Source organism: Phytohabitans maris (genome assembly GCF_031085175.1).
Taxonomy (GTDB): Bacteria; Actinomycetota; Actinomycetes; order Mycobacteriales; family Micromonosporaceae; genus Phytohabitans; species Phytohabitans maris.
In genome coordinates, this window is record NZ_JAVHUY010000032.1 from 57672 (window position 1) to 115342 (window position 57671).

General features: G+C 72.7%; 50 protein-coding genes (2 of these 50 cut by a window edge). 36 read left to right on the top strand and 14 right to left on the bottom strand.

Translation table 11 applies throughout. From position 1 onward, the window contains the following. A protein-coding gene (locus RB614_RS29230) for a hypothetical protein (RefSeq protein ID WP_308715888.1) crosses the window boundary here: on the bottom strand, positions 1-449 show its beginning. The gene continues 811 nt to the left of window position 1, outside the view; only the first 449 of its 1260 coding nucleotides appear in the window; its start codon is at positions 447-449; its stop codon lies beyond the left edge, outside the window. A 194-nt stretch (positions 450-643) separates the two neighbouring features. Here RB614_RS29230 and dop point away from each other — a divergent pair, with 194 nt between their 5' ends. From dop to prcA, 5 genes are all read left to right on the top strand, one after another. Further along, positions 644-2161, top strand: a complete 1518-nt coding sequence (gene dop, locus RB614_RS29235; RefSeq protein ID WP_346434206.1) for a depupylase/deamidase Dop — start codon at positions 644-646, stop codon at positions 2159-2161. A gap of 92 nt (positions 2162-2253) precedes the next feature. Next, entirely contained in the window at positions 2254-2472 is a 219-nt protein-coding gene (locus tag RB614_RS29240) for a ubiquitin-like protein Pup (protein WP_173065341.1), read from the top strand. A 124-nt stretch (positions 2473-2596) separates the two neighbouring features. Next, entirely contained in the window at positions 2597-2959 is a 363-nt protein-coding gene (locus RB614_RS44370; protein WP_428983127.1) for an endonuclease VII domain-containing protein, read from the top strand. Next, on the top strand, positions 2872-3711 hold the full coding sequence (gene prcB, locus RB614_RS29245) for a proteasome subunit beta (RefSeq protein ID WP_308715889.1): 840 nt from the start codon (positions 2872-2874) through the stop codon (positions 3709-3711). Before RB614_RS44370 ends, prcB begins: the two co-directional genes overlap by 88 nt. A gap of 53 nt (positions 3712-3764) precedes the next feature. After that, a complete protein-coding gene (gene prcA / locus RB614_RS29250) occupies positions 3765-4592 on the top strand; it encodes a proteasome subunit alpha (protein ID WP_308715890.1) in 828 nt (275 codons plus the stop codon). A gap of 907 nt (positions 4593-5499) precedes the next feature. Here prcA and RB614_RS29255 read toward each other — a convergent pair. From RB614_RS29255 to rfbB, 3 genes are read right to left on the bottom strand one after another with little or no spacing between them, the layout of a single operon-like run. Further along, positions 5500-6498: a glycosyltransferase family 2 protein gene (locus RB614_RS29255; protein ID WP_308715891.1), complete on the bottom strand. Its 999-nt coding sequence runs from the start codon at positions 6496-6498 to the stop codon at positions 5500-5502. Positions 6499-6508: 10 nt separating this feature from the next. Beyond that, the gene (rfbD, locus tag RB614_RS29260) at positions 6509-7360 is read right to left on the bottom strand and encodes a dTDP-4-dehydrorhamnose reductase (protein ID WP_308715892.1); all 852 of its coding nucleotides are present in this window, start codon (positions 7358-7360) and stop codon (positions 6509-6511) included. Continuing rightward, a complete protein-coding gene (gene rfbB / locus RB614_RS29265; RefSeq protein WP_308715893.1) occupies positions 7357-8328 on the bottom strand; it encodes a dTDP-glucose 4,6-dehydratase in 972 nt (323 codons plus the stop codon). The genes rfbD and rfbB overlap by 4 nt, the downstream gene beginning before the upstream one ends. A gap of 102 nt (positions 8329-8430) precedes the next feature. On the opposite strand from rfbB, the gene rfbA reads away from it, so the two are divergent. The 7 genes from rfbA to RB614_RS29300 all read left to right on the top strand — a co-directional run bounded on the left by rfbA (position 8431) and on the right by RB614_RS29300 (position 13927). Further along, complete coding sequence (gene rfbA / locus RB614_RS29270) at positions 8431-9300, top strand: glucose-1-phosphate thymidylyltransferase RfbA (RefSeq protein ID WP_308715894.1); 870 nt, start codon at positions 8431-8433, stop codon at positions 9298-9300. Beyond that, entirely contained in the window at positions 9297-10379 is a 1083-nt protein-coding gene (locus tag RB614_RS29275) for an FAD-dependent oxidoreductase (RefSeq protein WP_308715936.1), read from the top strand. The genes rfbA and RB614_RS29275 overlap by 4 nt, the downstream gene beginning before the upstream one ends. A gap of 48 nt (positions 10380-10427) precedes the next feature. Next, positions 10428-11027, top strand: coding sequence for a class I SAM-dependent methyltransferase (locus RB614_RS29280; protein ID WP_308715895.1), 600 nt, complete (start codon positions 10428-10430; stop codon positions 11025-11027). Then, positions 11024-11623, top strand: coding sequence for a dTDP-4-dehydrorhamnose 3,5-epimerase family protein (locus RB614_RS29285; RefSeq protein ID WP_308715896.1), 600 nt, complete (start codon positions 11024-11026; stop codon positions 11621-11623). Before RB614_RS29280 ends, RB614_RS29285 begins: the two co-directional genes overlap by 4 nt. A gap of 33 nt (positions 11624-11656) precedes the next feature. Beyond that, a complete protein-coding gene (gene pafA / locus RB614_RS29290) occupies positions 11657-13015 on the top strand; it encodes a Pup--protein ligase (RefSeq protein WP_308715897.1) in 1359 nt (452 codons plus the stop codon). Positions 13016-13029: 14 nt separating this feature from the next. After that, positions 13030-13200: a hypothetical protein gene (locus RB614_RS29295; RefSeq protein WP_308715898.1), complete on the top strand. Its 171-nt coding sequence runs from the start codon at positions 13030-13032 to the stop codon at positions 13198-13200. 121 nt (positions 13201-13321) lie between these two features. After that, positions 13322-13927: an SLATT domain-containing protein gene (locus RB614_RS29300; RefSeq protein WP_308715899.1), complete on the top strand. Its 606-nt coding sequence runs from the start codon at positions 13322-13324 to the stop codon at positions 13925-13927. A 671-nt stretch (positions 13928-14598) separates the two neighbouring features. Here RB614_RS29300 and RB614_RS29305 read toward each other — a convergent pair. Together RB614_RS29305 and RB614_RS29310 are read right to left on the bottom strand one after the other, a co-directional pair. Then, positions 14599-15693: a DUF3866 family protein gene (locus RB614_RS29305; RefSeq protein WP_308715900.1), complete on the bottom strand. Its 1095-nt coding sequence runs from the start codon at positions 15691-15693 to the stop codon at positions 14599-14601. 141 nt (positions 15694-15834) lie between these two features. Beyond that, positions 15835-16764 (bottom strand): cation diffusion facilitator family transporter, encoded by a 930-nt coding sequence (locus RB614_RS29310; protein WP_308715937.1) that lies wholly within the window; start codon positions 16762-16764, stop codon positions 15835-15837. Positions 16765-16903: 139 nt separating this feature from the next. On the opposite strand from RB614_RS29310, the gene RB614_RS29315 reads away from it, so the two are divergent. The 6 genes from RB614_RS29315 to RB614_RS29340 all read left to right on the top strand — a co-directional run bounded on the left by RB614_RS29315 (position 16904) and on the right by RB614_RS29340 (position 21296). Further along, on the top strand, positions 16904-17896 hold the full coding sequence (locus RB614_RS29315; protein ID WP_308715901.1) for a helix-turn-helix transcriptional regulator: 993 nt from the start codon (positions 16904-16906) through the stop codon (positions 17894-17896). After that, positions 17893-18843 (top strand): helix-turn-helix transcriptional regulator, encoded by a 951-nt coding sequence (locus RB614_RS29320; RefSeq protein ID WP_308715902.1) that lies wholly within the window; start codon positions 17893-17895, stop codon positions 18841-18843. The genes RB614_RS29315 and RB614_RS29320 overlap by 4 nt, the downstream gene beginning before the upstream one ends. Before the next feature lie 5 nt (positions 18844-18848). Then, positions 18849-19106 (top strand): hypothetical protein, encoded by a 258-nt coding sequence (locus RB614_RS29325; protein WP_308715903.1) that lies wholly within the window; start codon positions 18849-18851, stop codon positions 19104-19106. A gap of 70 nt (positions 19107-19176) precedes the next feature. Continuing rightward, the gene (gene tatA / locus RB614_RS29330; RefSeq protein WP_308715904.1) at positions 19177-19452 is read left to right on the top strand and encodes a Sec-independent protein translocase subunit TatA; all 276 of its coding nucleotides are present in this window, start codon (positions 19177-19179) and stop codon (positions 19450-19452) included. Between the two features lie 15 nt (positions 19453-19467). Further along, complete coding sequence (gene tatC, locus RB614_RS29335; RefSeq protein WP_308715905.1) at positions 19468-20403, top strand: twin-arginine translocase subunit TatC; 936 nt, start codon at positions 19468-19470, stop codon at positions 20401-20403. Next, positions 20403-21296, top strand: coding sequence for a diacylglycerol kinase family protein (locus tag RB614_RS29340; protein WP_308715906.1), 894 nt, complete (start codon positions 20403-20405; stop codon positions 21294-21296). Before tatC ends, RB614_RS29340 begins: the two co-directional genes overlap by 1 nt. 16 nt (positions 21297-21312) lie before the next feature. Here RB614_RS29340 and RB614_RS29345 read toward each other — a convergent pair whose 3' ends face one another. Next, the gene (locus tag RB614_RS29345) at positions 21313-22044 is read right to left on the bottom strand and encodes an HAD family hydrolase (RefSeq protein ID WP_308715907.1); all 732 of its coding nucleotides are present in this window, start codon (positions 22042-22044) and stop codon (positions 21313-21315) included. Positions 22045-22189: 145 nt separating this feature from the next. Here RB614_RS29345 and RB614_RS29350 point away from each other — a divergent pair, with 145 nt between their 5' ends. Together RB614_RS29350 and RB614_RS29355 are read left to right on the top strand one after the other, a co-directional pair. Then, a complete protein-coding gene (locus tag RB614_RS29350; protein WP_308715908.1) occupies positions 22190-24946 on the top strand; it encodes a DEAD/DEAH box helicase in 2757 nt (918 codons plus the stop codon). Between the two features lie 104 nt (positions 24947-25050). Beyond that, positions 25051-25905 (top strand): MHYT domain-containing protein, encoded by an 855-nt coding sequence (locus tag RB614_RS29355; RefSeq protein ID WP_308715909.1) that lies wholly within the window; start codon positions 25051-25053, stop codon positions 25903-25905. Positions 25906-26665: 760 nt separating this feature from the next. Here the strand turns inward: RB614_RS29355 and RB614_RS29360 are convergent. Further along, positions 26666-27586: a 5'-3' exonuclease gene (locus RB614_RS29360; RefSeq protein ID WP_308715910.1), complete on the bottom strand. Its 921-nt coding sequence runs from the start codon at positions 27584-27586 to the stop codon at positions 26666-26668. 153 nt (positions 27587-27739) lie between these two features. Here RB614_RS29360 and RB614_RS29365 point away from each other — a divergent pair, with 153 nt between their 5' ends. From RB614_RS29365 to RB614_RS29415, 11 genes are all read left to right on the top strand, one after another. After that, entirely contained in the window at positions 27740-28960 is a 1221-nt protein-coding gene (locus RB614_RS29365) for a glycosyltransferase (protein ID WP_308715911.1), read from the top strand. 91 nt (positions 28961-29051) lie between these two features. Further along, on the top strand, positions 29052-30524 hold the full coding sequence (locus RB614_RS29370; RefSeq protein WP_308715912.1) for a lipopolysaccharide biosynthesis protein: 1473 nt from the start codon (positions 29052-29054) through the stop codon (positions 30522-30524). 44 nt (positions 30525-30568) lie between these two features. Beyond that, positions 30569-32134, top strand: a complete 1566-nt coding sequence (locus RB614_RS29375; RefSeq protein ID WP_308715913.1) for an O-antigen ligase family protein — start codon at positions 30569-30571, stop codon at positions 32132-32134. A 32-nt stretch (positions 32135-32166) separates the two neighbouring features. Beyond that, positions 32167-33189, top strand: a complete 1023-nt coding sequence (locus tag RB614_RS29380) for a Gfo/Idh/MocA family protein (RefSeq protein WP_308715914.1) — start codon at positions 32167-32169, stop codon at positions 33187-33189. Positions 33190-33340: 151 nt separating this feature from the next. Further along, on the top strand, positions 33341-33823 hold the full coding sequence (locus RB614_RS29385) for an acyltransferase (protein WP_428983130.1): 483 nt from the start codon (positions 33341-33343) through the stop codon (positions 33821-33823). Then, positions 33823-34941 carry a DegT/DnrJ/EryC1/StrS family aminotransferase gene (locus RB614_RS29390; RefSeq protein WP_308715916.1) on the top strand — a complete coding sequence of 373 codons (1119 nt, stop codon included), beginning with the start codon at positions 33823-33825 and terminating at the stop codon, positions 34939-34941. Before RB614_RS29385 ends, RB614_RS29390 begins: the two co-directional genes overlap by 1 nt. Beyond that, on the top strand, positions 34941-35903 hold the full coding sequence (locus RB614_RS29395; protein WP_308715917.1) for a glycosyltransferase family 4 protein: 963 nt from the start codon (positions 34941-34943) through the stop codon (positions 35901-35903). The genes RB614_RS29390 and RB614_RS29395 overlap by 1 nt, the downstream gene beginning before the upstream one ends. A gap of 184 nt (positions 35904-36087) precedes the next feature. After that, a complete protein-coding gene (locus RB614_RS29400) occupies positions 36088-36753 on the top strand; it encodes an FKBP-type peptidyl-prolyl cis-trans isomerase (RefSeq protein WP_308715918.1) in 666 nt (221 codons plus the stop codon). 4 nt (positions 36754-36757) lie between these two features. After that, the gene (locus tag RB614_RS29405; protein WP_308715919.1) at positions 36758-37786 is read left to right on the top strand and encodes an alpha/beta hydrolase; all 1029 of its coding nucleotides are present in this window, start codon (positions 36758-36760) and stop codon (positions 37784-37786) included. Between the two features lie 283 nt (positions 37787-38069). Next, positions 38070-39818, top strand: a complete 1749-nt coding sequence (locus tag RB614_RS29410; protein WP_308715920.1) for a cholesterol oxidase substrate-binding domain-containing protein — start codon at positions 38070-38072, stop codon at positions 39816-39818. Positions 39819-39855: 37 nt separating this feature from the next. Continuing rightward, complete coding sequence (locus RB614_RS29415) at positions 39856-43119, top strand: hypothetical protein (protein ID WP_308715921.1); 3264 nt, start codon at positions 39856-39858, stop codon at positions 43117-43119. A 662-nt stretch (positions 43120-43781) separates the two neighbouring features. On the opposite strand, the gene RB614_RS29420 is transcribed toward RB614_RS29415, so the two are convergent. The 5 genes from RB614_RS29420 to RB614_RS29440 all read right to left on the bottom strand — a co-directional run bounded on the left by RB614_RS29420 (position 43782) and on the right by RB614_RS29440 (position 51424). Further along, positions 43782-44171, bottom strand: coding sequence for a VOC family protein (locus RB614_RS29420; RefSeq protein ID WP_308715938.1), 390 nt, complete (start codon positions 44169-44171; stop codon positions 43782-43784). A 5-nt stretch (positions 44172-44176) separates the two neighbouring features. Next, a complete protein-coding gene (locus RB614_RS29425; protein ID WP_308715922.1) occupies positions 44177-45001 on the bottom strand; it encodes a TIGR03619 family F420-dependent LLM class oxidoreductase in 825 nt (274 codons plus the stop codon). Between the two features lie 12 nt (positions 45002-45013). Then, positions 45014-46966: a GTP-binding protein gene (locus tag RB614_RS29430; protein ID WP_308715923.1), complete on the bottom strand. Its 1953-nt coding sequence runs from the start codon at positions 46964-46966 to the stop codon at positions 45014-45016. 434 nt (positions 46967-47400) lie between these two features. After that, complete coding sequence (locus RB614_RS29435) at positions 47401-50040, bottom strand: discoidin domain-containing protein (RefSeq protein ID WP_308715924.1); 2640 nt, start codon at positions 50038-50040, stop codon at positions 47401-47403. Positions 50041-50194: 154 nt separating this feature from the next. Next, positions 50195-51424: an ROK family transcriptional regulator gene (locus RB614_RS29440; RefSeq protein ID WP_308715925.1), complete on the bottom strand. Its 1230-nt coding sequence runs from the start codon at positions 51422-51424 to the stop codon at positions 50195-50197. A gap of 328 nt (positions 51425-51752) precedes the next feature. Here RB614_RS29440 and RB614_RS29445 point away from each other — a divergent pair, with 328 nt between their 5' ends. From RB614_RS29445 to RB614_RS29460, 4 genes are all read left to right on the top strand, one after another. Then, on the top strand, positions 51753-53033 hold the full coding sequence (locus RB614_RS29445; protein WP_308715926.1) for an ABC transporter substrate-binding protein: 1281 nt from the start codon (positions 51753-51755) through the stop codon (positions 53031-53033). A gap of 66 nt (positions 53034-53099) precedes the next feature. Continuing rightward, the gene (locus RB614_RS29450) at positions 53100-54071 is read left to right on the top strand and encodes a carbohydrate ABC transporter permease (protein ID WP_308715927.1); all 972 of its coding nucleotides are present in this window, start codon (positions 53100-53102) and stop codon (positions 54069-54071) included. Then, a complete protein-coding gene (locus tag RB614_RS29455) occupies positions 54064-54903 on the top strand; it encodes a carbohydrate ABC transporter permease (protein WP_308715928.1) in 840 nt (279 codons plus the stop codon). Before RB614_RS29450 ends, RB614_RS29455 begins: the two co-directional genes overlap by 8 nt. After that, positions 54900-56285 carry a GH1 family beta-glucosidase gene (locus RB614_RS29460; protein ID WP_428983128.1) on the top strand — a complete coding sequence of 462 codons (1386 nt, stop codon included), beginning with the start codon at positions 54900-54902 and terminating at the stop codon, positions 56283-56285. The genes RB614_RS29455 and RB614_RS29460 overlap by 4 nt, the downstream gene beginning before the upstream one ends. Before the next feature lie 79 nt (positions 56286-56364). On the opposite strand, the gene RB614_RS29465 is transcribed toward RB614_RS29460, so the two are convergent. Then, complete coding sequence (locus RB614_RS29465) at positions 56365-57345, bottom strand: 2-dehydropantoate 2-reductase (protein ID WP_308715930.1); 981 nt, start codon at positions 57343-57345, stop codon at positions 56365-56367. 93 nt (positions 57346-57438) lie between these two features. On the opposite strand from RB614_RS29465, the gene RB614_RS29470 reads away from it, so the two are divergent. Beyond that, the coding region annotated (locus RB614_RS29470; RefSeq protein ID WP_428983129.1) for a UDP-glucose dehydrogenase family protein crosses the window boundary (this coding region is incomplete at its 3' end): on the top strand, positions 57439-57671 show 233 of its 1139 nt. Its footprint extends 906 nt past the window's final position.

The window sequence follows — 57671 nt, forward strand, 5'->3', positions numbered from 1 at the left end:
ATACCCGGCACCACCACGATGCCGCCCGGGCCGAAGAGCGCCACCCACGGGATCGACAGCAGCGGCAGCAGCATCCGCGGCCGGTAGCTGAGCGTGAACGGCTTGGACGCCCACAGGTAGTCGTACGGCTTGAAGGTGCCGTGGTCGCGGATGTAGTCGAGGACGACCTGCTCACCGTGCGCCTTGTCGTACCCCATGTAGTGATACGTGTAGATCAGGTACCACTGCGAGTCGGGGAAGATCTGGTGCGTCGACGCGTACGTCCAGACCATCGCGGTGGCGGTGGCCGCGAGCACGACCAGCGCGCCCCACGCGAACGGTCCGGACGGTCCGCGCCATCTCCTGGTCCTCGTCGAGGCCGGGACCGGCGCCTCCTCGGCCGAGGGGGCCGGCGCGGTGGCCTCCTTGTCGTTGGACGGGACGGTTCGCGTGACCGTCAGCTCACCCACCCGCTACGCTCCTCGCCTGGTCGCAATGCCGCGTTTCGCCGTGCGCCGCCCATCGGGCCGCGTCATGATACCGGAGCGTAGCGCCGGACAGGGGGTACAAGCCCACCCGGTGCGGCGCAGCGCGGAGCGCTACCGGCGGACTACGCTCAACTGGTGGCGCGTACGCACCTGGGCGGCAGTGAGGTAGGCGAGGCATGAGCGTTCGGCGGATCATGGGCACCGAGGTCGAGTACGGGATATCGGTGCCCGGCCAGCCCGGGGCCAACCCGATGGTCACCTCGTCACAGGTGGTCAACGCGTATGGTGCCCGTCCCGAGTTGACCCGCGGTGGGCGGGCCCGGTGGGACTACGAGGAGGAGTCGCCGCTGCGCGACGCCCGCGGCTTCACGTACTCCGGGGCGGCCTACGACCCCGCCGAGGCGCTCGCCGACGAGGATCTGGGCCTGGCCAACGTGATCCTCACCAACGGCGCCCGGCTCTACGTCGACCACGCCCACCCGGAGTACTCGACCCCCGAGGTCACCAACCCGCTCGACGTGGTCCGGTGGGACAAGGCGGGGGAGCGGGTCATGGCCGAGGCGTCGCGGCGGGCCGCGACGATCCCGGGCACGCACCCCATCCACCTGTACAAGAACAACACCGACAACAAGGGCGCCAGCTACGGTTCCCACGAAAACTACCTGATGCGCCGCCAGACGGCGTTCGCCGACATCGTGGCCTACCTGACGCCGTTCTTCGTCACCCGGCAGATCGTCTGCGGCGCCGGGCGGGTGGGGATCGGGCAGGACGGTTCGCAGCCCGGCTTCCAGCTCTCCCAGCGGGCCGACTTCTTCGAGGTCGAGGTCGGGCTGGAGACCACCCTCAAGCGCCCGATCATCAACACCCGGGACGAGCCGCACGCCGACGCCGACAAGTACCGGCGGCTGCACGTCATCATCGGCGACGCCAACCTCTCGGAGACCTCCACGTACCTCAAGGTGGGCACCACCGCGCTCGTGCTCACGATGATCGAGGAAAAGGCGCTCACCCCCGACCTCGGCATCGCCGACCCGGTCTCCGAGCTCAAGGCGGTCAGCCACGACCCGGCGCTCGGCCACCTCATGCGGCTGCGCGACGGGCGCCGGCTCACCGCGCTCGACCTGCAGTGGGCCTACTTCGAGCGGGCCAAGTCCTTTGTGGACGACCGGTACGGCCGGGACGCCGACGCCGCCACCACCGACGTGCTGACCCGCTGGGAGGGCGTCCTCGACCGCCTCGGCCGCGACCCCATGCTCTGCGCCGACGAGCTCGACTGGGTGGCCAAGCTGCGGCTGTTGGAGGGCTACCGCGAGCGGGAGAAGCTGGGCTGGGCCTCGCACAAGCTCCAGCTCGTCGACCTGCAGTATTCGGACGTCCGCCCGGAGAAGGGGCTCTACCACCGGCTGGTCGCCCGCGGCTCGATGAAGACGCTGTTGGACGACGAGCAGACCCGCCGGGCGATGGTCGACCCGCCGGAGGACACCCGGGCGTACTTCCGCGGCCGCTGCCTCGCCCAGTACGCCTCCGAGGTGGTCGCCGCCAGCTGGGACTCGGTCATCTTCGACGTGGGGCGCGAGTCGCTCGTGCGGGTGCCGATGATGGAGCCCGAGCGGGGCACCCGCAAGCACGTCGGTGCCCTCTTCGACCGCTGCGCCAGCGCCAAGGACCTGCTCGAGGCGATCACCGGCGGGTGACCGCTGCGCCCTCCGCGAAACGTCGCGCGTGGTGGGTTCCTCCGTGGCACCGGCGAGGTAGTTTTTCAGCAAGCGATGTTGAGGAGGACCCGATGGCTACCCGTGATTCCGGCGGTCAGTCGCAGTCCGGCAAGGCCCGCCGCGAGGAGGACGTCGACGCCGGCCCGGCCCCCGAGGCCAACCCGGAGGTCGCCGAGCGCCACGCCGAGATCACCGAGGACGTCGACGACCTGCTCGACGAGATCGACTCGGTGCTGGAGGAGAACGCGGAAGAGTTCGTGAGGGGGTACGTGCAGAAAGGGGGGGAATGAGCAGAATGCCCGATCTGGGGGAGTTGGCGTTCGAGTGGTGCCCCCGATGTGAGCGGATCCGTCCGCTCACTGGCTTTCACAGCGACAAGCGACGTCCAGACGGTCGTGCCTTCCACCGCAAGCGTTGTGCGTCAGGCCGCTCCGAGCAGAGCCGGCGCCGCCGCGGCATGAAGGAGCGACGACGCTCGGGATCGGGATCGAGGACGTCGAGGAGCTCCTCGCCGAGCAGGGCGGTCTCTGTGCGACCTGTGGCGCGCCCGACCCCGAACACGTCGACCACGACCGCGTGACCGGCTGGATACGCGGGATACTCTGCTTCAACTGCAATGGCGGCCTCGGTCAGTTCCGGGACGACGTGGAGTATCTTGCCAAGGCGATCACCTATCTGAAGGGAAGCACGTGCCAGCGGGTTTTGATCCATCCCGGCGTCTACCAGACTTTTTCGCGAACCCGGGGACGTCCTCCTTCACACAGTTTCTCAGCCTGAACGCGCCCGAGCTGCTGCCCGGGCGTCGTCCGCTCCCGCCGGGGTACTCCGCGGACATGGCACCGCACGCGACCACGGTGGTCTCGATCGTCTGTGCCGGCGGCGTGGTGATGGCCGGTGACCGGCGCGCCACCGCGGGCAACCTCATCGCCAGCCGCGACATCGAAAAGGTGCACCCGGCCGACCCGTACTCGCTGGTGGGCATGGCCGGCACCGCCGGCGTCGGGATCGAGCTGATCAAGCTGTTCCAGGTGGAGCTGGAGCACTACGAGAAGATCGAGGGCGCGATGCTCTCGCTCGACGGCAAGGCCAACCGCCTCGCCGCGCTCGTCCGCAACAACCTCGGCGCGGCCATGCAGGGCCTCGCGGTCGTGCCGATCTTCGCCGGCGTCGACCTGGCCGCCACCGACCCGGCCAAGGTGGGTCGCATCTTCAGCTTCGACGTGGCCGGCGGCCTCTACGAGGAGACCGGGTACGACGGCATCGGCTCCGGTTCGCTCTTCGCGAAGTCGGCGCTCAAGAAGCGGTACCGCCCGGGCCTGTCGGTCGACGAGGCGGTCACGCTCGGCGTGGAGGCGCTCTACGACGCCGCCGACGACGATACCGCCACCGGCGGCCCCGACCTCACCCGCAAGATCTACCCGGTGGTCATGAGCGCGACCACCGAGGGCACCCGCCGCCACACCGACGAGGAGGTCGGCGCGATAGCCGAGGCCGTCGTCGCCCGCCGCATGGAGAACATCGGCGGCTGATCCGCCCCATCTGGTCTCCGCCCCAATATCTCGTCCGAAGGAGAGCCGCCGTCGTGGCCATGCAGTTCTACGCCTCGCCCGAGCAGATCATGCGCGACCGCTCGGAGCACGCCCGCAAGGGCATCTCCCGCGGTCGCAGTGCCGTGGTGCTCACGTACGAGGGCGGGGTGCTGTTCGTCGCGGAAAACCTCACCTCGCTGCGGAAGGTGAGCGAGATCTACGACCGGATCGGGTTCGCGGCCGTGGGGCGGTACAACGAGTTCGAAAACCTGCGCCGCGCGGGCGTGCGGATGGCCGACCTCAACGGCTACAGCTACGACCGCCGTGACGTGAACGGCCGCGCGATCGCCAACGCGTACGCGCACGCGCTCGGCGCGATCTTCACCGAGCAGGTGAAGGCGTACGAGGTGGAGATCTGCGTCGCCGAGGTGGGCACGAGCCCGGAGGCGGACGAGCTGTACCGCATCACGTACGACGGCTCGGTGCAGGACGAGCCGGGTGTGATGGCGATGGGCGGCCAGGCCGAGGCGATCTCCGGCGCGCTCAAGGAGGCCCACCGCGCCGACCTGTCGCTCGGCGAGGCGGTGCGGCTGGCCGTGAAGGCGCTGGGCAGCGTGGGTGGCGAGGGCGGCCAGCCGCGTACGCTCGGCGACGAGCAGCTCGAGGTGGCGGTGCTGGACCGGCGCCGTACGGGCCGCACGTTTCGCCGGATCACCGGGGTGGCGCTGACGTCGCTGCTGACCGAGGAGCCGCCCGCCGCACCTTCGCCGTCGGCGCCGGCTCCGTCGTCGTCGGCTCCGGCTGGGGAGTCTGGCGGCTCGGACGACGACCTGGAGATCCTGGACGACATCGACGAGGCCGAGGGCGGGACCAAGGAGTAACGCGCCGGTCGTCCGCTCGACCCCGGCCGCGCCGATCCACTGGTCGCGCTGCCGCGGTCGCGCCGGCTCCGTTTTCGCGCACGCCGGCCGCACCGCCTCCGCGCGCAAGCACGCACTGTGTCCATTGTGGACACGCGCGACCGGGGCGGCGGGGTGTGATCGTGGCGAAGGGCGCCCGCTGAAGTCGCTACGACGACCAGGCCACCCCTCGCGCGTCGATCAAGGCCTCTGCGGCTGGAGGCGTCGACATCAGGCGGTGCGCCTGCCGCGCCAGGACCGCGAGGCAGCAGAAACCTGGTTTCTGCGGTATCCGCCGCGGTCTGAGACAGCAGAAACCAGGTTTCTGCTGCCTCCCCGCGGGCGGGGGCGGTCACGCCTGCCGGGTGAGCGGGCAGAGTCCCCGACATTGCCCACTGCCGGCCGCTGGAGTGGGCGATGTCGGGGACATTGCCCACCGCGGCGAGCGGCATGGGAGTGGGCGCGCACCCCGGGAGGGCGCCGGCGTCGATCGAGGACAACACCGCGGGCCGGCGAGCTGGGGATACCCAGGCGGTGGTTGTCCTTGATCGGCGAGGCGAGGCCCAGCGAGGCTCGGGACGGCGAGGCCCAGCGAGGCTCGGGACGGCGAGGCACAGCGGGGCGCGGCGCGGCGCGGCGCGGCGAGGCGCGGCGGGGCGAGGCGCGGCGAGGCGCGGCGGGGCGCGGCGGGGCGCGGCCCGACGAGGCGAGGCACAGCGCGGCGAGGCACAGCGCGGCGGGGCGCGGGCGCGGGACGGGCCGGGACGGCGAGGCGCGGCGAGGCGCGGCAAGGCCTACGAGGCGGGGCAAAGGCGGGCGAGGAGGGCGAGAGGCGGCGCCTGCGCACCCGCGAGGGCGCGAGGCGCGGGGCCATACCGGGCGAGCGGGGCTAGACCCAGCGGCGGACCGCGCGCCAGTACGTGGTCATCAGGGCGTTCAGGAGGCCGACGCCGGGCGGGTTGATGAGCGGGGTGTCGAAGCGGTCGGTCAGCACGCGCATCCACTCGCGGTCGGGGACCGCGCGTTCGGCCTGGAGGGCGCGGCGGCGGGCGCGTAGGTGGGCGCGGTGGCGCCAGAGCCAGCCGTAGCCGCGCAGCTTGTCCTTGAGCCAGCCCTCCTTGGCTGCGAGCAGGATCATCACCAGCTCCAGCGCCAGCAGCGGGCCGCCGAGCAGGAGCAGCGCGCGGCCGCCCCAGACGGTGGTGACGAACATGAGGCGGTTGCGCTCGATCAGGTAGAACTTGAAGCTGACCTTGCTGAACTCGTACCCGTGCAGGGCGACCGCGTCCGGGACGTTGAGCACGCGCAGGCCGAGCCGCCAGGTGCGCAGGGAGATCTCGGCGTCCTCGACGTACGCGAAGTAGTGCTCGTCGAAGCCGCCCAGGCGGTCCCAGTGCGCGCGGCGGGCGACCACGAAGGCGCCCATCGCCCCGGCGGTCTCGGTGGGCTCGGTGCGGGTCTCGCGCTCGCGGAAGCCCCCCACCCAGCTGACGCCGAGCACGTGGATCTCGTTGCCCCGGGAGTTGAGCAGCTCGGGCTCGTCGGCCAGGCGTACCGCCCCGGCGGCCAGCCCGACGCTCTCGTCGCCGAGCACCTCGACCAGGCGGGCGAGGGCGGTGGGCTCGACGATCGCGTCGCCGTTGACCAGTGCCACGAACTCGCCCGACGCCGCCGCCACGCCCGCGTTGCAGCCGGCGGAGAAGCCGGCGTTCTCCCCGTCGCCGGCGACGACGACGCCCGGCAGGCCGCTCAGGTAGGGCAGGTCGGGGTTGGTGCAGCCGTTGTCGACCAGGACGACCTCGACCTCGACCTTGACCGAGGCGAGCAGTGCCTCCACGCAGCGCCGCAGCAGCGGCTCCGTGCGCCACGCCAGTACCACGGCACTCACCCTGGGGAGGTCAGGCACGGGGGCTCCCGAGGTAGGCGGACAGCATCGCCTCCCAGTCTGTCATGGGTGCCATGCCGGCCCGGGCCCAACGATCATGGCCGAGCACGCTGTACGACGGCCGGGGTGCCGGGCGCACGTACCGGTCACTGGTCGTCGGGCGGACCCGGTCGGGGTCGTGTCCGGCCTGGGCGAAGACGGCGCGGGCCAGGCCACACCAGGTGGTCTCGCCGCTGGCCGTGCCGTGGTAGACGCCGGGCGGCGCGCCGGCGGCGAGGGCCAGGTCGACCAGCCGCTCGGCGAGCGCCCAGGACCAGGTCGGCTGGCCGCGCTGGTCGTCGACCACCTCGAGCGTCTCCCGCTCGCCGGCGAGGCGCAGCATGGTGCTGACGAAGTTGCGCCCGTGCGCGCCGTAGAGCCAGGCGGTGCGCACCACGTACCCGCCGGCGGCGAGGACCGCCTCCTCGCCGGCGAGCTTGCTCCGGCCGTAGGCGTTGATCGGGTCGGTCGGCGCGTCCTCCGGATAGGGGGAGGTGGCGTCGCCGTGGAAGACGTAGTCGGTGGAGACGTGCACGAGCCGGGCGCCGGCGACCCGGGCGGCGCGGGCCAGGTTGGCGGCGCCGTGGCCGTTGACCGCGGTCGCCTCGGCCTCGCGCTCCTCGGCGCCGTCGACGTCGGTCCAGGCCGCCGCGTTGAGCACCGCGTCGTGGCCGGCCACGGCGGACCGGACCGCGACCTCGTCGGTCACGTCCAGGTCCGCCCGCGAGAGCGCGGTCACGTCGAGGTCCGGCCGATTCTTGAGTACGCCGAGCAGGTCCTGCCCGAGCATCCCGCCCGAGCCGGTGACGAGGATCCGAGCGCTCATCCCTTGAGAGGCTCCCACCAGGCGCGGTTCTCGCGGTACCAGGTGACCGTCTCGGCCAGGCCGTGCGCGAGGTCGACCGTCGGCGCGTACCCGAGCTCCTGACTGATCTTGGTGATGTCGAGGCTGTAGCGGCGGTCGTGGCCCTTGCGGTCGGTCACCGGCCGCACCGACTCCCAGGTCGCGCCGCAGGCCTCGACCAGCCGCTCGGTCAGCTCGCGGTTGGTGAGCTCGGTGCCGCCGCCGATGTGGTAGACCTCGCCGGGCCGCCCCTTGTCCTGCACGAGCGCGATGCCCCGGCAGTGGTCGCGCACGTGCAGCCAGTCGCGCACGTTGCCGCCGTCGCCGTAGAGCGGCACGGTGCCGCCGTCGAGCAGGTTGGTGACGAAGAGCGGGATCACCTTCTCCGGGTACTGGTAGTGGCCGTAGTTGTTGGAGCACCGGGTGACCACCACGTCGAGCCCGTGGGTGCGGAAGTAGGCGAGCGCGAGCAGGTCGGAGCCGGCCTTGGAGGCCGAGTACGGCGAGTTGGGCGCGAGCGGCCAGTCCTCGGTCCACGAGCCGTGCTCGATCGACCCGTACACCTCGTCGGTGCTCACGTGCACGAACCGCCCGGTGCCGTGCCGCAGCGCCGCGTCCAGCAGCGTCTGGGTGCCCAGCACGTTGGTCGTGACGAACGGCGCGGCGCCGGCGATCGAGCGGTCGACGTGCGACTCGGCCGCGAAGTGGACGATCACGTCGTGACCGGGCACCACCTCGTCGACCAGGACGGGGTCGCAGATGTCGCCCCGCACGAACCGTAGTCGCGGGTCGTCGCGCACCGGGTCGAGGTTGGCCAGGTTGCCCGAGTAGGTGAGCTTGTCGAGCACGGTGACCGCGGTGGGCGCGGCGGCCGGAAGCGCGCCGCGGAGCAGCTCACGCACGTACTCCGACCCGATGAACCCGGCTCCGCCGGTGACGAGGAGTCTCACAGGGTGAGGAGTCTACGCGAAGGCGACGGGGAGTGAGCGCTCGCCGGGGGAGCGTCGCCCTGTCGGCAGCACGACTACCGCGTCGCCGCTAAGGTACCGGGGGTGCGCGGAATCCTTCTCGCCGGCGGCACCGGTTCCCGGCTCTGGCCCATCACCCGGGCGGTCTCGAAGCAGCTGATGCCGGTCTTCGACAAGCCGATGATCTACTACCCCCTCTCCACGCTGGTGATGGCCGGGATCCGGGAGATCCTGATCATCACGACGCCGGACGACCAGCCGCAGTTCCAGCGGCTGCTCGGTGACGGTTCGCAGTGGGGCCTCGACCTGAATTACGCGGCCCAGCCTCGGCCGGAGGGCATCGCGCAGGCGTTCGTCATCGGGGCCGACTTCATCGGCGACCAGCCGGTGGCCCTGATCCTGGGCGACAACATCTTCCACGGCGTGGGCCTGGGCCACCAGCTGGCCAGCCACGACGACGGCCTGACCGGCGGGCGGGTGTTCGCCTACCCGGTGGCCAACCCGGAGGCGTACGGGGTGGTCGAGTTCGACGGCGACGGCCGGGTGCTCTCGATCGAGGAAAAGCCGGACCGCCCCAAGTCCCGCTACGTCGTCCCCGGCCTGTACTTCTACGACAACCGGGTGGTCGAGATCTCCCGCGGCCTCAAGCCCTCCGACCGGGGTGAGCTGGAGATCACCGCGGTGAACGAAGCGTACCGCGAACGGGGTGAGCTGTCGGTGACCGTCCTCGACCGGGGCACCGCGTGGCTGGACACCGGCACGTTCACGTCGCTGATGCAGGCCGCCGAGTTCGTGCGGGTGATCGAGGAGCGGCAGGGGCTGAAGATCGGCTGTGTCGAGGAGGTCGCCTGGCGGGCCGGGTTCCTCACCACCGCCCAGCTGCGCGAGCTCGCCGCCCCGCTGACCAAGAGCGGCTACGGCGACTACCTGCTGGGCCTGCTGGAGTACGCCTGACCGGTCCCCGCGCCACCGGCGCCGGGACGATCCGGGGAGGAGCCGACGTGAAGGTCGCCGTCGTCGGTGCGGGAGTCGTCGGGCTCGCCGCCTCGGCCGCGCTGCTCGACCGCGGTGCCGACGTGGTCTGCCTGGACCGCGCCGGGCCGATGGCCGAGCGTTCCACCGGCTCGTCCCGGATCTTCCGGCTGGCGCACGGCAGCGCCGACCTTGTCGCGCTCGCCCGCGACGCCCGGGCCGGCTGGGCGCGCTGGAGCGAGGCCGCCGGCCGGCCGCTGGTCCGCGACGTCGGCTGCCTGGTCAGTGGCGCGCTCACGCTGGAGTGGACGGCGGTCATGCTCAAGGCGGGCGCCCCCTACACGATGGTCGGGCCCGACTGGCCCGAGCTGGGTCTGCCGGTCCGCCGGGCGCCCCACGTGCTGCTGCACGACACCACGGGCGGCGTGATCGACGCCGAGGCCACCGGCGCCCACCTCACCGCCCGCGTCGGCCCGGCCCTCCGGACCAGCCTCGTGTACGCCCTGGAGGAGCGGGGCACCGGCGCCCGCGTGCACACCCCGGACGGCCCGCTCGACGTCGACGCGGTGCTGATCGCGGCCGGGGCGGGCACCTCGCCGCTCGCCGCCGAGGTGGGCCTCTACACGCCGGCCGGGCTGGCACACCACGTGCGGTTCACGTTCGCCACCCGCCAGGCCGGGCCGCTGCGCGCCTGGATCGACCAGAGCCCCGGCCGCCTCGCCACCTACCAGCACCTGGCCGGGCCCGGCCGGTGGAGCGTCGGCGGCCTGCTCGACCACGCCGGTGTGGACTGGGAGGCGGGCCGGGCCGAGGCGACCCGGATGTCCCGGGAGGCGGTCCTCGGCTACGTGCGGGAGCACCTCGACGGGGTCGCGCCGGCGGTGCTGGACGAGCTCTACTGCACCACGGTGGCCGGCTTGGGCGACGGGTTCCACCTGCGCCGTCGCGGCCCGTTCACCGCCGTCTACGGCGACAATCTGTTCAAGTTCGCCCCGCTGCTCGGCGACCTGCTGGCGGCGGCGGTCACGGAGGGTACCGAGGATGTGGTCGACTATGTGTGAGCGTGCCCGGTTGCGGTCCGCTGGCCGGTTCTGACAGGCTTACCGCCCGTGCAGCAGGAGAAGCCGAGCACCCAGGGTGCCGACTACACCGACCGCCTCCAGCGGGTGACCGGCGCCCGGTGGAAGCAGGTCCTCGACGTCCAGCGCCCGTACCGGTGGAACATCCGCCGACTCGACCTCGGGCGCACCCTCGACGTGGGTTGCGGCCTGGGGCGTAACCTCGCCCACCTGGGCGGCAACGGGGTGGGCGTGGACCACAACCCCACCTCGGTGGAGGTGGCGCGGGCGCAGGGCTTCGAGGCGTACACGATCAACGAGTTCTTCGAGACCGACCGCGCGGCCACGTTCGACTCGATGCTCGCCGCGCACCTGCTCGAGCACATGCCGGTCGAGCAGGCCCGCAAGGTGGTCGAGTCGTACCTGCCCTGCGTCAAGCCGGGCGGCAAGGCGGTCTTCATCACCCCCCAGGAGCGGGGGTACGCCAGCGACGCCACGCACGTGCGCTTCGTCGGCTTCCCCGAGGCCGCCGCGATCTGCCGTGACCTGGGGCTGACGGTGGAGAAGCAGTTCTCGTTCCCGTTCCCCCGGTTCATGGGCAAGCTGTTCACCTACAACGAGTTCGTGACCGTCGCGAGGTTCCCGGCATGAAGATCCGTCCGCTGAGCATCGAGGGCGCGTGGGAGATCACGCCCCAGCAGCACACCGACCCGCGCGGCGCGTTCCTGGAGTGGTACCGCTTCGACCGCCTCGCCGAGGTGGTCGGCCACCCGCTCGACCTCGCCCAGGCCAACCTGTCGATCTCGGCCCGCGGCGTGGTGCGCGGCGTCCACTTCGCCGACGTGCCGCCCGGCCAGGCCAAGTACGTCACCTGCGTGCGCGGCGCCGTGGTCGACGTGATCGTCGACATCCGGGTCGGCTCGCCCACGTTCGGCCGGTGGGAGGCGGTCCGGCTGGACGACGTCGACCGCCGCGCGGTGTACATCAGCGAAGGGCTGGGCCACGGCTACTGCGCGGTCACCGAGGAGCCGGAGTTCGTCTACCTCTGCTCCAGCACGTACAACCCGGCCGCCGAGCACACGGTCAACCCGCTCGACCCGGAGCTCGGCATCGAGTGGCCGATCGAGGTCCCGGTCATGTCGCCGCGGGACGAGTCGGCACCCAGCCTCGCGCAGGCGCGGGCCGCCGGCACCCTGCCGTCGTACGACGCGTGTCGCCAGTACGCCGAAACCTTGCGCCAGAGGTGACGATCGGGGCCTCGGGACGGCTAGTGTCTGGTCATGGAACGGCGAATCTTCGGGCTCGAGACTGAGTACGGCGTCACCTGCACGTACCGGGGGCAGCGGCGGCTGTCTCCCGACGAGGTGGCCCGCTACCTGTTCCGCCGGGTGGTGTCGTGGGGGCGCTCCAGCAACGTCTTCCTGCGCAACGGCGCCCGGCTCTACCTCGACGTCGGCTCCCACCCCGAGTACGCCACGCCGGAGTGTGACTCCGTCGCCGACCTCGTCGCCCACGACCGGGCCGGCGAGCGGATCCTGGAAGGGCTGCTCGTCGACGCGGAGAAGCGCCTGCACGACGAGGGCATCGCCGGCGAGATCTACCTGTTCAAGAACAACACCGACTCGGCCGGCAACTCGTACGGCTGCCACGAGAACTACCTGGTCTCCCGGCACGGCGAGTTCGGCCGGCTGGCGGACGTGCTGATCCCGTTCCTGGTCACCCGGCAGCTGATCTGCGGCGCCGGCAAGGTGCTGCAGACCCCGCGCGGCGCGGTCTACTGCCTCTCCCAGCGCGCCGAGCACATCTGGGAGGGCGTCTCCTCGGCCACCACCCGCAGCCGCCCGATCATCAACACCCGGGACGAGCCGCACGCGGACGCCGAGCGCTACCGCCGGCTCCACGTGATCGTCGGCGACTCCAACATGAACGAGGTCACCACCCTCCTCAAGGTCGGCAGCGCCGACATCGTGCTGCGCATGATCGAGGCCGGCGTGGTGATGCGCGACCTGTCGCTGGAAAACCCGATCCGGGCGATCCGCGAGGTCTCGCACGACATCACCGGCCGCCGCAAGGTCCGCCTCGCCTCCAACAAGGAGGTCAGCGCCCTGGAGATCCAGCAGGAGTACCTGGCGAAGGCGACCGAGTTCGTCGAGCGCCGGGGCGGCGACCAGACCGCCAAGCGGGTGGTCGAGCTCTGGGGCCGGGTGCTGCGCGCGGTCGAGACCGGCGACCTGGAGCCGGTCTCCCGGGAGATCGACTGGGTGAGCAAGCTCAAGCTGATCGAGCGCTACCAGGAGAAGCACGAGCTGCCCCTCTCCCACCCGCGGGTCGCCCAGATGGACCTCGCCTACCACGACCTGCGCCGCGGCCGCGGCCTGTACGGGCTGCTGGAGCGGCGCGGCCAGGTCGACCGGGTCGCCACCGACCTGGAGATCTTCGAGGCCAAGGAGACGCCGCCGCAGACCACCCGGGCCCGGCTGCGCGGCGAGTTCATCCGGCACGCCCAGGAGAAGCGCCGCGACTTCACCGTCGACTGGGTCCACCTCAAGCTCAACGACCAGGCGCAGCGCACCGTGCTGTGCAAGGACCCCTTCCGCGCGTACGACGAGCGGGTGGAGCGCCTGATCGCCAGCATGTGAGACTTGGTACCGCCATGACCGATCCTGATCACCGCAAGCCCGGCCTGGTCCAGCGCCGCAAGCAGAAGATCGCCGACGAGATCGCCCGCAACCGCCGCGGCGAGTACACGGTCCCCACCTGGGTGCTCGCCCTGATCCTCGGCGTCTTCGTGGCCGGCTGGATCACGCTGATCGTCCTCAGCTGACCCCGCCGCTCCCCGGCCCGCGATCAAGGAGCTCACAGCCGTGGGGAGGGGCGCGGGACGCGCCCTCTATAGTCGACCGCACACGGTGTGGGAGGTCGACTGTGGACGGTGGGTGGGTGCGGTGACGGCCCCGGCGCGCGGCGACGACCTCGACCTGCCCGACCTGCCGGCCCTCACCTGGGCGCCGGGCGGGCTCCGCGCCGACCTCGCCGGCCTGCGCGCCTGGGCGGAGCGGGTCGCGGAGGAGGCGGTCGACTGGTACCTGGCCGAGAAGCGGCTCAAGTCCCGCTGGTCCCGCCGCCTGCGCGCGCTCGCCATCGTCCTTGCCACGCTGGGCGGGGCGGTGCCGGTGGCGGCGCTCGCCTCCCGCCACCCCGAGTACGGCAACTGGGGCTACCTGCTGCTCGCCCTCGCCGCCGGCAGCGTCGCCTACGACCGGTTCTTCGGGTACTCGTCGGCCTGGCAGCGGTACATCGCGACCGCCACGCTCATCCAGGGCGAGCTGGCCGACTTCCAGGTGGGGTGGGCACAGGAGTTGGCCGCGCTCGGCGACCGCGAGCCCACCGCCGAGGAGGTGGGCGAGCTGATCGGCCGGGCACGCGAGTTCGTGCGCCGGGTCAACGAGGCGGTGCGGGTGGAGACGGACGCGTGGCGCAGCGAGTTCGACAGCCGGATGGGGGAGCTGGAGGTCGGCCTGCAGGGCCGCCCACCGATCAACGGCGGCTGACCCCCGACCCTCCCGCTACATACCCGCCCGGGTCCGGCTCGCGGGGTTCGCGCGCTTTGACCCGGGTCAGGACCGCGATCCCCCGGGATCCGTTGCCCGTCGCGCCTGCTCGGCCCCGCCGGGGTGGCACGCCCGCCGCGCGCCCCGCCGCGCGACGCCCCGCCCGCGGTGATCGTGGTATTTCGCTGCCCCTATCGGGGCAGCGAAATACCACGATCCGTTGTTTGTGTGCCTGAGAGCGTGCCGTTTCGCGCGGAGCGCGCCGTTTCGCGCGGAGCGTGCCGTCTCGCGCGGAGCGTGCCGTGTCGCGCGGAGCGTGCCGTGTCGCGCGGAGCGTGCCGTGTCGCGCGGAGCGTGCCGTGTCGCGCGGAGCGTGCCGTGTCGCGCGGAGCGTGCCGTCTCGCGCGGAGCGTGCCGTCTCGCGCGGAGCGTGCCGTCTCGCGCGGAGCGTGCCGTCTCGCGCGGAGCGTGCCGTCTCGCGCGGAGCGCGCCGTCTCGCGCGGAGCGCGGTACGGATCCGCCCTCATGAGGGCGGATCCGTACCACGCTCCGCTGCGGGGGCGGCCCGCCGCGGGCAGCGTCCCGCGGGAGACCGACCTGAGACGACCCGGTGGTGAGCAGGACAGCGGCGGGTGGGCGACGAGCAGGGGGCGACAGGCCCGGGCCGGGAGCTACGCGGAGCGCGGCAGCAGGGCGGCGGCGTGGCGGCCCGCCGCGGCCGCCGCCAGGAAGTACCAGGGGTCGGCGTCCAGGCCGCGGCCCATTGTGGACAGTGGGACCGGTGCGGCCTTCAAGGCCGCCTCCAGGCCGTCCACCGGCACCTCCACGACGCGGTGCCGCGCGGCCAACGGGGCCAGCGAGGCGGAGACGGCGGCGGCCAGGGGCGGTGGCAGGGGCGATGGCACCACCACGTCCGCCGGGGCGAGCGCGACGCGGCCGTACGCCGTGAGGCTGTGGTGGGAGACGCCCCGGTGGCGTGGCCGGGGGTCGGCGTCCGACAGGCGGAGCGCGGCGACCGGGCGGCCGCCCAGGGCGGCGACCGCGTTCACCACCTCGCCGGCCGCGACGCCGCTGAAGCCCCACGCGGTGCCGGTACCCAGGTTGCCGGGGCCCTGCGCGACCACCGTGACGTCCGCGCGGAGGACGTGCCGGGCGGCCAGCAGTCCGCTGTGGACGGTGGTGGCCTCCAGGTCGCCGCCGAACGACTGGCCCACCGTGACCGTGCCGGCCAGGTGGTCGCGGAGGCCGTCCAGCGTGCGGGAGAACCAGGCGGGCAGCGCGCCGCCGTCGGTCATGACGTAGGCGACCGTTGTGCCCGGCCGGTCCAGCGCCAGCCCGGCGAGGATGGCCGGGAGCGCGGAGTGCAGGTCGGCCACCACCACCGGCATGCCGTCGACCGAGTCGACCGAGGCCATGAGCGCGCGGTGCGGGGAGGCCTCCTCGTCCACGCCGAGCACGATGGCCTGCAGCGGCGTGTAGCGGGCCTTCACCAGGTGTCCGGACTCGCGCGACAGGGAGCCGGGCGGATCGGCGGGCAGGCGGTCCGGCAGGGCGACCACCAGCGCGTACCCGCCGGTGCCCAGCCCCATCTCCAGGGCGCCGACGTTGAGCAGCACCCGGTCGCCGGCGCGCGGCTCGCCGGTCAGCGCGGGGTAGGCCAGGGCCCGGACGACCGCCGAGGCGACCTCGACGTCCAGCGTGACCACGCCGCGCCAGCGACGGCCGACCGACGTGACCACACCCGATCGCCAGCGAACGGCGCCCACCCACGCTCCACCGCTCGGCGCTCGTCCGGCGTCGTGCTCGATCTCCGTAGCCTCGCGACCGCACCCGACGAAAACGCCACGCCCCGCTTCGCGCTGCTCCGCGTTTCCGCCGGGGCCCGCATTACCGCTCATGACGGACACCTAACCACGGCGCCTCGTCGGGTCGAGAAAGACGTACCGGATGCCGGCGTAGCGGTCGCGCAGCCGGCGCTCGGCCACGTCGGCGGCCTCCTCGATCTCGGCGCCGCTGGCGTCGTCGGCGAAGTCCACCTTGGCGGCGACGAGCACGTCGGTGGGGCCGAGCTGCATGGTGAGGACGGTGTCGATGCGTTCCACATGCGGGATCCCGGAGAGCTCCTCGACGATCATCCGGCGGATCCGCGGGGTCGCCGCCCGGCCGACCAGCAGGGAGATGTTGGTGCGGGCGAGCGTGGTCGCGGCGACCAGCAGGAGCAGGCCGATCGCGACCGAGGCGAGGCCGTCCCACAGCGCGTCGCCGGTCGCCTGGGCCAGGCCGAGGCCGGTGGCGGCCAGCAGGAGCCCGACCAGCGCGGCGCTGTCCTCCAGGAACACCGCCTTGATCGTGGTGTCCGGCGTCACCAGCAGGAAGCGGGCCGGGGTGACCCGCCACCGGGTCGCGGAGGCCCGCACCTGTCGCACCGCGCGGGTGAGGGAGATCGACTCCAGGACGAACGAGACGCCGAGCACCACGTACGACACCGTGTAGTCGCCGCTGTGCTCGCCGGAGCGGATCGTGGTCACGCCGTGGGTGACCGAGAAGCCGGCACCCGCCACGAACGTGAACACCGCCGCGATGAACGCCCAGACGTAGCTCTCCTTGCCGTACCCGAAGGGGTGTCGCTCGTCGGCCGGCTGGATGCCGCGCCGCAGCGCGGTGAAGAGCAGCACCTCGGTGGTGGTGTCGGCGAGCGAGTGGGCCGCCTCCGACATCATGGCGGACGAGCCGGAGATGAGGCCGGCGATCAGCTTGGCCGCGGCGATGGCGAGGTTGGCGGCGCCGGCGACGATGACGGTGCCGGTGCTCTCCGCGGCGCCACCCTCCTCCGCCAGGCGGGCGTTGAGGTCGACGGGAAGGGGAGTGGCGCGGCTGTCCGACACGACCAGATTGTGCCCCACTCGGGGGAAGCCGTCCGGGGGACGCGGCGTGGGGGAGGCGTACGGGCGTGCGAATGGGGCTATTGTCTGTGGCGTGTCGCGGTCACGCACGGAGCGCCTGGTAAACCTGGTGATCTGTCTCCTGTCGACGCGGCGGTTCCTGACCGCCGCGCAGATCGCCACGACCGTGCCGGGCTACGAGCACGACCCCGACGACCCGCGCGACCACGAGGCGTTCCAGCGCAAGTTCGAGCGCGACAAGGCGGAGCTGCGCGAGCTGGGCGTGCCGCTGGAGACCGGCACGGCGAGCGCGTTCGACACCGAGCCCGGCTACCGGATCGCCGCCCGGGAGTACGCGCTGCCCGACATCCAGCTCGAGCCCGACGAGGCCGCCGCCGTGGGCATCGCCGCGCGGCTGTGGCGGCACGCGGGGCTGGCCGCCGCGGCCTCGTCCGGCCTGGCCAAGCTGCGCGCGGCCGGCATCGACATCGACCCGTCGGCGACGCTCGGCGTGGAGCCGGTGGTCACCGTCGACCCGGCGTTCGCGCCGCTCACCACCGCCGCGCGCGACCGGCGCACGGTGGCTTTCGACTATCGGGTACCGGAAGGGGACGCCCCGACCAGCCGCCGGCTGGAGCCGTGGGGCGTGGTCTGCTGGCGCGGCAGGTGGTACGTGGTGGGGCACGACCTCGACCGCGAGGCGACCCGCTGCTTCCGGCTCTCCCGGATCGTGGGGCAGGTGCGGCTGACCGGCAAGCCGGGTTCGTACGAGCCGCCCGCCGGCGTCGACCTGATCAGCCACGTGGCCCGCTGGTCCGGTCCGGTGGAGCGCACCGGGCGGGCGACCGTGCTGGTGCGCCCCGGGCGGGCGGCCGGGCTGCGCCGCTGGGCCCGCGAGGTCGAGCCGACCGCCGACGGCGACAAGCTGGTGCTCCCGTTCGCCGACCCGGACGGGCTGGCCGCCTCCGTCGTCGGGTACGGCGCGGACGTGCGCGTGCTCGACCCGCCCGAGGTGCGCGAGGCGGTCATCCAGCGGCTCAAGGAGATCGCCACCCGCCACGAGGCGGCGTCGGTGAGCGCCCGATGACGGCACCCTCGCGGGCCTCCGCCGACCGGCTCGGCCGGCTGCTCAACCTCGTGCCCTACCTGCTGGCCCGCCCCGGCATCGAGCTCGCCGAGGCCGCCGCCGAGCTGGGCGTGAGCGAAAAGCAGCTGCGCGAGGACCTGGAGCTGCTGTGGGTGTGCGGGCTCCCGGGGTACGGGCCGGGTGACCTGATCGACATGGCGTTCGACGGCGACCGGGTCACGATCACGTACGACGCGGGCATCGACCGCCCCCTCCGGCTCACCCCCGACGAGGCGTTGGCGCTGGTCGTGGCGCTGCGGATGCTCGCCGAGACGCCCGGCATGGCCAACCGCGACGCGATCGAGCGCACCCTCGCCAAGCTGGAGAGCGCCGCCGGCGACCTGACCAGCGCGCCGGTCGAGGTGCGGCTGCCCGGCAACGCCGACCGCCTCGACACGCTGCGCGGCGCGGTGGAGCGGCGCCGGGCGCTGCGGATCACGTACTACACGGCGACCCGCGACGAGCTGACCGAGCGGGTGGTCGACCCGATCCGGGTACTGGTCGTCGCCGGCCGGGCCTACCTGGAGGCGTGGTGCCGCCGGGCCGAGGCGGTGCGGCTGTTTCGGGCCGACCGGATCGACGCGCTCACCGAGCTCGACGAGCCGGCCCGCCTCCCCGGCCAGGTGCGGCTGCACGACGTGAGTGGCGGCGTCTACCAGCCCGGCCCCGAGCTGCCGCTGGTCACGCTCCGGGTAGGGCGCGGCGGCCGGTGGATCACCGAGTACTACCCGTGCGAGGACGTCCGCCCCGACGGCGAGGAGTGGCTGGTCTCGCTGCGGGTGGCCGACCTGTCCTGGGCCCAGCGGTTCGTGCTCGGCCTCGGCCCGGACGCCACCGTGGTGGCACCGGCCGACCTGGTCGAGCGGGTGCGCCAGCAGGCGGGCGCCGCCCTCGACCAGTACAGTTAGCGGCTATGGTCCTGTGGATCGTGATAGCGGCGGTGCTGGTGGGGCTGCTGGTGCTGGTCTCCGCCGCGGGGGCCCTGCTGGGGCGCCTGGGGCCGCTGCGCCGGGCCGCGACCACGCTGCTGCGCCGGCAGGCCGAGGCGGAAAAGCTCCAGGCGGCCGCGTCCACGCTGGCCGAAGAGGCGGAGACGCTGCGGCTCAAGGTCGAGATCACGCAGGAGCGGCTCGCCACCGCCAAGGTCAAAGTCCGGCCCCGCAGCCGTTGACGGTTCGCCGCCAGACGCACGTACGATAGGGCTCGACAGTCCTCTCGACTCTCAGCAACTGGAGCTTTCCATGGGCGCCCTCAAGCCGTGGCACATCGCAGTCCTCGTGGTCGTGCTGGTCCTCCTCTTCGGCGCGAAGCGGTTGCCCGACGCGGCCCGGTCGCTGGGCCGCTCGTTGCGGATCATCAAGGCCGAGACCAAGCACCTCACCGACGACGACGAGCGCGACCTCGCCGAAAAGGCGGACGCCCAGCACGGTCGCCAGCCGCTCCCGCCGACGTCGACGGAGCAGCGCCCGGCCGCGCCGGTCCAGGACCCGGTGCAGCGCACCCGCGACGTTTCCTGATCCGCGGCGCTCCCCGTGGCGTTCTCCCTCCTGCGACGCGGTCCGAGCAATTTCGAGCGTGCCGCTGACGGCTCGATGACCCTCATCGAGCACCTGCGCGAGCTGCGCACGCGCTTGTTCCGCGCCTCCCTCGGCCTGCTCATCGGCTTCATCATCGGCTTCGCGATCTCGAAGCGCGTGATGGACATCATGGACAACCCGTACTGCCAGCTCGAGGCGGCGCGGGACCCGGAGACCGGCAAGTGCATGCTGCTCCAGCTCGGGCCGGCCGACTACCTGTTGCTGCAGCTGCGCATGTCGCTCTGGCTCGGCCTGATCATCGCCGGGCCGATCTGGCTCTACCAGCTCTGGGCGTTCATCGCCCCCGGCCTGCACCGGCACGAGCGGCGCTACGCGTACGCGTTCGCCGGCGTCGCCGCCCCGCTCTTCGCCGCCGGTGGCTTCCTGGCGTTCTTCGTGGTGCACACCGGCCTGGAGTTCCTGCTCACCATCAGCCCGGACAACGTGCAGACCACGCTGGAGGTCGGCAAGTACTTCTCGTTCGTCACCAACCTGATCCTGATCTTCGGGGTGGCGTTCGAGTTCCCGCTGATCATCCTGATGCTCAACTTCGTCGGCCTGGCCAGCGCCCGGCGCCTGCTCGGCTGGTGGCGCATCGCGATCTTCGCGTTCTTCGCGTTTTCGGCGATCGCCACCCCCACGCCCGACCCGTTCGGCATGACCGCCCTCGCCGTGTGCCTCTCCCTGCTGTACTTCGCGGCGGTCGCGGTCGCGTTCGTCAACGACCGGCGCAAGCGGCGGCGGCAGGAGAGCTTCGCCGGCCTGGCCGACGACGAGGCGTCCCCCTTGGAGTACGACGCGGACCCCGTGGAGGCGGGCGAGCCGCTCGATGCCGTGGCGCCGGTGCCCGCGCCGCTGCCGATCGAGCGCCGCTACGACGAGACCACCTGATGAGCGGCGACCTCGTCGTGCTCGCCAACCCGGAGGCCGGGCGCGGGCGGCACCGTGACCTGCTCCCGCGCGTGCTCGACCGGCTCGCCGAGGCCGACCTGCCGGTGCGGGTGCTCGACGCCCGTACCCGGGAAGAGGCCCAGGAGGCGTGCCACCGCGCGGTCGCCGACGGCGCGGCCGCGATCGTGGCGGTGGGCGGAGACGGCACCGTCCACCTGGCGCTGCAGGCGGTTGCCGGCACCGACCTGCCGTTCGGGGCGGTGCCCGCCGGCACCGGCAACGACTTCGCGGTCGAGACCGGCGTGCCGGCCGAGCCGATCGCCGCGGCCGCCGCCATCGCCGGCGCCGTCAAGGCCGGCCGCACCCGGCCGATCGACCTGGCCCGGCTGACCGGCCCCGGGCGGGCCCCGATGTGGTACGGCTCGGTGCTCGCCGCCGGCTTCGACGCCGTGGTCAACGAGCGGGCCAACCGGATGAGCTGGCCGCGCGGTCCGAGGCGGTACGACCTGGCCATCTTCGTCGAGCTGCTGCGCCTCAAGGCCCGGCGCTACACGATCCGCCTGGACGGCGAGGAGCAGGTCCGCGACGCCGTGCTGCTCGCGGTCGGCAACTGCGCCAGCTACGGCGGCGGCATCCGCATCGTCCCCTCGGCGGTGCCCACCGACGGCCTGCTCGACGTGGTGCTCGCCGACGTCGGCCGGCCCACGCTGGTGCGGCTCAAGGGCAAGACCTACAAGGGCACCCACGTCGAGCACCCCCAGGTCCACACCTACCGGGCGCGCACGGTCGAGATCGAGGCCGACGGCATCACCACGTACGTGGACGGCGAGCGGGCCTTCCCCCTCCCGGTCACGATCACGGCCGTGCCCGGCGCCGTCCGCCTGCTCAGCTAGCCCGCCCGGGGACGCGCTACGGCGTCGTGAGGTCGAGGACGGCGGCGAGGCCGTTCGACTTGCCGGGGTCGGCCGCGGGGAGGACGAGGGCGGCCAGGCCGGCGCGGACCGCGCCCGCGTCCGCCGGCGTGTCGCCGACCATCAGGGCGCGCTCCGGCTCCACGCCCAGCGCGCCGCACGCCCGCAGGAAGATCGCCGGGTCGGGTTTGGTCCGCCCCACCTCGTACGACAGTACGTAGGCGTCGACCAGGCCGGCGAAGCCCCAGGCGTCGAAGAGCGGCCGGATGTCGAACCCGACGTTGCTCACCACCGCCACCGGTACGCCGGCCTCCTTGAGCGCTATCAGCGTGCCGGCCGTGTCGGCGTAGAGCACCCAGCCCTCGGGGCGGAGCAGCCGCTCGTAGAGGGCCTCCTCGAACCCGTCCACCCCCGCGGCCACGGTCGCCGCCAGCCCGGTGTACGCGGCGCGGTGCGCGTGCTCGTACAGGTCGCGCTCGGCGAACGCCTCGGCCAGGTGGGGCGGGACCCGGTGCGGCAGCGGCCCGCCCGCGCGCCCGGCGGTGACCAGCCGGTCGGCAAGTACGGTGGCCCGCCCCCGGTCGAGCGCGACTCCGCACTCCTGCGCCGCCGCGACCACCCATTCGACCGGGTCCTCCACCTGCGCGAGCGTGCCGTGGAAGTCGAACAGCACCGCCTCCAGCGGCGAGCGGGTGGGTCGGGAGTCGGGGAGGGCGGTCTGGTCCGGCACGTCCGTGACCCTACCGAGTCGCCCGGTTGGTCCCGTAAGCCGACCCGCGCAATGCTCGCCGCGGATCCAGGTCAGGCCGGACGCCGCCGACCCCGGAACGTGGCGCGACCTGAATGTCGGTGTACAGGCAAGATAAATTATGGGCATGAGCAGCCCCGCCGAGCGGTACGCCGCGGCGCGCCGCCGGGCCGATGAGGCCGCAGGTTTCCCGGCACTCGAGGACTTCGCCCTCGACCTCGGATTCGATCTCGACGACTTCCAGCGGGAGGCGTGCGAGGCGCTCGAGCGGGGCAGCGGCGTACTCGTCTGCGCTCCCACCGGGGCGGGAAAGACCGTGGTCGGCGAGTTCGCCGTGCACCTGGCCCTCTCCACGCCCGACCTGCGGCGCAAGTGCTTCTACACCACGCCGATCAAGGCGCTCTCCAACCAGAAGTACCACGACCTGGTGGAACGCTACGGCGCGGAGCGGGTCGGCCTGCTCACCGGCGACAACGCCATCAACGGCGACGCGCCGGTGGTGGTGATGACCACCGAGGTGCTGCGCAACATGCTCTACGCCGGCTCGTCCACTTTGGAGGGACTGGCGTACGTGGTGATGGACGAGGTGCACTACCTCGCCGACCGCTTCCGCGGCGCCGTGTGGGAGGAGGTGATCATCCACCTGCCCGCCTCGGTGACGCTGGTCTCCCTGTCGGCGACCGTCTCCAACGCGGAGGAGTTCGCCGACTGGCTGGTCACCGTGCGCGGCGAGACGGCCGTCGTGGTCAGCGAGCACCGCCCGGTGCCGCTGTGGCAGCACATGCTGGTCGGGCGGCGGATGTTCGACCTGTTCCACGACGCCGACGCGGCCCGCAAGCACGACGTACACCCCGAGCTGCTGCGCTACTCCCGCGAGCAGCTGCGCCGCCTGGAGCTGACCGACGGGTACTCCCCGGGGCGCGGCGGCCGCGGCGGGCGGCGCTGGCGGGGTCCGCTGCGCGCCGACATCGTCGAGCGGCTCGACCGGGAGGGGCTGCTGCCGGCGATCCTGTTCATCTTCAGCCGGGCCGGCTGCGACGCGGCCGTGCAGCAGTGCCTGCACGCCGGGCTGCGCCTCACCACGCCGGACGAGCGGGCCGAGATCCGCCGGGTCGCCGAGGCCCGGATGGCCGCCATCCCCGGCGGTGACCTGCAGGTCCTCGGCTACTGGGAGTGGCTCGACGGGCTGGAGCGGGGGCTGGCCGCGCACCACGCGGGGCTGCTGCCGGCGTTCAAGGAGGTCGTCGAGGAGCTCTTCGTGCGCGGCCTGGTCAAGGCCGTCTTCGCCACCGAGACGCTCGCCCTGGGCATCAACATGCCGGCCCGGTGCGTGGTGCTGGAACGGCTGGTGAAGTTCAACGGCGAGGCGCACGTCGACCTGACGCCGGGGGAGTACACGCAGCTCACCGGCCGCGCCGGCCGCCGGGGCATCGACGTGGAGGGGCACGCGGTCGTGGTGTGGGCGCCGGAGGTCGACCCGCGGCACGTGGCCGGGCTCGCCTCCACCCGCACGTACCCGCTGCGCTCCAGCTTCCGCCCGTCGTACAACATGGCCGCCAACCTGGTCGGCACGGTCGGCGCGGCGCCGGCCCGGGAGCTGCTGGAGAGCTCGTTCGCCCAGTTCCAGGCGGACCGCTCGGTGGTCGGCCTGGCCCGCCAGGTGCAGCGCAACCTTCAGGCCATCGAGGCGTACGGCAACGAGGTGCGCTGCCACCACGGCGACTTCGACGAGTACTTCGCGCTGCGCGTGGCGATCGCCGACCGCGAGCGCGCCCTGGCCCGGCAGGGGAGCAGCCAGCGCCGCGCCGAGGCGGTCCGCTCCCTCGAACGGCTTCGGGTCGGCGACGTCGTGCGCGTGCCGTCCGGCCGCCGCTCCGGGCTGGCCGTGGTGCTCGACCCGGGCGTGGGCGGCTTCGGCGAGCCGCGGCCGCTGGTGCTCACCCAGGACAGGTGGGCCGGGCGGGTCACCCCGGCCGACTTCACCGCGCCGGCCGAGGTGCTGGCCCGCGTGCGGGTACCCAAGCATTTCAACCACCGCTCGCCCGCCGCGCGCCGCGACCTGGCCGCGCAGGTGACGGCGACGGGCCTGGACCGGCACGCCGGGCGGCGGTCGCGGTCCAAGGGCGGCGACGGCGAGGACCGCGAGCTGGCGCTGCTCCGGGTCCAGCTGCGGCAGCACCCCTGCCACGCCTGCCCGGAACGGGAGGAGCACGCCCGCTGGGCCGAGCGGCGGCACCGCCTGGGGCGCGACACCGAGCAGCTGCGGGAGAAGGTGGCCGGGCGCACCGGCTCGCTCGCGCGGACCTTCGACAACGTCTGCGACCTGCTCACCAACCGCGGGTACCTGACGCCCGACGGCGAGGTCACCGACGCCGGCCGCATGCTCGCCCGGATCTGGACCGAGGCCGACCTGCTGGTCGCCGAGTGCCTGCGCCGCGGCGTGTGGGACGGCCTGTCCGCGGCCGAGCTGGCGGCGGCCGTCTCGGTCGTGCTGTACGAGGCCCGCCGCGAGGGCGACGAGCGGGCCTCGGTGCCGCGCGGGCCGGTCTCGGACGCGGTCGACGCCACCGTCAAGATCTGGGCCGAGCTGGAGGCCGACGAGGCGTCCCGCGGCCTCGACCTGACCCGCGAGCCCGACCTCGGCTTCGTGTGGCCGATCTTCCGCTGGGCCCGCGGTGAAGACCTGGCGAAGGTCCTGGCCAGCGGCCACAACCTGGACGGCGAGATGCCGGCCGGCGACTTCGTGCGGTGGGCCCGGCAGGTGGTCGACCTGCTCGGCCAGGTCGCCGAGGCCGCCTCCGCGTCTCCCAAGCTCCGCGAGGCGGCCCGCTCCGCGATGGGCGCGGTAAACCGAGGAGTGCTCGCGTATAACGCCGTGACGTAGCCGCCCGGACACCGTCAGGCGTATGGCCGACCGTCCAGTTGTAGAACGCCGATCGTCTCTTAATGATCGTTTCCGCTGGTGGGGGCGGCCTGGGGGGACGATCCGTGGAGATACATCACTTCGAGTACGGCTGGATCACGCCGACGCTGAGCTACGCGCTCTCGGTGCTGGGCTCGCTGCTCGGCCTGACCTGCGCGGTGCGGGTACGCGAGGCGACCACCTCGGCGCAGCGCGCCTGGTGGCTGATGCTCGCCGCCTGGGCGATCGGCGGTACCGCGATCTGGAGCATGCACTTCATGGCCATGCTCGGCTTCTCGGTGGTCGGCCACCAGATCCGGTACGACGTGGCGCTGACCGCGGCGAGCGCGGTGATCGCGGTGGCGGTCGTCGGCGTCGGCCTGTTCATCGCCGCGCTGGGCCGCCCGTCGATCGTCAAGATCCTGCTCGGCGGCCTCTTCGCCGGCCTCGGGGTGGCCGCGATGCACTACACCGGCATGGCGGCGATGCGCGTGGAAGCCCGGATCGACTACGACACCACCCGCGTCGCCCTCTCGACCGCCATCGCCGTGGTCGCGGCGACGGTCGCGCTCTGGCTGGTCGTGAACGTCAAGGGCGCCCTGGCGATCGGCGCGTCCGCCCTGGTCATGGGCGTCGCCGTGAACGGCATGCACTTCACCGGCATGTCCGCCATGTCCGCCCACGAACACCCCACCCCCGGCGACCCGTCCGGCGCCACCGCCTCCAACCTGCTGGTCCCGATCATCCTGGCCGTGATCCTGGTGGTCATCGCCCTCATCTACGCCGTGCTCGCCGCCCCGAACGAGGAGGACCGCGCCGGCGCCGCCTACCTCGACGCCCGCATCGCCGACCGGCTGAGCAACACCCCCGCCCCCGAGCCGCCCCCGTCCCCGCACGGCCTGGCGGCCCGCCGCACCAACCTCCCCACCCGCCGCCCGTAGCGCGCCCTTCGGGCGTTGTGAGCTACCGCGACGCCCGTGGCGGTCCGGACCCAATGCCACTCACCTATTTGATCAAGGTCAGGCGACTGTGCAGCCATGACCTTCCTGGCTGTACCTCTGGCCACAGCCAGGTACCACGATCCGCGCGGGCCAGCCGACCCCCGACGCCGATCAAGGGGCGCACGGACCTCGCCCCCGCGTTCGCCGCTGGAGGTGGCGTCCTTTGATCGCGGCCGGGCCCGGGCCGGTCAACGGCCTCACGCTCGTGAGCGGCGCTGCCCCGCCGGCCCCCGCCGCCTCCGCCTCCGGCAGGGACCGGCGGACTCCATGATCGGTGCCGAGGTTGGTAGATCGTGGTACTTCGCTGCCCCTCCAGGGGCACGCAAATACCACGATCACAGGGCGGATCCGTCGAGCCGCCGTCGATCAAGGAATCTGCGGCGACATTCCGGGCAAGGGCCGCCGGGGGTCGGGCATCGCGCGCGCCGCCGGCAGCGGCCCCCGCGTCGGACCGGCCAGCCTGAGTGGGCGATGTCCGCGACATTGCCCGGTGCGTGCCCCACCGCGGCGGCGTTGCGGGTGGCCCCGCCGCGCTGGCCGTGCGAGGCGGGCCGGGGTGGGTTGTGCGACCGCGGAGGGTGAGGCCGCGGGAACGCACCCCAAGAAAACGCTCCGCTGCGCTCCACGTTTCCCCGGGGACCCCGCGCAACGGTCCGGACCACGGCGGGCGTCGCGGTAGCTCGGATCTCTGTTCTCAAGATCAGCGGCGGGGGAGGGCGAGGGCGTCGACGAGGCGCTTGCAGGAGCCGGCGAGGTTCCACTTCTCGGCCAGGGCGAGCAGGCGGTCGCCGTCCGCGGGGGCGGTGGGCAGGCTCGTGTCGAAGTCGGGGATCGGGATGTCGCGGGCGACCCGGACCACCTTCGGCGCCACCGCCAGATAGTCGCGGGCGGCGGCCAGCTTGCCGCGCAGGCCGGCGGCGAAGCCGGCCTTCGGGTCGTCCAGGGCGGCCAGGATGCCGTCCAGGTCGCCGTAGCGGGTGACCAGCCGGGCCGCGGTCTTCTCGCCGACGCCGGGTACGCCGGGCAGGCCGTCGCTGGGATCGCCACGGAGCGCGGCGAAGTCGGCGTACGCGGCGGCCGGCACGCCGTACTTGGCACGCACCGCGGTGTCGTCGCAGTCTTCGAGCTTGGCCACGCCGCGACCGCAGTACAGCAGCCGGACCGGCTTGGCGTCGTCGACGAGCTGGAAGAGGTCGCGGTCGCCGGAGGCCACCTCGACCGGGCCGGGCTGGGTGGTGGCGAGCGTGCCGAGCACGTCGTCGGCCTCGTAGCCGGGGGCCTCGACCGCCGGGATGCCGATCGCCTCCAGGACCTCCAGGATCAGCGGGATCTGCGGTACCAGCGTGTCGGGCACGATCTCCGCGCCGGGCAGCCCGCCGGCGTCGAGCCGGTGCGCCTTGTACGACGGGAGCAGCTCCACCCGCCACGCCGGGCGCCAGTCGGCGTCCATCGCGCACACCAGGCGATCCGGGTGGCGGCCGCGGACCAGCGTGGCGAGGAAGTCGAGGAACCCGCGGACGGCGTTGACCGGGGTGCCGTCGGCGGCCCGCGCCGCGGACTCGGGGATCCCGAAGTACGCCCGGAAGTAGAGGCTCGGCGCGTCCACGAGGAGCAGCGTCATGCCGGACAGCTTGTCACAGCGCGTTCGCGCCGGCCTACGCCCGCGGTGGAGGCGGCCGGGCAAGGTGGACGTAAGGTAAACGAAAGGTTAAGAATCGGTGTGCTGGGGCCCTGCCCGAGGAATGGCGAGCGCTCCGCACCTATCCTCGGGCGCGTGACGTTGTCGGCGCCGGAGAAGGCCACACCCCCGAAGCGCGACCCGGGCCGCCCACTGCGGATCGGCATGATCGTGGTGAGCGAGTACGAGTCGGACCCGCGCGTGCGCCGCCAGGCCGAGGCGCTCGCCGCCCGCGGTGACGAGGTGACCGTCGTCGCCCTCGCCGCGCCCGGCCGCCCCGAGGTCGACGTGGTCGACGGGGTGAAGGTCGTGCACCTGCCCACCCGCAAGTACCGGGGCAGCTCCGCGAAGGCGTACCTCTCGCTGTACGGCGGCTTCGGCGCCCGCGCCGCCCGCTGGCTGAGCACCCGCCCCCGCGCGTTCGACCTGGTGCAGGCCCACTCGATGCCCGAGGCGCTGGTCTTCGCCGCGGTCGTGCCCCGGCTCTTCGGCACCCCGTTGCTGCTCGACGTGCACGACCTGACGTCGAAGCTGTTCGCGTCGAAGTTCGCCGGCAAGAGCAAGGTGCTCACCGCGATCACCGCGTCGGAGAAGGCGTCGTTCCGGTTCGCGCACGAGGTGCTGACCGTGCACGAGCCGTACGCGGACGAGATCCGGGCCTGGACCAGGCGCCCCGTCTCCGTGGTCATGAACTGCCCCGACGAGCGCCTCTTCACCCCCCGCCCCGAGCCGCTGCGCTGGGACCCGGCCGGCGAGGTCGTGTTCAGCTACCACGGCCTCGTCGCGCCCCGCCACGGCCTGGTCGAGGCGACCGAGGCGCTCGCCCGCCTGCGCGGCGACTTCCCGGGCGCGCGGCTCCAGGTGCGGGGGAGCGGCGACGGCCTGGAGGAGCTCGGCGCCCGGGCCGAGGCGCTCGGCATCGCGGACGCGGTCGACCTGCCGACCAGGCTCTACCCGCTGCCCGAGATCGTCAAGGAGCTGGAAAAGGTCCACATCGGACTCGTACCGAGCAAGCTCGACCCGTGGACCGACGGCGTACTCCCCACCAAGCTGATGGAGTACGCGATGCTGGGCGTCCCGGTCATCACGTTCCGCAACCCGGTGATCTCGCGGTACTTCCCGGACGACACGGTCCGCTACGTCGACCCGGCCAGCCCGGACACCCTGCACGAGGCCATGCGCGAGCTGGCCGGCGACCCCGACCGGGCCATGGCGCAGGCCGCCCGGGCCAGCGAGGTCATGGCCGGCCTGCGGTGGAGCGAGCAGAAGAAGCACTACTTCGCGGTCGTCGACCGCCTCACCGCAAGGCGTGGTTGAGAGCACAGCCCCGAGGGTCGGAGAGGTCCGGTCCGCGGAGCAGAGCGCCGACGATGGACCGAACCGGCCCGCGGGAGCGGAGCGAGCGCCGATGAGCACAGAGCCGCCGCGCCCCGGGATCGTCCGCGCGGGGCTGCTGTCCATGGCGGGGCTCGTCGCGCTCGGCCTGACCCGGCTCCTGCACGGCGCGATGGTCAGCCGCGCCACCGACCAGAAGACGTACGGCCTGGTCGGCACGCTCATCGCGATCACCACGATCGGGAGCCTGCTGCTGCCGGCCGGCGTGGCGAGCGCGGCGTCGAAGTTCATCCCGTTCGAGGACGGCCGGGGGGACGCCGCCGCGGCCCGGGGCGTGCACCGGCTGCTGGTCCGGGTCGGCTGGGCCGGGGCGGTACCGATCAGCCTCGGCGCGGCCCTCGGTGCCGCCGCCGTGTTCGACCTCGGCTGGGTGGACACGCTCCAGGTGGCGGCGCTGTGCTGCGCCTTCTCCGCGTACTCGGTGCAGAAGTCGGTGCTGTACGGCTTCGGGCTCGTCCCCGCGTACACCAGGCTGGAGCTGGCCTGCTCCGGCCTGGCCCTCGCGGCGACGGCGCTGGTGGTGGTCGCCGGCTGGTCCGTCTACCTGCTCCCGCTCGCGGCGGGTTACACGCTCTTCACGCTCGGCGCCTGGTGGCGGGTGCGGCCGCTGGCGAAAGGCCCGAGGCAGCGGTACACCCCCACCCGCGAGATCGCCGTCTTCGTCGTGCTGGCCTGCGTCGGCACGCTCTGCTCCCAGGGCTTCCTGCAGGGCACCCAGCTGCTGGCCAACCACTTCGCCACCCGCCAGGAGGTCGCGTACTTCGCGGCCGCGGTCACGCTCATCGCGCCCGCGTACTTCCTGCCCCGCGCGCTCGGCATCGTGCTGTTCCCCTCGATGGCCCGCGCGCACGGCGCCGGCGACGTGGCCGACGTGCGCCGCCAGGCCGACCTCTCCACCCGCGCGCTGCTGGTCGTGCTCGCCCCGCTCTTCGCCGTCGCGCTGCTGGTCGCGCCCGAGATCCTGACCCTCTTCGGCGGCTCGGAGTATGCCTCCGGCGCGCCGGTGCTGCGGCTGATGCTCGCCGCCACGTACCTGGCGGTGGTCGCCGTGCCCGCCGTGAACGCCCTCTCCAGCGGGGCGCACGTGCGCGTGCCGGTGTTCTCCGCGGTCGCCGGACTGATCACCGGGCTCGCGGTGGTGGCCGCGCTCGGCGGCCCGCTCGGCGCGGCCGGCGTCGGCCTCGGGTACCTGTGCGGCACCGCGGTGACCGCCGGCGGCCCGGTCGTCACGGCCTGGCGCCTGCACCGGATGTCGTGGGTCGCCCCCGTGGGGTTAGCGGCCGGGTTCGTCGCTCTCGTGCTCGTCGCGGCGTCCGTCGCAGATCAGTGGCTGAATCCGGGCACCCGTATCGCCGCTGCCGCGTTCGCCCTGATCATGGGCTTTTTCCTGCTTCGCGGTCAGATCCGCCTACTGCGCGACGCTTCCGCGGTCGGACGGCTTAAGGTGGCCGGGGGTTCACCATCTCGTTGGGGACGGAGGGTGTAGTGGCGCGCGGCGCGGTACGGAACGGGACGGATGACGGGGCACAGATGCTTTCTGCACAACCGCGGACGGATACGCTCGCGGAGGGCACGGCACCCCGCACGGACCTGACGGGCCGCCTGAGCCGCTGGCTCGGCCTCGCCCTGGTGGTGCTGCTCGGGGCCCTCCTGATCTGGGTGCTCTTCGAGACCTGGATCCAGGTGCTGCTCTCCACCCCGGTGGAGGACGCCGAGGGCAACCTGCTCGCCGAGGGGCCGGACTGGCCGAAGGACGTCAAGAACGGCCTCTACTTCCTCCTCCTGGCCTTCGCCCTCGTCAAGATCACAGTGGGCCGGCGATGGCGCGACTTCCGTACCCCGGCGGACGTCGCGCTCGTGGTGCTCGGCGTGGTGCTGGTGCTCGCCGGCCTGTTCGGCGACTCGTCGTTCCAGCTGATCGGCGAGGCCGGCTGGGTGTACCTGCGCGGCGTCATCGTCTTCTACGCCTGGCGGGCCGCCGACCCCGGCCGTACCTCGGTGCGGCGGGTGCTGACCGTCGTCGGCGTGATCGTCGGCCTCAACGCGCTGATCGCGATCTGGCAGACCCTCGCCGGCCCGACCAGCTACGAAAACCTCGGCTGGATCAACATGACGTGGGCCCGGATCAACCGGGCGCACGCGCTGCTCGACCACCCCAACCACCTCGGGCACCTGCTCGCGCTCACGATGCTCGGCATCTTCGCGTACATGGCCTCCCGGACGAAGGTCCACTGGCGGTGGTGGGTCGCGTTCGTGCTGCTGGCGGTCGCGCTCTCGGCCACCCAGTCGCGCGAGTCGACGCTCGGCTTCGTCGCCGGCGTCGCGGTGATCTGCTTCCTGCGCCGCGGCAAGTGGGCCGCCGCCGCGATCTCCGTCACGATCGTGCTCGGCTTCGCCGCCGCCCAGCTCGCCGTCAGCCCGGAAAACCGGGCCGAGCTGGCCCGCCGCCTCGCCGGCGTGGCCAGCGCCTTCGACCTGCCCAGCGGCGCCGAGGGCGACGACGCCTGCGTCGAGACCCGCACCGACTGCGGCGAGGACCGGGAGAAGATCCCCGAGCGCGAGGTCCGCGTGCTCTACACCCAGCAGGGCGTCGAGCTGTGGCTCAAGCGGCCGGCACTCGGGTACGGCGTGGGCCAGTTCGGCGGCATCGTGGCGTACGAGCACGACCCGCTCTGGTACCAGGACCCGCGCTTCGGCCCGGAGGGTTTCCGCCTGTACGGCTCGAACGAGAAGCAGGTCGACTCGTTCTGGCTGCACCTGCTGGTGGAGACCGGCACGCTCGGCGCGCTCGCCTACCTGGTCTGGCTCTTCCTGCTCATCGCGCCGATCGTGCGCGCGGTGTGGCGGCGCGGTAGCGCGGTGCATCCGTTCGGCTGGTGGGCGCCGGCGGCGATGATGTTCGCGGTGCTGGTGGCCTGCCTGGCCCCCTCGCTGGAGGATCCGCTGTTTCCGGCGCAGCTCTTCACCATCCTGGGCCTGGCCTGGGTGTGGTGGAAGCGTGGCACGCTAGTGTCGTCGGGATCAGGCTCGAGCGGGAGTCGTGAGGCAACGGGCAGCGACCACGACGGTGGCCGAGCGCCGAGCGGCGGAGCGTGAAGGCTCAGTGACACCCGAGAGGACCGAAGAACGTGAGTGATGCCGTCGCACTGGTCGGCTTCGGCTACTGGGGCCCCAACCTGGCCCGCAACCTGCAGACCCACGCCGGCGACCGGTGGCGCTACCTGGTCGAGCTCTCGCCCGAGCGGGGCGCCAAGGCGGCCGGGCTGTACCCGAAGGTGACCGTCACCGACGACCTGGCCGCCGTGCTCGACGACCCGGAGGTCGGCCTCGCCGTCGTCGCCACCCCGGCGGCCACGCACGCGCCCCTCACCCGGCGGCTGCTGGAGGCCGGCAAGCACGTCCTGGTGGAAAAGCCGCTCGCGCTCTCCAGTGCGGACGCCGTCGCGCTCGCCCGCCTCGCCGACCAGCGCGAGCGGGTGCTGATGGTCGGGCACACCTTCGAGTACGTGCCGGCCGTGCGCAGGATGAAGGAGCTCGTCGACGGCGACGCCTTCGGCGACCTGCTCTACCTGCACTCGCAGCGGCTCAACCTGGGGCGCATCCAGAGCGACATCAACGCGTTCTGGTCGATCGGCCCGCACGACGTCTCGATCGCCAACTACCTGGTCGGGCAGCGCCCCGAGTGGGCCGCCGCCGAGGGCGCCCGCTACCTCAACAAGGACGTCGAGGACGTGGCTTTCGTCACCGTCGGTTACCCCGGCGGCGTGCTCGCCCACATGCACGTGAGCTGGCTCGACCCGTCGAAGACCCGCCGGACCACCGTCGTGGGCAGCAAGCAGATGCTCGTGTACGACGACATGGACGCCGACGCCAAGCTGCGGGTCTACGACAAGGGCGCCGACAAGGTCTTCGAAGACGAGTACGGCGCCTGGCAGTACCGCCTGCGCGACGGCGTCGTGACCGTGCCCGAGCTGGAAAAGGCCGAGCCGCTCGGCGTGGAGCTGCGACACTTCCTGGAGTGCGCCGACACCGGCACCCGCCCGCGCACCGACGGGTGGAACGGGGTCGACGTCGTGGCCGTGCTCGAGGCGGTCGACGCCTCGCTGCGGGCCGGCGGCGCCCAGGTGAAGGTGGAGGCCGGTGACCGTTAGCCCCCTCGCCGTGATCGCCGAAGGCGTCGTCCTCGGCGGCGGCGCGACCGTCGAGGAGTTCTGCATCGTCGGCCGGTCCGGGCCCGACGGCGCGAAGACGGTCTTCGGCGACGGCGCCAAGCTGCGCAGCCACACCGTCGTCTACGCCGGCGTGACCGCCGGCGCGAAGTTCCAGACCGGACACCACGTCCTGGTCCGCGAGCACACCACCATCGGCGACGACGTCTCGGTCGGCTCACTCTCCGTCGTGGAGCACACCGTCCAGATCGGAGACCGGGTACGGGTGCACTCGCACTGCTTCGTCCCCGAGTTCTCGGTCCTGGAGGACGACGCGTGGCTCGGCCCGCGGGTGACGCTCACCAACGCGCCGTTCCCGCGCTGCCCGGACGTCGCCAAGTGCATCAAGGGCGTCCACATCGGACGCGCGGCGCGCATCGGCGCCAACGTCACCATCCTGCCCGGCGTACGCATCGGCGAGCGGGCCCTCATCGGCGCCGGCGCGGTCGTCACGAAGGACGTCGCCCCCGGCGCCGTCGTCGTCGGCAACGCCGGCCGGCAGGTGAAGACCATCGACGACCTGCTCTGCCCCGCCGGGATAGACCATCGCCCCTACCCATCGCTATCGGAGTCATGATGACCACCGCAGTACCGCTCGTCGACGTCAAGGCCTCCTACCTGCGCCACAAGGAGGCGATCGACGCCGGCATGCGCGAGGTCGTGGAGAGCACGGCGTTCATCCAGGGGCCGCAGCTGAAGGCGTTCGAGGCGCAGTTCGCGGCGTTCTGCGGCACCAAGCACGCGATCGGCGTCGGCTCCGGCACGGCCGCGCTGCACCTGGCGCTCGCCGCCGCGGGCGTCGGCCCCGGCGACGTGGTGGCGGTGCCGGCGCACACGTTCATCGCCTCCGCCGAGCCGATCACCTGGCTGGGCGCGACCCCGCGGTTCGTGGAGATCGACCCGCAGACCGGCGCGATGGACCCGGTCGCGCTCAAGGACGCCATCGACGGGGTACGCGCGGTGATGCCGGTCGACATCCACGGCCGCCCCGCCGACCTGGAGCAGCTCTCGGCGGTGGCCGCCTCGGCCGGCGTACCGCTGATCGAGGACGCCGCCCAGTCGCACGGCGCCGACGTGGTCAAGGCCGACGGCAGCGTGGTGCGCGCCGGCGGGTGGGGGCTCGCCGCCTGCTTCTCCTTCTACCCGGGCAAAAACCTCGGCGCCTTCGGCGACGCGGGCGCCATCACCACCAACGACGACGACTTCGCCGCCGCCGTGCGCAAGCTCCGCGACCACGGGCGCACCACGAAGTACGAGCACGAGATCGTCGGGTACGCGCACCGGATGGACACCCTCCAGGCGGCCGTCCTGTCGGCGAAGCTCCCCACACTCGACGACGACAACGCCCGGCGGGTGGAGCTGATGGCCGGCTACGAGGCCGAGCTGGCCGGCGTCGGCGACCTCTGGTTCCCGCCGGCGACCCCCGACCGGCGCAGCGTCTTCCACCACGCGCTGCTGCGCACGGCCCGCCGGGACGACCTGCTGGCGCACCTTCGCGCGGCCGGTGTGGGTGCCGGTGTCCACTACCCGGTGCCGCTGCACCTCCAGCCGGCGTACGCGTCGCTCGGGCACAAGCGGGGCGACCTGCCGCTGACCGAGGCGTGGGCGGACGAGTGCCTGTCGCTGCCGATCTACCCCGAGCTGACCTCCGCACAGCAGGCGCAGGTGGTGGACGCGGTCCGGTCGTTCTTCTGATGAAGGTGCTCGCGGTCACCAACCTGTGGCCGACCGAGGGCAGCTTCCGCGGCGTGTTCGTGGCCGAGCAGGTGGAGGGTCTGCGCAAGCTCGGCCACGACGTCGACGTGGAGGTGGTCGCCCAGTCCCGCGGCGTCAAGGACTACCTCCTGGCCGCCCCGCGGGTGCGCCGCCGGGCCCGCGCCGCGCGCTACGACCTCGTCCACGTCCACTATGGACTGACGGCGCTCTCCGCCCGCCTGGTCGGCCGGGTACCGCGCGTGCTCTCCCTCTACGGCAGCGACGTCAACGAGCCCTGGCAGGCCCGCATCACCCGGCTGACCGCCGGCCACCCGGCGGTGCGCGTGTACCCGTCGAAGCGCTTGGTCGAGGCGGCCGGCGACCCGGCCGGCGTGGTCGTGCCGAACGGCATAGACTTCGACTTCTTCGCGCCCGGCGACCGCGCGGCGGCCCGGTCCCGGCTGGGGTTCGGGCCGGACGAGGTGGTGGTGCTCTTCGGCGCCGCCCCGGACAACGCGGTCAAGCGCTACGACATCTTCACCGCCGTGCTGGCGGGGCTGCGCGAGCGCGGGCTGCCGGTGCGCGAGCTCATCCTGCCCGGCCCCGGCCAGGTCCGGGCGGACGTGGTACCCAAGTTCGCCGCGGCCGACCTGCTGCTGGTCACGTCGCGGCAGGGCACCGAGAGCGGTCCGCTGATCGTCAAGGAGGCCGCCGCGATGGGCCTCCCCGTGGTCAGCGTCGACGTCGGCGACGTCCGCGAGGTGCTGGACGACGTGACCCCCTCCGCGGTCGTGGACTTCCCGCCCTCCGACCCCGAGCTGGTCGAGGCGCTGGTCGCGGCGTCCGCGCGGGTACTGGAGTCCGGCTCCCGCAGCGACGGCCGCGCGAAGATCGCCCGCTACGACCAGGACGCCGTCGTCCGCCAGCTCGCCGCCGTCTACGAGCGTGCCCTGACCCTCTGACAGCGCGTGCCCTCCCACGGCCCGTGATCGAAGCTCCCTCCATGTCGTTCTAGCGACTTGAAGGGAGCTTCGATCACCCCCACCGCTGCGCGAAGGAGCGGGCGCCCCCGCGGCATCGACCGGGGCACGAGGGGCTCAGGTCGTGCCGGTAGGGTGTCGGAGTCGTGCGGAGGCAGGAGGGGTCGTGGCGGAGCAGAGGACGGCCAAGCAGGAGCGGCGGGCGGCGGCCAAGGCGGCCGCCGCGCGTGCGGCGCAGGTGAAGAAGCGCAACCAGGCGCTCGCGGGCGCCGGCGCGGGTCTCGCCGTCCTCGTGGTCCTGGTCGCGGTCTTCTTCATCGCGCGCGCTGGCGATGACGGCGAAGACGTCGGCTCGGCCGCGCTCACCACGACCGCCAGCCCCACCGCGGCCGCCGAGCCGGAGGCGCCGGCCGCCACGCAGCCGCCGGCCGCGGACTTCCCGCCGGTGCCCGATGGGGCCGACCCGGCGCTCAAGACCAAGCCGCAGGTCAAGGCGGGCAGCGGCACCCTCGCAAAGCTCGCCGTCACCCCGCTCGTCAAGGGCAAGGGCCCGGCGGCCGAGGCGGGCCAGACCATCACCGTCAACTACGTCGGCGTCTCCTACACGACCGGCGAGGAGTTCGACGCCTCGTGGAACCGGTCGGAGCCGTTCAGCTTCCAGCTCGGCACGGGCGGCGTGATCCCCGGCTGGGACCAGGGGCTGGTCGGCGCGACCGTGGGCAGCCGCGTGCAGCTGGACATCCCGGCCGACCTCGCGTACGGGGAAAACCCGCAGGGCGGCCAGCCGGCCGGGCCGCTGCGCTTCGTCATCGACGTGCTCGGGCTCCAGTAGCGCCATGCTGCCCTGGGAGGGTGAGCTCGCCGGGCGCCTCGACCGAGAGGTGATCGACTCGGCGCTGCTGCGCGGAAACCCGCTCGGCGACCCGCACGAGCGGCCGTTGTGGGTGTACACGCCACCCGGCTACGACGCCGGCGCGGCCACCCGCTACCCGGTGGTCTACGTGCTGCAGGGGTACACCGGTCACGTGGCGATGTGGGCAAACCGCACGCCGTACCGGCAGCCGTTCATCGAGACGGCCGACGCGGTCTTCGCCACCGGCGAGGCGCCGCCCTGCATCGTGGTGTACGTGGACGCGTGGACCGCGTACGGCGGCTCGCAGTTCGTCGACTCGCCCGGCACCGGCCCCTACCACTCGTACCTCTGCGACGAGATCGTCCCCTGGGTCGACGCCCGCTACCGCACCATCCCCGACCGCGAGTCGCGGGCCGTGAGCGGCAAGTCCTCCGGCGGCTTCGGTGCGATGATCACGCCGATGCTGCGCCCCGACCTCTTCGGCGCGCTCGCCACCCACGCCGGCGACAGCCTGTACGAGTACTGCTACCTGGGGGAGTTCGCCAAGTCGGCGCGGGCGCTGCGCGAGTACGACGGCGACATCCAGCGGTGGTGGGACGACTTCCGCTCGCGGACGGCGTTCACGAAAGAGGCCGACCAGACGCTGCTCATGATCCTCGGCTGCACGGCGTGCTTCTCCGCGCGCGACGACGGCACACCGGAGCTGCCGTTCGACCCGCGCACCGGCCAGCTCCGGCCCGAGGTGTGGGAGCGGTGGCTGGCCTGGGACCCGGTGCGCATGGTCGACCGGTACGCGGACGCGCTCCGCTCCCTCCGCGCCGTCTGGATCGACGCCGGCACCCGCGACGAGTGGTTCCTCGACCTGGGCGCGGCGGCGTTCCGGGACGGGCTGGCACGGATCGGCCTGCCCGGCGAGAAGGTCCACTTCGCACACTTCGAGGCCGGGCACGGCGCGATCGACTACCGGTACCCGATGTCGCTCGCCTGGCTCGCGCACCGTCTGGCTCGCTGAGGCAGCGCGCTTCTTGCGCTCCGCGCGTCCGGCGCGCGCCGTGTTCGGTGCTGGGCCGGCTGTCGGGCCTGGCGGCCCGGCGTGGCCGTTTCGTTGCGGCTCGGCCTTTTGCGCGCCCCGTGTTTGACGCGCCCCGCGCGTCTAGCGCGCGCTCCGTCCGCTGGTGCGCGGCGCGGTCCAGGATCGCGCCGGGTCCGTGCGCGGTCCTTGCGAGACAGCGCCAACCGGCCCGAAGCGGGCACTCACCCGGCGCGGGTACGGGAGCGTGCCCACACTGTCCACCATGGCTGAACTGACCCGTCGTGACCTGCTCCGCGCCTCCGCCGCCACGGCCGGCGCCGCCTGGCTCCCCGCCGGTGTGTTCGCTGACGAGGCACCGGGCGTGTTCCGGGGTGACCCGGTTGGGGTGCTCGGCGACGATCCTCCGCCCGGCTTCCCGGCCGGCGTCGACGTGCACCGCGAGGTCTACGAGAACTGGGCCGGCGAGATCCGCGTCGCCAGCCTGTGGACGTGCGTGCCGCGGACCGCCGCCGAGGTCGTCGCCGCCGTCAACTGGGCGCACGCCGCCGGTTGGAAGGTGCGCCCGCGCGGCTACCGGCACGGCTGGGCGCCGCTCACCGTGACCGGGGCGACCGACCCCGCCGCCCCGGTACTCCTCGTCGACACCACCCGCCACCTGACCGCGATGTCGATCGAACCCGGCCCGGTGCCCGGCTCGTCGGCGGTGCGGGTGGGCGCCGGCGCCTCGATGGACGACCTGCTCGCCTTCCTGGAGGCCAACGGCCTCGGCGTCACCAACACGCCGGCGCCCGGCGACCTCAGCGTCGGCGGCGTTCTCGCGATCAACGGCCACGGCACGTCGGTGGCCGCCGCCGGCGAGACCCTCCCGCCCGGGCACACGTACGGCACGCTCAGCAACCTCGTCCTGTCGCTCACCGCCGTCGTCTGGGACCCATCAACCGGCCGCTATGTGTTGAACACGTTCAACCGTGGCGACCCGCTGGGGTCGGCGCTGCTCACCCATGTGGGCAGAGCGTTCGTCACCGAGGCGGTGCTTCGGGTCGGCGCCGACCACAACCTGCGCTGCGTGTCCCATGTGGACGTACCGGCGGCGGAGCTCTTCGGGCCGCCCGGCGCGCCCGGCCGCACGTACGCCCGGTACGTCGACGAGGGCGGGCGGGTGGAGGCGATCTGGTTCACCAACACCACCAAGCCGTGGGTGAAGGTGTGGAGCGTCAGCCCGGAGCGCCCCCTCACGTCCCGGCCGGCCGTCGCGCCGTACAACTACCCGTTCTCCGACAACGTGCCCGAGGCCGTCTCCGACCTGGCCGAGCGGCTGCTGGCGGGGGAGTGGGAGCTGACCCCGACGTTCGGGCGGCTGCAGTACACCGTCGCGGCCGCCGGGCTCACCGCCACGCTCTCGTCCGACCTGTGGGGGCCGTCGAAGAACCTGCTGCTGTACGTCAAGCCGACCACCCTGCGGGAGACCGCCAACGGGTACGCCGTGCTCACCAGCCGCGCCTCGATCCAGCGGGTGGTGCACGAGTTCGCCGTGTACCACGAGCGGTCGGTGGCGGCGTACCAGGCGCGCGGCCTCTACCCGGTCACCGGGCAGGTGGAGGTCCGGGTGGCCGGCGTGGACCGGGCCGCCGACTGCGGGGTACCCGGCGCGGCGCCACCGGCCCTGTCCGCGGCCCGGCCCCGCGCCGACCACCCGGAGTGGGACGTGGTCGTCTGGTTCGACGTGCTGACCTTCCCGACCGCGCCCGGCGCGCACGCCTTCTACCGCGACATGGAGCGGTTCTTCCTCGACACCTACCAGGGGTACGCGGCGGTGCGGGCCGAGTGGTCGAAGGGCTGGGGGTACACGACGACGGCGGCCTGGGCCGACCTGCCGTTCGTCACCGGCACGGTGCCCGACTCGTACCGCCAGGGCCCCGACCCTACGTGGGACTCGGCGGTCGATGTGTTGAACATGTTCGACCCGCACCGGGTGTTCACCAACCCGTTCCTCGACGTCCTGCTGGCGTGAGCAGGTCGGCGGCTTGATCAGGTCGTAGGATGACCGCGTGTCCCTGGTTCGGGGGTTGGCCGCGCGGCCGTGGATCGCCGGCGCGACGGCGCTCGTGCTGCTGGGCGTCGGCGCGGCGGTCGCCTGGCAGGTGGACAAGGCGCTCGGGCTGAGCTTCACCCCGGCCGAGGTGCCGCCCGAGGACCTCGAGCCCGCGCCGCCCCGCGAGATGGCGCCCGCACCGGCCCTCGCCCGGGTGGAGGCGCCGGCGGACAAGCGGATCGGCCTGGCCGCGCAGGCGGTCGCCGCGGCCGCCGTCGAGCGCGGCGCGGCCCGCCCGGCGGTCGTCACCGCTCCGGCCAGAGCGGGCGCCGCACCCGGCACCGCCCCCCGGCCAGCCGGCGACGGCCCGGCACTCCGGGTCGCCCTGACCGACCCAGCGCCGGGCGCCGAGACGCCAGGCGGCCCGCCGGGCGCGGACTCCCCGGGCCCCGAGGCACCGGCCGGCCCGCCCGGTGCCGGCTCGCCGAGCCCTGACGCGTCGGGTGTGCCGGGCGTGGACTCCCCGGGCGCCGAGGCGCCGGACGGCCCGGCGGGCGCGGAGCCGGCGGGTGGTCAGGGTGGCGCGGAGCTCGCGGGCGAAGCGTTCCGGCTGCGCCGGGACGGTGCCGACCTGCTCCTCGAAGCCGCCACCCCGGCGGGCGCCTCCGCCGGCCTCTACACGGTCGCCGACCGCATCCGCTCCGGCGCGCCCGTCCTGCCGCCCGCCGACGACGGCCGGGTCGTCGCGCCCCGCCTCGGGCTGCGGCTGGTCGACTCGGGTGCGGTCGGCGTCGACGCGGACCCGGCCGGCTGGGCGGGGAGCGACGACTACTCGCTCAACACCGACGTCGTCGGCCCGGCCGTCCTGAGTGGACCGCCCTATGTGGACGCGGCGGCCGTCGAGCAGATCTCGGCGCAGTTTCGCCAGCTGGTCGACCACTCGCTCGCCCAGGGGTACAACGGGATCGTCGTGCAGGGCTTCCTGGAGTACGTCACCTTCGACGGCCTCGGCGTCTACCCGGCCGGCGACCCGCACGTGGCCCGGGCGCGGGCGATGGTGGAGCACTTCGGGCCGGTCTGGCGGTACGCGGCGGACCTGGGGATGAAGGTCTACTTCATGACCGACATGCTCGCGCTCTCCCCGCCGCTCCGCGCGTACCTGGAGCGCGCGCCCGGCGGCATGGACACCGAGGACCCTCGACTGTGGAGCGTCTACCAGGCCGGGCTGCGCGAGTTCTTCGCCTCCCTGCCGTACGCCGCGGGGCTGATGGTCCGCATCGGCGAGGGCGGCGACATCTACAGCTTCCCGGGGTGGGACTACACCTCGGAGATCGCGGTCAAGACGCCCGCGGCCGTGCGCGCCATGCTCCGCGCGCTCCTGGCCGTCGCCGGCGAGGGGGACCGGGACATCATCTTCCGCACCTGGAGTATCGGCGTCGGCGCGGTCGGCGAGATGCACATCGACGCCGGGTCGTACGAGGAGGTGCTCGGCGGCATCGACGACCCGCACCTGGTCGTCTCCACCAAGTACTGCCTCGGCGACTACTACAGCCACCTGCCGTTCAACCACACGCTGGAGATGGGCGCGCAGCGGCGGATCGTGGAGTTCCAGGCGCGGCGCGAGTTCGAGGTGTTCGGCGCGCTCCCCAACGACCTGGGCACGCTGCACGGCGCCGCGCTGCGCCGGTTCCTCGCCGCCAACCCGCACGTCGAGGGCGTCTGGACCTGGACCCAGGGCGGTGGCCCGCTGCGCGCCGGGCCGCGCACGCTCTATCTGCGCGAGGGCTTCTGGCAGCTGTACGACCTCAACGTCTACTCCGCCGCCCGGCTGGCCTGGGACCCCGCCGCCGACCCGGCCGAGGTGACCGCCGACTGGGCCCGGCGGACCTTCTCCGCCGATCCGTCCACTGTGGCCACGATCGGCGAGGTGATGGCACTGTCCCGCCAGGCGGTGACGAAGGGGCTCTACATCGGACCGTACGCCAACCGTACGGTCAAGGCGCTCGGCGTGCACCCGCCGCCGATGATGTGGATCTTCGAGTGGGACATCGTCACCGGTGACAGCGCGGTGCTCGACAGCATCTACTCGGTCAGCCGGGACCGCCTGGACGAGGCCATCCGCGAGGGCGGCGAGGCGGTCGAGATCTCCCGCCGGATGCGCTCGCTCGTCGCCGGCACGGACCCGGCGACCTGGCGTGACCCGGCGCTGCGGCAGCGGTTCGTGGACACCCTCGACTTCCAGTTGAACTTGTTCGAAACCCTCGGCGCCTACCGCACGATGTTCCTGCGGTACGCGCAGTGGCTCGACACCGGTGACCCGCAGGCGCGTGCCGCGTGGGAGTCGGCCCGCGACCGCTACGTCGAGGCGCGCGACGGGCACGTGGCCCGGTACGGCGACGACGTCGACCTGCCCGCCTTCCGCTTCCCGGCCGCCGACATCGGCCTGGCGCGGGCCGAACGCGACCAGGCGATGGCCTGGCTGGCCCGCGCCCTCCTCGCCCTGCTGGTCGCGGCGGTGCTGGTCGGCGCGTTCTGGCGGGGCCGCCGGCTGCCCGGCGTCGCGGCGCTGCGGGCCCTGTGGGTGGGTATGACGAGACCGTGGCGGGTCGGCGACCTGCCACCCCCACCGTCCACACTCGACCGCGTGCTGGTGTGGGCGCTCCCTGCGGCGGCGCTGGTGCTGAGCCGCGCCGCGTACGGCTGGTTCGCCGCCCCCGCGCACCTGACCGTGACCCTCGGCTCGTGGCTGCTCTTCGCGGTCGCGCTCCGGCTCCTGCTCGGCGGCGCCGATCCGTACGCGTTCTGGGCCGCCCTCGGTGGCGCGGCCACCCTGCGCACGCTGCTCCTGCTCGGCGGCACCGCGTCGGGCGGGCCCGGCCGCTACTGGTTCAACTTCTGGACCGACCCGCCGGCCCGCGCCGTGTACGTGACGGCCGCGTTCGCCGCGTTCCTGTGGGTGTTCGTGGCGGCCTACCACGCCCTGCGCGGCGGCTACGCCCTCGGTGGCCGGCGGGCGGCCGGCCGCGTGCTGGTCGCCGGCGGCGTCCCGGTCGCGGTCTTCGGCGGGGTGGCCACCGGCATGGGGTTGGAGCGCGCGCTGACCGTGTGGAACGACCAGATGGCGCTGCTGCCCTGGGGGCTGTCCCGCATCCTCGGCATCACGGTCTTCCTGGACATCCCGCCGTGGCTGCCGAAGGCCGCGACGGCCGCGGGCGTCGCCCTGGTCGGGGCGGGCGCGCTCCTGGCCCTCGGCCGGCGCGCCACCCGCCCCCTCGCCTGAGCCCCAGATCCGATCTGGAACACCCCGACAACCTAGCCTCCTAGGACGCGCTGCGGGGTGTGCCGCCAGCCCTGATGCGGTAGCCAGTTTGGGGCCGGGATCGGGTCGCGGAATCAGATCGTGGTATCGAGGTGCCCCCAGAGGGGCACTGAAATACCACGATCACGAGCTGAAGTCCGGACCCGCAGGGGTGGCGGTGATCGTTCGCCCGTTCTCCGCGTGACGCGCCGGGCAGGACGCGGGTTTGTTCGGATCACCCGCGGACGTCGCCGCAACTGACGGCTTGGAACAGATCATCTAGTGCGGTGGCCACCAACGTTCACCGGGTGACCGGCGGCCTTCGGCCGCTGGTCACCCGGGCCCGGCGAAGCCGGCAAAGGTTAGTGGCCACCGCACTAGACGATCTTTCCGAAGCTGAGCAGGGACTCGGCCCTTGACCGACGGCCAGTGCCACCCCGACCCACCGCGCCGGCCCGTCGGGGCCGGGTGGGTTGCGGTTGCCAAGCGCGGAGGGTGAGGCCGCGGGAGCAACGGTCCGGACCACCACGGGCATCGCGGTAGCTCGAATCTTGGGATAGATCCTCTCGTGACGTGACGTCCGGCCCAGGGAGACTAGCGGACGTCGATCGCCCGGAGGTGACGCCGACCCGGGGGTGCCAGGCCTACCGACCGACGAGATCCCACCTATTGCCGGCCACGTCCTCGAAGACCGCCACCCGGCCGTACGGCTGGTCGCTCGGCTGCCGTACGAACGTCACGCCCGCCGCCACCAAGCGGCCGTACACCGCGTCGAAGTCGTCCACCCGCAGGAAGAAGCCGACTCGGCCGGCCACCTGCGCGCCCACCACGGCATCCTGCCGCGGGCCGTCCGCGCGGGCCAGCAGCAGCCCCGTCTGCGCGCCGGGCGGCCGGACCACCACCCACCGCTTCGGGCGGCCGTCGTTGGTCGTCGCCGGCGAGTCCTCCACGAGCTCGAAGCCCAGCACGTCGACGAAGAACGCGATCGCCGGGTCGTAGTCGGGCACCACGAGCGTGACCAGGGAGAGGAACACCGCGCTCACTCCGGCGCGTACTCGGCGATCGCGCGTTCCCACTTCTCCAGCGCCTGCTCGACCCGCCAGCGCGGCCCGGACGGCAGCCATTGCGCCACGCGGTGCACGCCCGCCGCGCGCAGGCGCTCGAAGACCGCCGGGTCGGCGGGGACGCTCATGACCTGGACCTCGACCGGGCGCCCGGCCCGGGCGCGCAGCTCGGCGATCCGGTCGTACAGGTCCGGCGAGTAGTGCGGGAACCACGCGTCGCCGAAGGCCAGCACCCGGTCGAGCACGGTCGGGCCCTCGCCGCCGACCAGGATCGGCGGGTGCGGGCGCTGGGCCGGCTTGGGCCAGGACCGGATCCGCTCGAAGCTGACGTACCGGCCGGTGTAGCTCGCCTCCTCGTTCGCCCAGATGGTCTTCATCGCCTCGACCCGCTCGCGCAGCACCCGCATGCGGACGCGGGGGTCGGTGCCGTGGTTGCGCAGCTCGGCGCGGTTCCAGCCGGCGCCGACCCCGAACTCCAGCCGCCCGCCCGAGAGGTGGTCGACGCTCGCGACCGCCTTGGCGGTGACGATCGGTTCGCGCTCGACGACCAGGCAGATGCCGCTCGCCACGCGCAGCCGGCTGGTCGCGGCCGCGGCGGCGGTCAGGGCGACGAAAAGGTCGTACGTCTTCCAGTACTTCGACGGCAGCGGCCGGCCCGGCGCCCGGTCCGTCTCGGCGGCCGGGATGTGCGTGTGCTCGGCGAAGTAGAGCGCGTCCTGGCCGCGCTCCTCGACGAACCGGGCCACGTCGCCCGGCTTCATGCCGTCGTACGTGGGGAAGATGCCAACTCCGAACTCCATGGCCCCGATCATTCACGGCACCCGCCGCATCACGCGCAGCAGGTACTCCTTCCGGTCCAGCGGGTTGGCGTCCCACCGCGCCCGCCCCGGCGCCGGGCCGCGCACCGGCGCGTACCGGTTGAACATGTTCTCCACAACTCCCTCGCCGCGGGTGAGGCCGGGCAGCCGCTGCTGGAGCTCGTGCACCCGCGCCGCCGGGATCTCGCCCTCCAGCACCCCCACCGGCCCGCGCAGGTCTGGCTGGCCGGGTATGCCACCGAGCCGGACCAGCACGGGCAGCAGCGTGCCGTACGTGCCGGCCGGGAACTCCAACCGGAACCGGTGCAGCGGCTCGTGCACCACCGTCCCGGCGCGGGACAGCGCGGTCATCAGCACGAGCGGGGTGAGCCCGCGGAAGTCGAAACCGGTGCTCGACATGCTCTTGTCGAACGTGGCGTGCGCGTGGCTCTGCCGCGGCGCGTACCCGGAATGGGTCATCGTCACCACGCAGTCGGTGACCCGCCATCCGCGCAGGCCCTGCTCCAGCGTCTCGCGGACGGTGTCCTCGACCGCCTTCATGAACGCGTACGGCATCGACCCCAGCTCCACCTCCAGGCGGTACCCGACGCCGGAGCCGGCCGGTGCCGGGTCCACCCGGAGCCCGACGGTGGCCAGGAACGGGTTGCCCTCTTCACCCATCCGCTCGGCGGCCGCGCCGCTGCCGGCCGGGCGCTCGACGCAGATCGTCGCGCTCTCCCGGAAAGCCACGTCGATGCCGTACTCGCCGGCGAGCGTCGCCTGGATGACCTCCTTCTGCACCTCGCCGTAGAGCGACACCGAGATCTCCTGGCGGATCGGGTCCTGCCGCAGGTCGATCAGCGGGTCCTGCTCGGCGAGCTGGGTGAGCGCGGTGTGCAGCGCGCCCTTGTCGGCGGGGCGGGCCGGCACGACGACGGTCTCCAGCGACGGCGGCGCGAAGTGGTGCGCGGCGGCACCGTGCGGCGTGCCGACCGGGTCGCCGATGCGCACGCCGCCGAGGCCCCACAGCTTGCCGATCCGGCCGGCGGGCACCTCGTCGGCGCGGACCGTGCCGCCCCGGTCGAAGACGCCGATCGCGGTGACCTTGCCGTCGTCGCGCAGCCGGTCGCGGGTGCGGACGGTGCCGGAGAACACCCGCACGTACGCCACCTTCTCGCCGGCCGGGCCACGCTCCACTTTGAACACCGTTCCGGAGAGCGGTCCGCGCGGGTCACCCGCCGCGGCCGGCAGCAGCTCCGCGATCCCTTGCATGAGCGCGGGTACGCCGGCACCGGTGATCGCCGAGCCGAAGAAGACCGGGTGTACGGCCGCTGTCCCGGTGGCCGCCGCGAGCGAGGAGCGCAGCCGCCGGGGCGTGACCGTCCGCTCGTCCGCCACGTACGCGGCGAGCAACGCGTCGTCGTGCCGGGTGAGCGCGTCCACGAGGGCGGCGCCGTCCGGTACGAAGGCCGCGTCCCGGGTGCCGAGCGCCGCGACGGTCCCCATCGGTACCGCGCCGGCGGTGAGCTTCTCCGCGAGGTCGGCGAGCAGCCCGGCGTAGCGGGCGCCGACGCGGTCGACCTTGTTGACGAAGAGCAGGGTGGGGATGCGCAGCCGGCGCAGGGTGCGCATCAGCACGCGGGTCTGCGCCTGCACCCCCTCGACGGCCGAGACGACGAGCACCGCGCCGTCCAGCACGCTCAGCACCCGCTCCACCTCCGCGATGAAGTCCGGGTGGCCGGGCGTGTCGATCAGGTTGACGGTCACGTCCCCGATCGCGAACGACACGACGGCAGACCTGATCGTGATGCCGCGCTGCCGTTCGAGGGCCATCGAGTCGGTCTGCGTGCTGCCGGCGTCGACGCTACCGATCTCGTCGATCACACCGGCTTCGTAGAGCAGGCGCTCGGTCAGGCTGGTCTTACCGGCGTCGACGTGGGCCAGGATCCCGAGGTTCAACGTACTCAAGCGTGATGTCCTTCACGTAGGCGACGACTCCCTTCTGGACGGACATGCACGCTGCACGCATCTCGGGGCTCCCTTCCTGGTCGTGGCGGCGCCGGACGCTCTGGTCGCGGCGGACGCTCTGGTCGCGGCGGACGCCGACAAGTCCAGCAGGGCCGGCCGAGCGCGCGCAACCGATTAAGCCCGCGGCCACCCGCGATCAACACCCGATCGTCCCGCTTGTCGGCACGGGGCCGTGGGCCCCGGGCGCCCCGCGCGGGGGGGGGGCGGGGGCCCCCGCCGGGGGTGGGGGGGGGGGGCGCCCCCCCCCCCCCCCCCACCCCCCCCCCGGCGCCCGGGGGGGGGGGGGGGGGGGGGGCCCGGGGCCCCCCGGGGGGGGGGGGGGCCGGGCCCCACGGCCGTTTTTCGTGGGGTGGGAACTGCGGTCTACAGAGGAACTACGGGTAGTTGTTCAGCGTCTGCCGCTGGGTGGCCGTGTTGGCCGTACCGCCGGTGTTGTTGACGATCCGGTTGATCGTGCCGACGCCGCCCAGCGACACCGTCACCAGGTTGTGGAAGCGGACGCCCGGCGTGTCCGGCACCTCGAACGAGCGCTCGTTCACCACCGTGGGGTCCACGTTGAAGTAGCAGTAGCTGCCCACGCCCCACGCCTCGTGGCTGGTGACACCGTTGGCCACCTTGTACGCGGCGTACCCGCGGGTGCCGCCGTTCATCCACGCGGCCTGGTTCGGCGGGTCGTACGGCTTTTCGTTCTGGAAGAAGTACGTGCGGCCGCCGTTGCCGTTCCAGACCACCTCGTACTTCTGGTAGTGCTCGACGAAGAGGCCGTACATCGTGACGTTGTCGCCGTTGACGGTCAGCCCGGTGTCGGCGGTGTTGACGTTCCAGCCGATGCCGTCGCCGTGGTCGCCGCGCCACAGCCACATGTGGTCGCCGATCACGTTGTCGCTGTTGACGGTCAGGGTGTTCGTCGCCTTGCCGGCGATCGCGCCGCCGATCCGGAAGAAGACGTCGTGCAGCGAGGTCGGGTTGGCGGCGTGGCTCGCCGACGACCCGGCCGGGCCGACCTCCATCAGGACCGGCGAGTTGGTCGTGCCGGCCTCGAACATGAGACCGGCGACCTTCACGCCGTCGACGTCCGCGACCGACATGGCCGTCACGCCGTTGTTGGCCTGGAGGGTGGCGAGGCCGAGGCCGAGCACCACGGTGTCCGGCCGGGTGACCCGGATGGTCTGGTCGATCTGGTACACGCCCGGCGTGAACAGCAGGTGCCGGCCGGCGGCGAGCGCGTTGTTGATGGTCGCCGCCGTGGTGCCCGGGCGGACCACGTAGAACTGGCTCAGCGAGATGGACGAGCCCGCCGGCGTCTTGTTGAACCAGGTGGTGCCGGACGAGTTGGTGCGCAGCGCGGGCACGAAGACCCGGTACTCGCCGGTGCCGTCGACGTAGAGGAACGGCTTCTCGCGGACCACCGGGGTCGTCCCGACGACGGTGTGCGGCGGGTTCGGGTAGCTGGCCGCGGGGGCGCCGCTGACGCCCTGGAACACCATGTTCCACACGCCGCCGTTCCAGCTGCCGAACTCGCTGTTGCGCGAGTACCACTGCTGCTGCGAGCCGGAGACGACCTGACCGTCCACTTTGGTGTCGGCCATGAAGCCGCCGGAGGACCAGCCGTCGCCGCCGTTCCAGAGTTGGATCTGGTTGCCGGCGCCGCGCAGGTGCATGCGGCGGTACGGCGCGGCCTGGGAGACCGCCCAGCGCTCCACGATGGTGCCGGCCGGGAGGGTGACGGAGAGGTTCTCCGCCGCGCGCCAGAAGTTCTGCGTGGCGTTGCCGCCCATCCAGAACGCCTCGACCCGCACGTGGCCGTTGAGGTTGACGTCGTCCGGCGACATGCCGAGGCCGGCGACCTGGGTGAAGAAGCCGAGGTTGACGTCGGCGGTGTAGTTGCCGGGCTTGAACAGCACCGCGTACCGGTTGGGCGCGAACTGCGCCGTCTCCTGCTGGGCGAAGATGGTGTTCAGTCGACTTTGGATGGTCGAGGTGGGCGTCGAGGGGTCGAAGACGTACGTGTTCGGCCCGAGGTTGGGGTTGTGCGGGTCGGTCGGCTCGACCGGGTCGGTGGGTGGGGTGGTCGGCGGTGTCGTCGGCGGCGTGCTCGTGGTCCCGGTGCGCACCTGGAGCTCCCAGAGCGAGTAGCCCCACGCCGTGGCCCGGGCGGTGCCGTTGACCCGCACGTACCGGCCGGAGCCGCTCACGTCGAGCGTCTGCGTGCCGCCGGTGGAGGTGGTCGTGGAGTGGACGGTGGTCCAGCTCGTGCCGTTGGCCGAGGTCTGGATCTGGTACGCCGTCGCGTAGGCGGCCTCCCACTGGAGCACCACCTGGCATATCGACTGGCTGGCGCCGAGGTCCACCTGGATCCACTGTGGATCGCTGAACGCCGAGGCCCAGCGGGTGCCGGTGTTGCCGTCGACCGCGGCGGACGCCGGGTACGCGGCGGACTCGGTGGAGGAGGCGGTGGCCGGGCGGCCGGCGGCGGCGTTGGCGGTGCCGCACGCGTTCGGCTGGGCGCCGAAGTCGCCGACCACCTCGAACTCCCAGAGCGAGTAACCCCACGCCGTGGCCCGGGCGGTGCCGTTCATCCGCACGTACCGGCCGGATCCGGTGACGTCGAGCGTCTGCGTGCCGCCGGTCGAGGTGGTGGTGGCGTAGACGTTGGTCCAGGTGGTGCCGTTCGTCGAGGTCTGGATCTGGTACGCCGTCGCGTACGCCGCCTCCCAGCGGAGCGTGACCTGGCTGATCGTCGCGGTGGCGCCCAGGTCGACCTGGATCCACTGTGGATCGCTGAACGCCGAGGCCCAGCGGGTGCCCTGGTCGCCGTCGACGGCCGCGGTGGCGGGGTACGCGGCGGACTCGCTCGAGGAGGCGGTGACCGGCCTGCCCTGCGAGATCAGCGCGGGTGCCGCGCTGGCGAACGGGATCGCGCCGATCGGGATCAGCGCGAGCACGGCCGCCGCGACGACGGCGATGACGAGCGGTCGACGTCTGATCCGGCGAAAGAGGGTACGGGAAGTCATGACCCTGCCTGTCGTGGTGGTGGGGCCCGGACGCCGAAACCGGGATCGTTGAGAGCGCTCTCGCTCCCGGCAGAGTGTTACGCCGGCGTCACGAGTGCGTCAAGACATAGATCCATCACAACGTAATAAATCCCGAATGCCGGAAGTGGCGGGATCAGACCGCGGCCGCCGCGGCGACGTTGTCAGCGCGGACGCCGCCGGCTGCCAGCAGGTGGGCGACCGGGAGCGTCGCCGCGCCCAGGGCCACCGCGTCCACGCCGAGCTGGCCGAGCTCGACGCTCGCCTGCTCGAAGGGCTTGCGGAGCGCCTGCGCCGCCGCCGCGTCCCGGATCGCGGGCAGGAGGCGCGCGCCGAGCGCCAGTCCCGCCCAGCCGCCGAGCACGACCCGCTCGGGGTTGAACAAGTTGATCAGGTTGGCCACGCCGGCGCCCAGGTACGCCGCCGTCTCGTCGAGCACGCGGCGGGCGGTCTCGGAGCGGTCGGCGGCCGCGAGCAGCGCGTTGATCTGCGACTCCTCGTCGGCGCCGGGCACCGCGCGACCCCGCCGCGCCTCCCGGTAGCGCTCGATGATCCCCTCCGCGCCGACGTACGCCTCCAGGCAGCCGCGAGCCCCGCACCGGCAGGCCCGCCCGCCGTACACGAGGGTGGTGTGCCCCCACTCGCCGGCGCTGCTCGCGACGCCCCGGTAGGTCGTGCCGCCGCTCACCACCGTGGCGCCGACACCGGAGCCGACCAGCGCGAACACCGCGTGCCGGGCACGCCGGCCGGCGCCGAACCACATCTCCGCCTGCCCCTGCGTCTTGGCGCCGTTGTCGATGTACAGCGGCACGTCGACCTCGGCCCGGATCATGCGTTCCAGCGGTACGCCGTCCCAGCCGAGCGTCTGCGCGTACACGACGGCCTCGCCGCCCTGCACCACGACGCCGGAGACGCCCACGCCGACGCCGAGCAGGTCGGAGCGGGAGACGCCGGCCTCTTCGGTGACCGCCGCCAGGCCGGCGACGATGTGCCGCACCACCGTGGCCGGGTCGGGGCGGGCCGCGTCGATGGGGTGGTCGGCGCTGGCCAGCAGCGCCATCGACAGGTCGAAGAGCTCCACCCGCACCCGCGTCTCGCCGACGTCGACGCCGGCAACGAGCGCGAAGCGGGGCGCCACCCGCAGGCTCATGCTCGGCCGGCCGCCGTCCGACTCCAGGGCGCCGGCGTCGACCACCAGGCCGGCCGCGACCAGGTCGGCGACCACGTTGCTCACCGCGGGCTGGCTCAGCCCGGTGTCGCGGGCCAGGTCCTGGCGGGTCAGCGGGCCCTCCAGGAAGAGCTTCGACAGCAGCACGGCCCGGTTGCGCAGCCGCACCGTGCGGTTCGTCGTCCGTTCCAGGGCCATGCCTACCCCGCTCCGCCGCTCGGCGCTCGTGCGCCGTCGTGGTCGAGGCCCGTAGCCTCGCGGCTCCCGCTCATGCCTACCCCGCTCCGCCGCTCGGCGCCCGTGCGCCGTCGTGGTCGAGGCCCGTAGCCTCCCGGCTCCCGCTCATGCACCACCTCGATCAACCCGCCCGCTGGCAGATAACTGTAAGGCTCGCCCGCCCGCCGGAATCCTGGTGAGAGCGTTCCCTTGACGGCGAACCGGAAAGTCACTTTAATGACGTTGTAATTTAAGCCCTGATGTAACTCCCACGCCAGAAGGGCGCATCGTGTCTCGACGACTATTGGCAATGACTGCCGCGGCCCTCGTGCTGGCCGCTTCGATTACCGCGTGCGGCGACGACTCGGAGGGCGGCTCCGGCGGTGCCAAGACACTCACCTACTGGGCCAGCAACCAGGGCTCCAGCCTCGACTTCGACAAGCAGACCCTCCAGCCCGAGCTGGACAAGTTCGAGCAGCAGACCGGCATCAAGGTGAACGTCGAGGTCGTGCCCTGGTCCGACCTGCTCAACCGGCTCCTCGCCGCGGCCACCTCGGGCAAGGGCCCGGACGTGGTCAACATCGGCAACACCTGGTCGGCGTCGCTGCAGGCGACCGGCGCGTTCATCCCGTTCGACGACGCGACGATCGGCGCCGTCGGCGGCAAGGACCGCTTCGTGCCGGCCGCGCTGGCCGCCGCGGGCGCGCCCGGCCAGCCGCCGACCGCCGTGCCGCTGTACAGCCTGGCGTACGCCCTCTACTACAACAAGAAGATGTTCGCCGACGCCGGCATCAGCGCGCCGCCGACCACCTGGGAAGAGCTCGTCACCACCGGCAAGAAGCTGACCAAGGGCGACCAGTGGGGCCTCGCCGTCGAGGGCGCCAACATCTCGGAGAACTCGCACCACGCCTTCGCGTTCGGCCAGCAGTGGGGCGGCGAGTGGTTCGACGCCTCCGGCAAGCCCACGTTCGACACCCCGCAGAACGTGGCCGCCGTCAAGCGGTACATCGACCTGATGGCCGTCGACAAGATCGTCAACCCGAGCAACGCCGAGTACGCGCAGAACCAGTCGGTCTCCGACTTCGCCAACGGCAAGGCGGCCATGCTGCTGTGGCAGGCGGCCGGCAACGCGTTCAAGACGCAGGGCATGGCGGCCGACGCGTACGGCGTGGCGCCGGTGCCGTTCCCGGCCACCACCCCGGCCGGCGGCAAGAAGGTCAACAGCATGGTGGCCGGCATCAACATCGCGGTCTTCAAGCACACCAAGGACAAGGACGCCGCGCTGCAGTTCGTCAAGTTCATGACCAGCGACGCCGAGCAGGTCCAGCTCAACAAGGTGTACGGCTCGCTCCCCTCGGTGACGACCGTGTCGGGTGACGCGGCGTTCCAGGCCGAGGAGCAGAAGGTGCTCGCCAGCGTGCTCGCCACCAGCGCCGCCCCGCTGCCCCAGGTCGCGGAGGAGAGCAAGTTCGAGACCCTTGTGGGTACGGCGATGAAGGAGCTGTTCGCGGACGCGGCCAGCGGCAAGGCGGTCACCGAGGACGCGGTCAAGGAGAAGCTCGGCAACGCCCAGCAGCAGATGGGCAGCTGAGAAAACCGAGCGTGGCCGTGGAGGGGAACGCCGACCCCTCCACGGCCCATCCTTGAGAGGACCGCGATGGTGACCACCACGACGGCTCCGGCGCCGGCCCGGCCGTCCACGCCCGGCACCGGCCGTACGAAGAAGGGCCGGCTGCCCCGCTCGAAGCTGCCCTACCTGCTCCTGCTCCCGGCCATCGCGCTCGAACTGCTCGTCCACGTCGTGCCGATGGTCGTGGGCGTGTGGATGAGCGTGCTGGAGCTGACCCAGTTTCAGATCCGGGACTGGTCCGCGGCGCCCTTCGTCGGCCTGGACAACTACAAGGCCACATTGGACGTCAACGGTCCGGTCGGCAAGGAGCTGCTGCACTCGTTCTGGGTGACCGTGATGTACACGACGCTCTCGGTCGGGCTCTCCTGGCTCTTCGGGCTCTTCGCCGGCGTTTACCTGCAACGCCCCTTCCCCGGGCGGTCGCTGCTGCGCACGCTCTTCCTCACCCCGTACGCGCTGCCGGTCTACGCGGCCGTCATCACCTGGACGTTCATCTTCCAGCGGGACACCGGCCTGCTCAACGAGCTGCTCACCACGACCGGGCTCGCCGACGACCGGCCGTTCTGGCTGATCGGCGGCAACAGCTTCTGGGCGCTGCTGGTCGTGTCGGTGTGGCGCTCGTGGCCGTTCGCGTTCCTGTGTGTCATGGCCGGCCTGCAGAACGTGCCGAGCGAGATGTACGAGGCGGCCGCGATCGACGGCGCGGGTTTCTGGCGCCGGCTCAAGGACGTGACGCTGCCGATGCTGCGGCCGGTCAACCAGGTGCTGATCCTGGTGCTGTTCCTCTGGACGTTCAACGACTTCAACACCCCGTTCGTCCTCTTCGGAGGGTCCGCGCCGGAGCAGGCCGACCTCATCTCCATCCACATCTACCGCAGCTCGTTCATCACCTGGAACTTCGGCCAGGGCTCGGCGATGTCGGTGGCGCTGCTGCTCTTCCTGCTGATCGTGACGGCCGGGTACCTGCTGGTCACCAACCGGAGGAGGGAACATGCGTGAGACGGCCGCCGAGCGCTGGTCGCGCCGGGTCGTGCTGACCCTGCTCACGTTGTTCACGGTCACGCCGCTCTACGTGATGCTCAGCTCCGCGGTGAAGCCGCTGCGCGACGTGCAGGGCGCCTTCACCTGGCTGCCGACCCGCCCGAGCTTCCAGGCGTTCGTCGACATGTGGAGCACGGTGCCGCTCGGCCGGTACCTCGTCAACAGCCTGCTGGTCTCCAGCGTGGCCGCGGTCGTCTCGGTGGCGATCGCCATCTTCGCCGCATTCGCGGTCAGCCGGTACCGGTTTCGCGGCCGCCAGGTCTTCTCGGTGACCGTGCTCTCGACGCAGATGTTTCCCGGGATCCTCTTCCTGCTCCCGCTCTTCCTCATCTACGTCAACCTCGGCAACGCCACCGGCATCGAGCTCTACGCCAGCCGCACCGGCCTCGTCATCACGTACCTGACGTTCTCGCTGCCGTTTTCCATCTGGATGCTGGTCGGCTACTTCGACTCGATCCCGCGCGGCCTCGACGAGGCGGCGCAGGTGGACGGCGCCGGTCCGATGAGGACACTCTTCCAGGTCATCCTGCCGACCGCGATCCCCGGCGTCGTGGCGGTCACGGTGTACGCCTTCATGACCGCGTGGGGCGAGGTGCTCTTCGCCTCGGTGATGACCGACGAGAACAGCCGGACCCTCGCCGTGGGCCTGCAGGGCTACGCGACCCAGTACAACGTGTACTGGAACCAGGTCATGGCCGCGTCGCTGGTCGTGAGCATCCCCGTGGTCGCCGGATTCCTGATGCTCCAGCGCTACTTCGTCGCCGGCCTCACCGCCGGCGCCGTCAAATGAGTCCTACCAGAGGGGAAACCGAGACCGTGCCGGACCTGTCGAAGCTGCCACCCGACTTTACCTGGGGCGTCGCCACCGCGGCGTACCAGATCGAAGGCGCCGTCGGGGAGGATGGCCGGAAACCGTCCATCTGGGACACCTTCAGCCGGGTACCCGGTGCCATCGACAACGCGGACAACGGTGACGTCGCCTGCGACCACTACCACCGGTGGCCCGAGGACGTCGCGCTGATGCGCAAGCTCGGCGTCCAGGCGTACCGCTTCTCGATGGCCTGGCCGCGGGTCATTCCCGACGGGGTCGGCCAGGTCAACGCGTCCGGACTCGCCTTCTACGACCGCCTCGTCGACGCGCTGCTCGACGCGGGCATCAAGCCGATGGTCACGCTGTACCACTGGGACCTGCCGCAGGCGTTGCAGGACAAGGGCGGCTGGCCGGAGCGGGCCACCGCCGAGGCGTTCGCCGACTACGCGACGGTGGTCGCCGGCGCGCTCGGCGACCGGGTCACCGAGTGGGTCACCGTCAACGAACCGCTCTGCGTCTCCTGGATCGGCCACCTGGAGGGGCGGATGGCGCCCGGGGTACGCGACCTCGGCCTCGCCGTCCGGGCCAGCCACCACACGCTGCTCGGCCACGGCCTGGCCACCCAGGCGATCCGGGCCGCCGCGCCCAGCCCGCCGCAGGTGGGGATCGTGCTCAACCCCAGCCCGTGCGAGCCGGGCAGCGAACGCCCCGAGGACGTGGCCGCGGCCCGCCGCGCCGACGGGCACACCAACCGGTGGTGGCTCGACCCGCTGTACGGGCGCGGCTACCCCGCCGACATGGTCGAGACGTACGGCCACGAACCGCCCGTCCACCCCGGCGACCTGGAGCTCATCGCCACGCCGACCGAGTTCCTGGGGCTCAACTACTACTTCCGCCAGCTCGTGGTCGACGACCCCGACGGGCCCGCGCCGTACGCCCGGCAGATCCCGGTGCCCGGCTCGATGGAGACCGCGATGGGCTGGGAGATGTACCCCTCCGGCCTCTCCCAGCTGCTGGTGAGCGTCTCGGAGACGTACCGGCCGGCCCGGGTCATCGTCACCGAGAGCGGCTCGGCCTGGCGGGACGAGCTCACCCCGGACGGCGAGATCCAGGACAAGGAGCGCACCGACTACCTGGAACAGCACATCGACGCCTGTGCCGAGGCGGCGGCGCAGGGCGTGCCGATCGACGGCTACTACGTCTGGTCCCTGCTGGACAACTTCGAGTGGTCCTACGGGTACGACAAGCGCTTCGGCCTGGTGCACGTCGACTACGACAGCCAGCGCCGGACGATCAAGGCGAGCGGCCACCGGTACGCGAACCTGATCGCCCAGCACCGCCAGGTAACGGCGGTCAACTGAGCTCACCGGGGGATGAGAGTGGGGTCGGGACCCGCCGCTCGCCGTGGCACCTGGGCGGCGGCGTCCCGGCCCCACGCGGCTACGCGTAGAGGCCGCGCCGGCGGGCGGCGAGGCGGGTCAGGCCGAGCAGCGCGTCCATGTGCGGCGCCGGCGTGCCGGTCGCCTGGGCGATCTCCCGCACCACCGTGACCATCGCGTCCAGCTCCAGCGGCCGGCCCGCCTCCGCGTCCTGGAGCATCGACGTCTTGAACGCGCCCAGCCGCCGGGTCACCTGGTTGCGGTCCTCGGCGCTCTGCGCGATCGGGCATCCGATCCGCTCGCCGACGGCCGCCGCCTCACCCATCACCGCGCGCACGAACCCGTCGACCAGCTCGTCGTCGAGGATCAGGTCGGCGGTGGCGCCGGTGAGGGCGGAGATCGGGTTCATCGTCATGTTGCCCCACAGCTTGTACCAGATGTCCTGCTGGATCCGGGGCGAGACGGTGACGTCGAAGCCGGCCTTGCCCACGACGGCGGCCAGGGTCTCCAGGCGGCTCGTCGAGCCGCCCGCGGGCTCGCCGAGGATCAGGCCGTCGCCGGCGTAGTGGCGGGAGACGCCCGGCTCCTCGACGCTGGCGCTGAGGTGCACGACGCAACCGACCACCCGCGCGGTCGGTATCGCGGCCGCGACCGCGCCGTCCGGGTCGACGGCCCGCAGCCGCAGCCCCTCGAACTCGCCGCCGATGCCGTCGAAGAACCACCACGGCACCCCGTTGATCGCCGGCACGACGGTGGTCTCCGGCCCGATCAGCGGCCCGAGCGTCGGCGCGAGGCCGGGCAGGGCGTGCGCCTTGACGGCCAGCAGCACCACGTCTTGCGGCCCGAGGGCGGCCGGATCGTCACTCGCGGTGACCGGCCCGCCGATCTCGCCGCCGGCGGTCCGCAGCCGCCAGCCGTGCGCCCGCAGCGCGTCGAGCGTCCGCCCGCGCGCCAGCGCCGTCGTGGTGTGGCCGCTGGCCGCCAGCCGCGCCCCGACCAGCCCGCCCACGGCACCGGCCCCGACCACGCAGACGCCCGTCACACCCCCATTCAACCAGGGCGCGCCGGACCGGTTCCTCCGGCTGGTCGGGGCCCGAGCCGTACCGGGTGAGCCGGTCAGGGCCGTCAGTCCGGAGTGACCGTCGGCTACCGGACATTGGCGTGGCCGGCGCTCGGCGCGCTCATAGCCTCGTCATCCATGGATCGGAGCATGCCCAGGCTGACCGTCGTCGGCACCGGGTACCTCGGCGCGACACACGCGATCTGCATGGCCGTGCTCGGCTACGAGGTGCTCGGCGTGGACGTCGACGCGACCAAGGTGGCGCGGCTCGCCTCGGGTGAGGTGCCGTTCTTCGAGCCTGGCCTGCC

Bases quoted from the DNA above. Each gene is read 5' to 3' on its own strand.
- dop (WP_346434206.1), top strand. From the start codon at position 644: ATGAGCGTTCGGCGGATCATGGGCACCGAGGTCGAGTACGGGATATCG.
- RB614_RS29240 (WP_173065341.1), top strand. From the start codon at position 2,254: ATGGCTACCCGTGATTCCGGCGGTCAGTCGCAGTCCGGCAAGGCCCGC.
- rfbD (WP_308715892.1), bottom strand. From the start codon at position 7,360: ATGAGCGCTCGGATCCTCGTCACCGGCTCGGGCGGGATGCTCGGGCAG.
- RB614_RS29285 (WP_308715896.1), top strand. From the start codon at position 11,024: ATGAAGATCCGTCCGCTGAGCATCGAGGGCGCGTGGGAGATCACGCCC.
- pafA (WP_308715897.1), top strand. From the start codon at position 11,657: ATGGAACGGCGAATCTTCGGGCTCGAGACTGAGTACGGCGTCACCTGC.
- RB614_RS29295 (WP_308715898.1), top strand. From the start codon at position 13,030: ATGACCGATCCTGATCACCGCAAGCCCGGCCTGGTCCAGCGCCGCAAG.
- RB614_RS29320 (WP_308715902.1), top strand. From the start codon at position 17,893: ATGACGGCACCCTCGCGGGCCTCCGCCGACCGGCTCGGCCGGCTGCTC.
- RB614_RS29325 (WP_308715903.1), top strand. From the start codon at position 18,849: ATGGTCCTGTGGATCGTGATAGCGGCGGTGCTGGTGGGGCTGCTGGTG.
- tatA (WP_308715904.1), top strand. From the start codon at position 19,177: ATGGGCGCCCTCAAGCCGTGGCACATCGCAGTCCTCGTGGTCGTGCTG.
- RB614_RS29340 (WP_308715906.1), top strand. From the start codon at position 20,403: ATGAGCGGCGACCTCGTCGTGCTCGCCAACCCGGAGGCCGGGCGCGGG.
- RB614_RS29350 (WP_308715908.1), top strand. From the start codon at position 22,190: ATGAGCAGCCCCGCCGAGCGGTACGCCGCGGCGCGCCGCCGGGCCGAT.
- RB614_RS29360 (WP_308715910.1), bottom strand. From the start codon at position 27,586: ATGACGCTGCTCCTCGTGGACGCGCCGAGCCTCTACTTCCGGGCGTAC.
- RB614_RS29370 (WP_308715912.1), top strand. From the start codon at position 29,052: ATGAGCACAGAGCCGCCGCGCCCCGGGATCGTCCGCGCGGGGCTGCTG.
- RB614_RS29375 (WP_308715913.1), top strand. From the start codon at position 30,569: ATGCTTTCTGCACAACCGCGGACGGATACGCTCGCGGAGGGCACGGCA.
- RB614_RS29390 (WP_308715916.1), top strand. From the start codon at position 33,823: ATGACCACCGCAGTACCGCTCGTCGACGTCAAGGCCTCCTACCTGCGC.
- RB614_RS29395 (WP_308715917.1), top strand. From the start codon at position 34,941: ATGAAGGTGCTCGCGGTCACCAACCTGTGGCCGACCGAGGGCAGCTTC.
- RB614_RS29405 (WP_308715919.1), top strand. From the start codon at position 36,758: ATGCTGCCCTGGGAGGGTGAGCTCGCCGGGCGCCTCGACCGAGAGGTG.
- RB614_RS29410 (WP_308715920.1), top strand. From the start codon at position 38,070: ATGGCTGAACTGACCCGTCGTGACCTGCTCCGCGCCTCCGCCGCCACG.
- RB614_RS29425 (WP_308715922.1), bottom strand. From the start codon at position 45,001: ATGGAGTTCGGAGTTGGCATCTTCCCCACGTACGACGGCATGAAGCCG.
- RB614_RS29435 (WP_308715924.1), bottom strand. From the start codon at position 50,040: ATGACTTCCCGTACCCTCTTTCGCCGGATCAGACGTCGACCGCTCGTC.
- RB614_RS29440 (WP_308715925.1), bottom strand. From the start codon at position 51,424: ATGGCCCTGGAACGGACGACGAACCGCACGGTGCGGCTGCGCAACCGG.
- RB614_RS29445 (WP_308715926.1), top strand. From the start codon at position 51,753: ATGACTGCCGCGGCCCTCGTGCTGGCCGCTTCGATTACCGCGTGCGGC.
- RB614_RS29450 (WP_308715927.1), top strand. From the start codon at position 53,100: ATGGTGACCACCACGACGGCTCCGGCGCCGGCCCGGCCGTCCACGCCC.
- RB614_RS29455 (WP_308715928.1), top strand. From the start codon at position 54,064: ATGCGTGAGACGGCCGCCGAGCGCTGGTCGCGCCGGGTCGTGCTGACC.
- RB614_RS29460 (WP_428983128.1), top strand. From the start codon at position 54,900: ATGAGTCCTACCAGAGGGGAAACCGAGACCGTGCCGGACCTGTCGAAG.